Consider the following 56,820-nt stretch of genomic DNA (forward strand, 5'->3'; position numbering starts at 1 on the left):
AGCCGCACCAGCGCTTCGAGCGCGGAACGGCTCGCGGCGGTCGCGGCGAAGGGCGCGAACTCGGGCCGGATCGCGTGCGCGACGAAGGAAGACACGGCGACGATCCGCGCATCTCGCCCAGCACGGAGTTGCGGAAGCGCGGCCTCGACCATTCGCGTGAACGCCAGCGCGGATTCGTCCATCGCCTGCCGGAATTGGTCCGCCGGCGTGCCGATCGCGCTGCCCCGGCGGCGTGGCCGCCGACCAGGACCAAGCCGTCGAGCCGGCCAAAGGCGGCTTGCGCGGCGGCGACGGCATCGGTGGCCGCGGTCTCCTCAGCGAGATCGCCAAGGCATCTTGCCATCACGGCGCCTTTCACTTCGGCGTCAGCTGCGGTGGCGTCGAGGCCTTCTGCGTTCGCGCGTGTGTGCAGCAGAAGCCCAACACCAGGCGCGGCGAGCAGCTTTGCGGTGGCGCGGCCGATGCCGCTGGCGGCACCGGTGACGAGATAGACGCGTTCGATATCAGGCATCATGGTGTCGCGTTGGCCGGCGGCAGTGCGCCGGTGCGGTGGAAATGGCTGAGGAAGGCGCGCGTCGCGGCTTCCTGCGGGTTGTCGATGACCTGCCGTGCCGGGCCTTCCTCGACGACGATTCCGTCGCGCATGAAGATGAGGCGGTCGGCGACTTCGCGCGCGAAGGCGATCTCGTGGGTCACGATCACCATGGTCATGCCTTCCGACGCCAGCCGCTGCATCACGTTCAAGACCTCGCCGACGAGCTCGGGATCGAGCGCCGAGGTGGCCTCGTCGAACAGCATGACATCAGGCTCCATCGCGAGCGCACGTGCAATCGCGACGCGCTGCTTCTGCCCGCCGGAGAGCGTCGCAGGATATTGGTCGGCGTTCTCGGCAAGCCCCACCTTGGCGAGCTGCGCCCGCGCGAGCTTCTCGGCGTCCGCCTTGGTCATCCGCCGCACCGTGACCGGCCCCTCCATTACGTTCTGGAGCGTGGTCATGTGCGGGAACAGATTAAAGTGCTGGAACACCATGCCGGTGGTGGCGCGGAATCTTGCCAGCGTCTTCACGTCGGGCAGTCTCGAACCGTCGCCAAATGAAAAGCGCGTGTCTCCGACGCGGACGCTGCCACCGTTGGGCACCACAAGGAGATTGATGCAGCGGAGCAGCGTCGACTTGCCCGAGCCGGACGGACCGATCAGCGCGACCACGCCGCCCTTGGCGACGTCGAGATTGATGTTCTTCAGGACCTCGTTGCTGCCGAAGCTCTTGCGTAAGGCCCGGATCTCGATCTTCGAGGTGTTCTTGGACGTCTCGCTCATTCGCTGACCGCCAGTCGCTTCTCGCCGCGCCGGACGAGGATGGTCAGGGGAATCAGGATCGCCGCATAGGCGACCGCGACCGCGGTGTAGGTTTCCAGCGGCCGGTAGCTGTCGTGGGCCGCGACCTGGCTCTGATAGACGAGGTCGGGCACGGCCAGCACCGAGACCAGCGAGGTGTTCTTGAACTGGATGATGGACTGGTTCATCAGCGCCGGGATCATGCGCTTGATCGCCTGCGGCAGCACGATGCGGCGCATGGTCTGGATCGGCGTCATGCCGAGCGCGGCGCCGGCTTCGGACTGGCCGCTGTCGATCGAGACGATACCGCCGCGAATGATCTCGGAATAGAACGAGCCGCCATAGAGCGAGAGCGCCAGCGCCGAGGCGGTGATCGGCGTCATCTCGACGCCGGCGAGGATCGGCAGCGCGTAATAGAACCAGATCAGCTGCACCAGGATCGGCGTGCAGCGGAACGCCTCGATGAAGGCGAGTGCGGCAAGGCGCAGCGCCCTGAAGCGCGACAGACTGCCGAACGCACCAAGCAGGCCGAACAGCAGCCCGCAGACGACGATGACCACGGTGAAGCCGACGGTGACGCCGAGCCCGTTGAGGAAGAGCCAGCGATAGCCCCAGAGGATGCCGAAGTCCCACTGATACATATTCGCTTGGGCCTCAGTCGGGGAATGGCTTGGAAAGTTCGAGCCGCGCGCTCGCTGCACCTCTCCCGCTTGCGGGAGAGGTCGGCGCGAAGCGCCGGGTGAGGGCTCCATCCTCTTGGGGAGTCTCCCTAGCGGAGACACCCTCACCCCGACCCTCTCCCGCAGGCGGGAGAGGGGGCAGAGCGGAGTGCGCGGAGCGAGCCAGCCCTGAACCCATCGCTTACAGCGACACGCCCGGCGGAATGTCCGCCTCCGTCACGCCCACCAGCTCCATGTTGGTGATGATGGCGTTGCGGATGAAGCCGAGGCCCTTGTTGAAGTCGATCCAGGTGTTGACGTAATCGCGCCAGGTCTTGTCGGTCTCGCGGCGGAAGCCGGCATTCGAGGTGGTGGCGAAGATCGGCGTCGGCAGCACGAGCTGGCCGAGCGATGGGTTCTTCTTCAGTACGGTCAGCGACAGCATGGTGATCAGGCACTGCGCGTCGACGCGGCCGGTCTGGAGTGCGGCGGTGGCGTCATCGGCGGTCTTCAGCCGCGTGATCTGCGCCTTCGGCGTCAGGCGGCTGACGACCTGGTCGTGCGAGGAGCCCTGGTCGACCGCGATCTTGATGTCGGGCGAGTTCAGCTCGGCCCAGCTCTTCGGCTTGAAGTCCTTCTTGCAGAGGATGGCGAAGGCGTTGTTGAAGACCGGCACCGAGAAGTCCACCACCAGCGCGCGCTTCGGGGTCGGGTTGAGGCCGAAGAAGATGTCGATCTTGTTGGCCTGCAGATCGAGCACCGAATTGCCCCACGTGGTTTCGGTGATCTCGAGCTCGGCCTCCATGTCGTCGGCGAGCCCCTTGGCAATGTCGATGTAAAAACCCTTCCACTGGCCGGAGGCGAGGTCCTTCATGTAGTAGGGCGCGCCGCCGCCGACCGCGCCGATCCGCATCTTCTTGGTCCGGCGGATGCGGGCGAAGGTCGACTCGTTCGGATCGGCCGCCTGGGCCACCGCCGGGGAGGCCAGCGCCCCTGCAGCCGCCGCACCAATGGCGCCAAGTCCGACAATCGATGCAACATCACGACGTGTAACCATTGGGATCAATCGCTTTTCTGGTTGGGATGGAGTTCCGCCAAGCGTTCTTAGCAAGGTGGTCCCAGCAGCGAAAGCACAGCCTATCGGCTGGGCAGATCGGGGATTGCCCGGATGCTGGGCAAACTCAACCGGTCCAAGCCGATACCCGCTTGCTTTCCGCTCCCTTTGGCCCCAAATAGGGACCGGGAGATTGGCGGTGGACGAGCCACTCGCCAACCGGGTCAGGTCCGGAAGGAAGCAGCCCTAACGAGGTCTGGATCGGGTCGCTCGTCAGTCTCCTACCTGTTTTTCCGAGCGAATTGCGCCGGCGGGCCTCCCCGCTGGCGCGCTCCTTTCCGCAAAAGCCGGCCGAGAGAGATTTCATTGCGGATCGACCGATGACCGACGCTGGCGCCCCTCCCAATCCCGACAGCGCCAGCCAGGCTGGCTTCGCACTCGGCGCCGAGCCGGGCGCGCCGTACCGGGTGCTGGCGCGCAAATACCGCCCTTCCTCTTTCGATGATCTGATCGGCCAGGAGGCCGTGGTCCGCACCGTCTCCAACGCGTTCGAGACCGGGCGAATTCCGCAGGCCTGGATCCTCACTGGCGTCCGCGGGGTCGGCAAGACCACCACTGCGCGTATTCTCGCCCGGGCGCTCAACTATGAGATGCCGGATGGTTCGGTGAAGGGCCCAACCATCCACATGCCGACGTTAGGGGTGCACTGCCAGGCGATCATGGAAAGCCGGCACATGGACGTGCTGGAGATGGACGCGGCGTCGCATACCGGCGTCGACGACGTCCGCCAGATCAATGACAGCGTGCGTTATGCCCCTGCCAGCGCCCGCTACAAGGTCTACATCATCGACGAAGTCCACATGCTGTCGACGGCGGCGTTCAACGCCTTCCTGAAGACGCTGGAGGAGCCGCCGGAGCACGCCAAGTTCGTGTTCGCCACGACGGAGATTCGCAAGGTTCCAGTCACGGTGCTGTCGCGCTGCCAGCGCTTTGACCTGCGTCGGGTCGAGGCCGACGTGCTGATGAAGCACCTCGCCAACATCGCGGCCAAGGAAAGCGTCGAGATCGAGCCGGAGGCGCTCGGCATCATCGCGCGTGCCGCCGAAGGCTCGGTGCGCGATTCGCTGTCGCTGCTCGACCAGGCGATCGCGCATGCGGCGGGGCAGGTGAAGGCCGATGCCGTCAGGCAGATGCTGGGCCTCGCTGATCGCACCCGCGTCATCGATCTCTTCGATTCGCTGACGCGCGGCGACATTGCCGCCGCCTTCAGAGAGTTCCGCGACCAGTACGACGTCGGCGCCGATCCGATCGTCGTGCTCTCGGACCTCGCCGAGTTCGTCAATTTCGTCACCCGCGTGAAGATCGTGCCGGCGACCGCCGACAACGTCGCCTATGGCGAGACCGAGCGGGTCCGCGCGAAGGATTTCGCCTCGAAGATCTCCATGCGCGTGCTGTCGCGGATGTGGCAGATGCTGCTCAAGGGCATCACCGAGGTGCAGGCCGCGACGCGTCCCGCCGCGGCCGCCGAAATGGTGCTGGTGCGCATCGCCTATGTCGCCGACCTGCCGACGCCGGACGAGGCGATCCGGATGCTGGAGCAGAACGGCGGCGGCTCACCGGTCGTGAGCGGCGCCAGTGCCGCGCGCAGCGCGCCTTCGGCGCCGGTTGCTTCCACGGCCCCGGTTCGCATGCCGACCTCCTCGCCGTCATCATTCGGCGGTGGCGCTGCCCGGCCGCAGATGGCGGCGCCGGCGCCCGATCCGCAAGGCGCAGCGCCGGTGCTGCGCGTCACCAGCTTCACCCAGCTCGTCGCGCTGGCGGGGCAGAAGCGCGACCTCCTGACCAAGGGCGCGCTCGAAGGCGACATGCGCCTCGTCCGTTTCGAGGAAGGCCGGCTGGAAGTCGCGCTCGAGCCCAACGCCTCCAAGACCATGATCTCCGAGCTCGCGAAGAAGTTCGAGCTGTGGACCGGGCGCCGCTGGACCGTGATCGTCTCCAACGAGCAGGGCCAGCCGACGCTGCGCTCGGTGAACCAGGCCGCAAAGCAGGAGCATGCGCGCACCGCCGAGGCCGACCCGCGCGTGCAGGAGGTGCTGTCGCGTTTCCCCGGTGCGAAGGTCGTCGAGGTCCGCAGGCTTGCCCCCGAGACGCCGGAAACCAATATTAACTCGGACTATGGCAGTGACGATCCGCCCGACGGTTCCGACGGCGACGACGATCTCTGAGCTATTCTTTGTTTGCAAGGACACGCACCCATGGCTGATTTTCTCGGCATGATGAAGCAGGCGGCGCAGCTGCAATCCAAGATGCAGGAGATGCAGGACCAGCTCGCCAACGTCGAGGTCGAAGGCATCTCCGGCGGCGGCCTCGTCGCCGTGCGCATGACCGCGAAGATGGACGTGAAGGGCATCAAGATCGATCCCTCGCTGATGAAGGCGGAAGAGCGCGAGGTGCTTGAAGACCTGCTCGTCACCGCACTCAGTGATGCCCGCCGCAAGGCGGAGACTGCGATGCAGGAGAAGATGCAGGCCCTCACCGGCGGGCTCGGCCTGCCGCCGGGGCTGTTCGGCCAGTAAGATGGGCGCTGTTGCAGGTCCTGAAATCGAGCGGCTGGTCCAGCTGCTCGCGCGGCTGCCGGGCCTTGGCCCGCGCTCGGCGCGACGCGCGGCGCTGCATCTGATCAAGAAGCGCGAGGCGCTGATGATGCCGCTGTCGTCGGCATTGCAGGTGGCGCTCGACAAGGTCGAGGTGTGCAAGACCTGCGGCAACATCGACACGCAAAATCCCTGCACCGTCTGCATCGATCCGAAGCGCGATCCCTCCATCATCGTCGTCGTCGCCGACGTCGCCGATCTCTGGGCGCTGGAGCGCGCGAATGCCACCCAGGGGCGCTATCATGTGCTCGGCGCGACATTGTCGCCGCTCGACGGCGTTGGCCCGCAGGACCTCACCATCGACGCGCTGGTGGCGCGCGCGCATGATTCGCAGGTGCAGGAGATCATCCTGGCACTGAATGCGACGGTGGACGGCCAGACCACCGCGCACTACATCACCGACCTGCTTCAGGACGCCAATGTGAAGGTGACGCGGCTCGCCCATGGGGTTCCTGTCGGCGGCGAGCTTGATTATCTCGATGAAGGTACGCTATCGGCTGCGATGCGGCAGCGCACCCTGTTCTAGCCATCCAGACTTTACGGAACGGACGACATGACGAAACTTTTCGCCACACGATTGGCTTTGCTCGCGATGATGACGATGCTGGTGAGCCCGGCCATCTCCGCGCAGCAGGGCGACGAGACGCCGCCGCCGTCCAAGCCCGGCAAGCCGATCAACACCGGCGACGTGCTCTCCGGCGAGCTGAATGCGATGAAGGTGCGCGACGTCAAGAACGGCAAGCGTGTCGCGACCTACCAGATCACGTCCGAGCCGCGCCGCCTGCCGCCGCCGAACGGGCTGTGCAATCTCGAGACCGGCCCCGAAACCTTCCAGCTCGTCACCTCCAGCGATGCGCAGGCGACGCAGTTGAAATCGTTCGTCGGCAAGGAGATCTCGGTCAAGGTCGACGAGATCGCCTGCGCCAGCGATGCCGGCCAGATGAGCGAGGCCGTGATCACGAAGTGGAGCTTGATCAAGAAGCAGTAGGGGGCGGGCGACGCCTCCTCCGTCGTCATTGCGAGGAGCAAGCTGCCGTAGGGTGGGCAAAGGCGCAAAGCGCCGTGCCCACCATCTTTCGTCGATCGCGCTGAAGGTTGGTGGGCACGCTTCGCTTTGCCCACCCTACGGCATCACGGGCGTGGCGAGCGGTCAAACCCTTACCGGCCCCAGCGTCTCGAAATGCCCGCGCTTCTGCAGCCAGGCCAGCAGCACCAGGCTCGGGATCGCCACCAGCACGCAGATCACGAAGAACAGCGCCCAGCCGGTCGTATCCGCCACGAAGCCGGCGCCTGATGACAGATACGTTCGTCCCACCGCCGCAAGCGCGGTGAGCAGCGCGTATTGCGTCGCCGTGTGCAGCGGGTTCCTGCACAGGGCGGAGAGATAGGCGACGAAGATCACGGTGCCGATGGCGCTGGTGAAGTTCTCGGCCGTGATGGCGAAGGCGAGCGCCCATTGGCTGGTGCCGACAAACGCCAGCCAGGAGAACGAAAGATTGGCGAGCGCCTGCACCACGCCACCGATCCAGAGGCTGGTCGCCAGCGAATAACGCCGCGCGACAAAACCGCCGGCAAAGCCGCCGATCAGCGTCGCGGCGAGCCCGACGCCCTTCACGATCGCAGCATAATCGTTGCGCGAGAAGCCGAGGTCGATCACGAACGGCGCGGTCATCGTGCCGGAGAAGGCATCGGTGAACTTGAACAGCACCACGAAGGCCAGCGCTGTGAGCGCATCCTTGCGATCAAGAAAGTCGACGAATGCACTGACGGCGGCTCTCGCGATTCGCGTTTCCAGCAAGCCGCGAGGCAGGATCCAGTTGATAAGGCGGAGCAGCAGCCTTACCCATCTCTTCTTCGGATTCGGCTCGTAGTCCGCCAGAGCGTCTTCTGCCCGTATCGATTGCTCGGGCTCGGTCGCGACCAGCGCCGTGACCGTTCCGATTAGCACCATCGCCGCCATCACCACATAGCCCCACATCCAGGCCGATTGCCGCGCAATGCCGGTGCCCTCGAAGCCGGAGACGATGAACAGCGCGCCCGCGGTCGAGACCAGCATGCCGATGCGATAGGCGGCGACATAGGACGCCATGCCGGCGGCCTGCTCGCTCTCCGGCAGGCTCTCGACGCGGAAGGCATCGACCACGATGTCCTGGGTCGAGGACGTGGTCGCGACCAGCAGCGCACCGAGCGCGACGTAGAACGGCGAGCGCGCGGGGTCGGTGAGCGCCAGCAGCAGGATGGCGATGATCAGCAGCAGCTGCGAGAACAAGAGCCAGCCACGCCGCCGCCCGAAGGCGCGGGTGAACAGCGGCACATGCAGGGCGTCCACTAGCGGCGCCCACAGAAATTTCAGTGTGTAGGGCGTGCCGACCAGCGCGAACAGTCCGATCGTTCCGAGATCGACTCCGGCCTCACGCATCCACACCAGCAACGTCGAGCCCGACAGCGCCAGCGGCAGCCCCGAGGAGAAGCCGAGGAACAGCACGATCAGCACCCGCGGCTGCAGGTACACGGCAAGGCTGTCACGCCAGGAGGCAGCGGGAGCGCCGGCGGAGGAGGTCGCGTCGGGTGCGGTCATGGGAAGGTGTTAGCAGATTCTGGGGGAAAAGACTCTGCTAGCCGGTTAGACGGAAGCCCTCACGGCTTCCCTCGGTGTCATCGTCCGCGAAGGCGGACGATCCAGTATCCACCAGCGTCTCGGCTCAATCACCCCCGCTGCGGCGTACTGGATGCCCCGCCTTCGCGGGGCATGACGGCATCATGGTGGCCCGGCTATCCCGGGATAAAGATCATCCCAATTTGGGTTCTGCTGCTCGATCAGTCGGATTTTCCAGGCCCTGTTCCACTTCTTGAGCCGCTTCTCCCGCTTGATCGCATTCTCGGGATCGTCGAACTGTTCGAAGTAGACCAGCCGGGCGACGTCATATTTCTCTGTGAAGCTCTCGATGAGTTTAGACTTGTGCTCGGCGATGCGGCGGACGAGGTCATTCGTCACGCCGATATAGAGCGTGCCGCCGATCTTGCTGGCGAGAATGTAGACGTAGTAGTGGCGTGCACTCATCTGCCGCCTTCCCCTCCGCTGTCATCGTCCGCGAAGGCGGACGATCCAGTAACCACCGGCCTCTCGGCTCAATCACCACCGCCACAGCGTACTGGATGCCCCGCCTGCGCGGGGCATGACAGTGTGCCTCAAGTCACTCCCCCGCCTGGAGCTTCCTCGGAAACAGCTCCGGCGCACCGGTGGCCACCAAATGTGGGCCTTCGGGCGCATCCGCCTTGCTGAAATCGAGCTCCTCGATTCGGCCGGCGCGTTTCTCGATCTTGTCGGCGGAGATCAGCACCTGCCTCACGTCCTCGTTGACGTCGGCAAAATGCTTTTGCAGTTTCAGCACGCGGTCGCGCAGGCGGCCGAGGTCGTCGCCCAGCTTGATCACCTCGGTGCGGATCTGGTCGGCGGCATCGCGCATGCGCGCGTCCTTCATGATCTGCTGCATGACTTGGATCGCGAGCATCAGCAGCGAGGGCGACACCAGCACGACGCGGGCGCGATAGGCCTTCTGGATCACGTCGTCGAAGCCGTCATGGATCTCGGCATAGACCGATTCCGACGGCACGAACATCAGCGCCATCTCCTGGGTCTCGCCGGTGACGAGATATTTTTCGGCGATGTCGCTGACGTGCTTCATCACGTCGCCGCGCAGCCGCTGCGTGGCGAGGCGCCGCTCCTCGTCGGTGCGGGCGTCGTGCAGCGCGGTCATTGCCTCCAGCGGAAATTTCGCATCGATGCAGAGCGGGCGCTGGTCCGGCAGGAACACGACGCAATCGGGCCGCTTGCCGGTTGAGAGCGTGAACTGGAACTCGTAGGACCCTTTTGGAAGACCGTCCTGGACGATCGCTTCCATCCGCGCCTGGCCGAAGGCGCCGCGCGACTGCTTGTTGGCGAGCACGTCGCGCAAGGTGGTGACCTGCGTGGTGAGGTCGGTGAGGTTCTTGTGCGCGCTGTCGATGATGCCGAGCCGCTCATGCAGCGCGCGCAGGCTCTCCATGGTGTTGCGGGTCGAATGTTCCATGGACTGGCCAACGCGATGTGTCACCGAATCCAGCCGCTCGTTGACCGCCCGCGCCATCTCGGCCTGGCGGCCGGCCAGCGCCTGGGTCATGGCGTCGACCCGGCCCGAGGCCTCGCTCTGGGCCCGCAGCACCTCGCTCAGGCGCTCCTCGAGCTCGTCGGCCCGGATCGCATGCGCCATCGCGAGTTCCGCGCCGCGCCGCCCGGAGCGCGCGATCACGATCGCAATCACTACCAGCAGGATGAGGACAAGGGCGCCGAAGCCGATCAGCGCATCGATCGTGCGCACCGGCCAGTCGCCCAGCATGACAATGATCTCGTTCATGCAGCCCCTTCTACCCGATTCGCCGGAATGCGCGAACGAAGAGGGAACGCCGGTGGTTAACGACCCACTAATTTTTATGGTTAACGAAAGCTCAAGTTTTATGGTTAGCGGAGGGTTAACGAAGTTCCTGGCCGGATTGACCGCATCCGGCGCGCAGCTTAAATCGCCGCCATGGCCCTCAGAGAAATCATCATCCTGCCCGACAAGCAGCTGCGTCTGATCTCCAAGCCGATCGAGAAGGTCACGCCGGAGATCCGCAAGCTTGCCGACGACATGTTCGAGACCATGTATGACGCGCCCGGCATCGGCCTCGCGGCGATCCAGGTCGCGCAGCCATTGCGGCTGATCACCATGGACCTCGCCAAGCGCGACGAGAACGGCGAGACCAAGCACGAGCCGCGTGTCTTCATCAACCCGGAGATTCTCTCCTCCTCGGAGGAACTTTCGGTGTACGAGGAAGGCTGCCTGTCGATCCCCGAATATTACGAGGAGGTCGAGCGTCCCGCGAAGGTGCGTGTGCGCTTCACCGACCTCGACGGCAAGGTGCACGAGGAGGATGCCGAAGGCCTCTATGCCACCTGCATCCAGCACGAGATCGATCATCTCAACGGCGTCTTGTTCGTCGACTATTTGTCGAAGCTCAAGCGCGACCGCGTGATGAAGAAGTTCGAGAAAGCCGCCAAGCGCGCGGGGGAGTAACCACGTCCCCCGCCGTCATGCCCGGCCAAAAGCGCGAAGCGCGTCTTCAAGCCCAAAAGCGCGAAGCGCGTCTTCAAGCTAAGGTGCCGGGCATCCACGTTCTTCGTCCGTCGAGTGAGAAAGAACGTGGATGGCCGGGACAAGCCCGGCCATGACGAGTACTCTGTTCCTTTCCGAGGATTGTCTCGTCCCATGCCCCTCCGCCTGATCTTCATGGGCACGCCCGATTTCTCCGTGCCGACGCTGCTCGAGCTGGTCGCGCATGGCCACGAGATCGCGGCCGTCTACACCCGCGCGCCGAAGCCGGGCGGGCGGCGCGGCCTGCAATTGCAGCCCACGCCGGTTGAAGAAGCTGCGCGAAAACTCGGTGTTCCCGTGCTGACGCCGAAGACATTGAAGACACCGGAAGCGCTCGACGAATTTCGCGCCTTCGATGCCGATGCCGCGGTCGTCGTCGCCTATGGCATGATCCTGCCGCAGGCCATCCTCGATGCGCCAAAGCTCGGCTGCTACAATCTGCACGCTTCGCTGTTGCCGCGCTGGCGCGGCGCCGCGCCGATCAATCGCGCCATCATGGCAGGCGATGCCGAGAGCGGCGTGATGGTGATGAAGATGGATGTCGGCCTCGACACCGGCGACGTCGCCATGGCCGAGCGGCTCGCGATCACTGACAATATGACCGCGCTCGATCTGCACGATCGCCTCTCCCGGCTCGGTGCCGATCTGATGGTGCGCGCCATGGCGGCGCTCGGACGCGGCGGGCTCCAGCTCAAAAAGCAGAGCGAGGACGGCGTCACCTATGCCGCCAAGATCGACAAGGCCGAGGCGCGGATCGACTGGACCAGGCCCGCGCGCGCGGTGCTGCGCCACATCCACGGCCTGTCGCCGTTCCCCGGTGCCTGGGCCGAGCTCGCGGACGTCAGCGAGAATGCGCGCGTCAAGATCCTGCGATGTGAATTGGCGAACGGCTCAGCTGCGCCCGGCGAGGTGCTCGACGACCACCTCACCATCGCCTGCGGCGAGGGTGCGATCCGCATCATCGAGCTCCAGCGCGAAGGCAAGGCCCGGATGCAGGCGGCTGACTTTTTGCGTGGCGTGCCGCTGAAGGCGGGCTCGAAGTTCAGCTGACGCTGTCACACCCCGCGAAAGGGGGGTATCCAGTACGCCGAGGCGTCTCGGTCGAACGGAGCCGTCGCAGAGTACTGGATCGTCCGCCTTCGCGGATGATGACACAACCCGGATTGAGATGCCCCGCTACAAGCTCACCATCGAATATGACGGCGCGCCGTTCTGCGGCTGGCAGGTGCAAGAGACGCTGCCCTCGGTGCAGGGCGCGCTGGAAGCTGCCGTCAAGGCGATGACCGGCGCGGACGCGCGGGTGCATGGCGCCGGCCGCACCGATGCCGGCGTGCACGCGCTCGGCCAGGTTGCGCATGTCGACATCGCGAAGCAATTTGCGCCGGATCGTTTTCGCGACGGGCTCAACGCGCATCTGCGCCCGCATCCGGTCGCGGTGCTCGAGGCCGAGATCGTCCCCGAGACCTTCGAGGCGCGCTTCTCGGCCATCAAGCGCCACTACCGCTACCGCATCATCAACACCCGCGCCAATCTCGCGCTCGACGTCGGCCACGCCTGGCGCGTGCCGCGACGGCTCGATGCCGACGCGATGCATGCGGCAGCACAACGCCTGCTCGGCAAGCACGATTTCACGACCTTCCGCGATACCGAGTGCCAGGCCAAATCACCGGAGAAGACGCTCGACCAGCTCGACGTCGCGCGCGATGGCCGCGAGATCACGATTCTCACCTCGGCGCGCTCGTTCCTGCACAGCCAGGTGCGCTCGATGGTGGGATCGCTGATCTGGGTCGGCGAGGGACGCTGGACCGCGGACGATCTCTCCGCAGCCTTAGCTGCCCGCAACCGTGCCGCCTGCGGCATCGTCGCCCCACCGGAAGGGTTGTATCTGGTGAAGGTGGATTATTGAGATGTGAGGCGCGCGCGCGCGCCACACTCTCGGTGTCATGCCCCGCGAAGGCGGGGCATCCAGTACGCCGCGGCCTATCGGTTCAATCACTGCTTTCGGTGGAATACTGGATCGCCCGCCTTCGCGGGCGATGACAGCGGAGTGGCAGGTGAGGGCGAAGTGGAAGGCGCCAGCGCCTCACCCAAAATACCGCGCCAAAATCCCCCGATACACCTTGGTCAGCTTCTCCAGATCCGTCACCGGCACGCGCTCGTCGATCTGGTGCATGGTCTGGCCGACCAGGCCGAACTCGATCACCGGGCAATAGCTGGAGATGAACCGCGCATCCGACGTACCCCCGCTCGTCGACAGCTCCGGCTTGCGGCCCGTCACCTCCTCGATCGCGGAGACCGCGAGATCGGTGAACGGGCCGGGCTTGGTCACGAACACGTTGGAGTTCGAGGGCTCCCAGATGATGCGGGCGCGGATGCGGTTGCCGCAGGCTTTTGCGAGGCGCGTCTCGACCAATTCGCGCAGGCTCGCCTGGGTGTGGTTGTCGTTGTAGCGGATGTTGAATTTCGCGCGGGCTTCGCCGGGGATGACGTTGCTGGCCTTGTTGCCGACGTCGACCGAGGTGAACTCGAGGTTGGAGGCCTGGAACTGGGCGCTGCCATGATCGAGCGGCTCGTCGGAGATCGCTACGATCAGCCGCGCGATATCAGGCACCGGGTTGGACGCCCGATGCGGATAGGCGACATGGCCCTGCACGCCGTCGACATAGAGCGTGCCCGATTGTGAGCCACGGCGGCCGACCTTGATGGTGTCGCCGAGCGTCTCGACGTTGGAGGGCTCGCCCAGCACGCAATGGTCGAACTTTTCGCCGCGCTCGGCGGCCCATTTCAGCAGCTTGATGGTGCCATTGATGGAGACGTCCTCCTCATCGCCGGTGATCAGGAAGGAGATTGAACCCGAGCCCGATTTTTGGCCGTCGGCGCGCGGCTTGCCGCCATTGGCGGCGAGATGCTCCAGCACCGCGGCGACCGAGCAAGCGATGCCGCCCTTCATGTCGACCGCGCCGCGGCCGTGCAGCACGCCGTCCTTCACCTCGCCGGAGAATGCGCCGACGCTCCAGGCGCTCTCGTCGCCCGGCGGCACCACGTCGGTGTGGCCGGCAAAGGTGATGTGCGGGCCCTCGCTGCCGATCCGCGCATAGAGATTGTCGACGTCGGCGGTGCCGGGCTCGCTGAACGTCACGCGGTGGCAGGTGAAGCCGGCGGCGCTGAGGGCTTTTTCAAGCACCCCGAGCGCACCGGCATCGGCCGGGGTTACCGAGGGGCAGCGGATGAGATCGCGGGCAATGGAGAGAGCATCGGTCATGCGCGTCCGATCAATCCCGCAGCAGCTCGTTGATGCTGGTCTTCGACCGCGTGCGCTCGTCGACGCGCTTGACGATGACGGCGCAGGCGGTGCTTGGGCCGGGCTGGCCGTTCTTCATCGGCTTGCCGGGCAGCGCGCCGGGCACCACCACCGAATATTCAGGCACTTCGCCCATGAAGATTTCGCCGGTCTCGCGATCGACGATCTTGGTCGAGGCGCCCAGGAACACGCCCATCGCCAGCACCGCGCCCTTGCGCACGATCACGCCTTCGGCGACCTCGCTGCGCGCGCCGATGAAGCAGTCGTCCTCGATGATCACGGGCTCGGCCTGGAGCGGCTCGAGCACGCCGCCGATGCCGGCGCCGCCGGAGATGTGCACGCGCTTGCCGATCTGGGCGCAGGAGCCGACGGTGGCCCAGGTGTCGACCATGGTGCTCTCATCGACATAGGCGCCGAGATTGACGAAGGACGGCATCAGCACGACGTTCTTGGCAATGAAGGCCGAGCGGCGCACGATGGAGCCGGGGACGGCACGGAAACCGGCATCGCGAAAACGGTTCTCGCCCCAGCCTTCAAACTTCGAGGGCACCTTGTCCCACCAGGTCGCCTTGCCCGATCCGCCGGGAATGACGCCCATGTCGTTGAGGCGGAAGGACAGCAGCACGGCCTTCTTCAGCCATTGATTGACCTTCCACTTGCCGTCGCTGCCGCGCTCGGCAACACGCGCCTCGCCCTTGTCCAGAATCTCCAGCGCCTGATCCACGGCCTCGCGCACCTCGCCCTTGGTCGTGGTCGAGACGGTCTCGCGCGCGTCGAAGGCGCCGTTGATGGTGGATTCGAGGGCTGCAAGGGACATCGGGATTTCCTCTGAAAGCGGGAATTTTGATGGATTGGGGCGCTTTTTCGGGATTTGAGGGGACGGAGTCAAGGCTCGGCAGTCGTCCCGGCTTAGTGCGCCATTGCGCACGGGGGGCCGGGACCCATACCCACAGGGAGGAGTTTTGCGAAGACTCGGAGTTGCCACTTCGCCCCAAACCACGTCCTGTGGTTATGAGTCCCGGCCTTCGCCGGGACGACGTGGAGAGAGCGTGCTGAGCCCGGCCAAAAACCCCGTCAGATCGTCCGTGACGTGGTCGACATGGGCTGCATCCCGACCCTCCAGCTCCCAATCCTCGCGCACCACCTCCTTGGTGCCGTCGGGCACCACCAGCACCGTGGTCATGCCGAGCTGGTGGGGAACGGCGAGGTTGCGGGCGAGATCCTCGAACATGGCGGCGCGGGTCGGATCGACTGCATGGTCGCTCAGGAATTTCCGGTAGGTCTGCGGCGCCGGCTTTGGCTCGAACTCGGCGGCGATGATGTCGAACACGCCGTCGAAATGCGTTGCGAAGCCGAGCCGGGCCAGCACGGCATCGACATGGTCGACCGAGCCGTTGGTCAGGATCAGCTTGCGCCCCGGCAGCCCGGCGATGGCTGCACCGAGCGCTGGGTTCGGCTCCAGCGGCGAATGGTCGATCTTGTGGACGTAGGCAAGGTAGTCGTCGGCGGAGACGCCGTGCAGGGTCATCATGCCGCGCATGGTGGTGCCGAAGCGCAGGTAATAATCCTTCTGGATATTGCGCGCCTCCTCGGGCGTCACGTTCAGCCAGCTCGACACGAACTCGCCGATCCGCGCGTCGACCTGCTGCCACAGATTGACGTGGTGCGGATAGAGCGTGTTGTCGAGATCGAACACCCAGGTGTCGACATGGGCGAAGGTGCGGGGCAGGGGCATCACAACTCTCTCAACGCGTCGTCCCGGCGCAGGCCGGGACCCATACTCCGTGACCCGTCAATCGGGCACCCTCGTCGTCGTTCTTCGCCAAACGCAATCCTGTGGTTATGGGTCCCGGCCTTCGCCGGGACGACGGCGGAGTTTGTGGTGTGCGCATTCTAATCACATTGACAAAAGTCACGGCATCGCAAACCGCAGCGTCTTGCCGCCGCTTGACATGTCCACCGCGCCAAAGCCGGTCGCGGCGAAGCCGCGCGCGCCGCAATCGGTCTGCTCGCTCGTCTCGAACTTGGTCTCGCGCGTGCAGAGCTGCTTGTCGCCGCCCCAGTTCAGCGGCCGGTCCTTCAGCTTGATGACGCGGTTGTCGGCATCGACCGCTTCCGCGAAGCTGAAGATCTGCCTGGGCTGGCCGGTCACGTCAGGATGCAGGCACGTCTTGGGATCGATGCGATACCAGCCGCGGCTCGTCACCGACTTGCCGTCGTCGCTCGCGACTGCCGCCATCACCTTGTGCGGCGTGTCGTTGCACCAGGTGAGGCCGGTCGCGGAGGGGGTCTGCACCGCATCGACCATGGTCTTGAACACATTCGGCGACGAGACGACGTCGGACGACAGCCCGCGGCTCTTCAGGAATGCGGCCAGCGCTGCTTGCGTCTTCGGCCCGTCGACGCCGTCGATCGCGCCGACATCGTAACCCGCGATCACCAGCAGCCGCTGGATGCCGGCGAGGCGCGCCTGCTCGTCGTCATATTCGGAATCCTCGGCGAGATAGGCAATGAGGTTGCCGTCCGCGCCTTGCGTCGGCGTCACTTGCGTGAAGGCGGCCTGGACCTGGCCGCTGCGGCATTGCCGCGCCGCCGCAATGACGAAATTGTCCTGCGCCACGCACAGCATGTCGCGGCCGTTCTGCGGGATCGGGGAGGCGCCATAGACGCCGAGCGCGCGGGCGTTGAGCAGGATGCGGTCGGCCGTCAGCGTGCCCTGCACCACCACGCGGCAGGTGGTGGGATCGATCCTGAACCAGCCCCGCGTCGCGGTCGCCGCCTTGTCGTCGATGCCGATCGCGGCCTCGACGACATAGGACATGCGGTTGCAGATCTTGAGGTCGGCGAAAGCCGGCGCGGAGGAGAAGACGAACGAGACGGCAGCGGCGGGCAGCGTCATCAGGAAGCGGGTCAGAGGGGAACGGCGAGGCCTCCGCTGTCTCAACCCGTCATGGCCGGGCTTGACCCGGCCATCCACGTGTGACCGCGCGTGCGGAGAGGCGTGGATGCCCGGGTAAAGCCCGGGCATGACGACCATCTTCCGCTGCTCGCGTTCGCCCATCACTTGTGGATCAGCGTTCCCGTGCCCTGGTTGGTGAAGAGCTCGAGCAGTACCGCATGCTGCATCTTGCCGTCGATGATGACGACGCCCTGCACGCCCTGTTCGAGCGCGTAGATGCAGGTCTCGACCTTCGGGATCATGCCGCCGGAAATGGTGCCGTCGGCGATCAGCTTTCGCGCGTCCTTGACGGACAATTGCGGGATCAGCTTCTTGGACTTGTCGAGCACGCCTGGCACGTCGGTGAGCAGCAGGAGGCGCTTGGCCTTCAGCGCGCCGGCAACGGCACCCGCAAACGTGTCGGCGTTGACGTTCAGGGTCTGGCCTTCTTTGGAGGTTGCGAGCGGTGCCAGCACCGGGATCAGCTCGTAGCCGATCAGCTGGTTGAGCAAAGTGAGATCGACCTTCTCGGGGTCGCCGACGAAGCCGAGATCGATCGCCTTCTCGATGTTCGAGCCCGGATCGATGATGGTCCGCGTCGTCTTCGACGCCTTCACCATGTTGCCGTCCTTGCCCGACAGGCCCACGGCCTTGCCGCCGGCTTCGTTGATGTAGCCGACGATCTGCTTGTTGACGGAGCCGGCGAGCACCATCTCGACGATCTCGATGGTCGCGGCATCGGTGATGCGCAGGCCTGCGGCGAATTCCGAGGCGATGCCGAGGCGCTTGAGCATGGTCGCGATCTGCGGCCCGCCGCCATGCACCACCACCGGATTGATCGCGGTCTGCTCCAAGAGCACGATGTCGCGCGCAAAGTTCCTGGCAGTCTCCTCGTCGCCCATGGCATGGCCGCCATATTTGATGACGATGGTTTCCTCGTCATACTGCTGCATGTGCGGCAGCGCTTCGGACAGGATGCGGGCCTGGTCGAGCGGGGAGATGTCGGTCATGAGGCGGATCTCGCTGGCGGGACTAACGCGGCCTGCGTTCTATCTGATTGGCGGGCGCGGCGCAAAGTGTGGCGTTCGCTCTTACCCTCCCCTGGAGGGGGAGGGTCGATCGCGCGCAGCGCGAGCGGGGTGGGGTGATCTCTCCACGATGAGCAGTGCCCGAGTGGAGAGATCACCCCACCCCGGCTCACATTTCGCTTCGCTCAATATGAGCCGACCCTCCCCCTCCAGGGGAGGGTAAGATGGAGCGTCACTTCTTCGCCACCACCGCCGCCAACGTCACCGCCAGCCAGCCCAAGATCATCACCGTTCCGCCGGTCGGCGCCGCGTAGGGAAACAGCGCGTGCCCCGCATATTGCCGCAAGGTCAGGTCACCCGCGAACAATGCGGCGCCAGCTGCGAAGCCGAACGTGGCGGCAAGGCCAATTCCACCATGCAGAAGGCCGCGCGCGAGCAGCGCGACGGTCGCAAGTATGGCAGTTGCATGAAACAGCAGCATGGCGCTGGCCGATGCCAGCCGGCTCGCGTCGCCGCCATGCGCGGAGGCGGCCGCCAGCGCGACGCCGGCGGCGCCCATCAAACCGGCAAGCCCAATCAGCAGGCGTTGTGCCGCCATCACGAGGCTCGCTCTTCCAGGAGCTTCGCCATCGCGGCGCGCAAGCCCTCCATGCCGGTCGAGCTGCGCGACGAGGTCGCGAGCACGTTCGGGAATGCGGCCGGATGCTTGGCCAGCGCGGCCTCGGTCTCGACGATGCGCGCTTGCAGCTCGGAGGCCTTCACCTGGTCGGCCTTGGTCAGCACAATCTGGTAGCTGACCGCGGAGCGATCGAGCGTCTTCAGGACTTCGAGATCGACGTCCTTGATCCCATGCCGCGCATCGATCAGCACATAGACGCGCGCGAGGCTGGCACGCCCCAGCAGGAATTTGTGGATCAGCTCGGTCCAGGACGCGACCTGGCTCTTGGGCGCCTTGGCATAGCCGTAGCCGGGCATGTCGACAAGGCGCAGGTCACTCTTCCCGGGGACCTCGAAGAAGATCAGCTCCTGGGTGCGGCCCGGCGTATGCGAGGTGCGCGCCAGCGCGTTGCGGCCGGTCAGCGCGTTGATGAGACTGGACTTGCCGACATTGGAGCGTCCGGCAAAGGCGATCTCCAGCCCCGCCATCGGTGGCAGCGTGGCAATCGAGGGCGAGGCCCAGATGAACTGCCAGTCGCGGGCGAACAGTTTTCGCCCGGCCTCGATCAGTCGCTCGTCGGTCTTGTCGTTCATGCGAGCGGTCTATCCTCTCGTCATGGCCGGGCTCGTCCCGGCCATCCACGTCTTAGTCACGAAACGAGCCTCCAAAAACGTGGATGCCCGGGACAAGCCCGGGCATGACGATGTGGAGGCATTTGCGCCCGGCAAGGGCGCCTACGTCGCCTTCCTCGCGAACGTCGCCTTGAGATTGTCGAACAGCTCCACCTTCACGCCGTTGCGGCGCATGATGAAGCTCTGCTGGACCACCGAGAGCAGATTGTTCCAGGCCCAGTAGATCACGAGGCCCGCCGGGAAGCCGGCCAGCATGAAGGTGAAGATCAGCGGCATCCAGTTGAAGATGATCTGCTGCGTCGGATCCGGCGGCGTCGGGTTCAGCTTCATCTGGAACCACATCGTGATGCCCATGATGATCGGCCAGATACCGAGCGCGAGGTAGTGGCCGAACACGGGGATCGTGGTCGGATCGACGGGGATCAGCCCGAACAGGTTGAACAAATTGGTCGGGTCGGGCGCAGAGAGGTCCTTGATCCAACCGTAGAACGGCGCGTGCCGCATCTCGATGGTGACGAACAGCACCTTGTAGAGCGAGAAGAACACCGGGATCTGGATCACCACGGGAAGACAGCCGGCGACCGGATTGATCTTCTCCTTGCGGTAGATCTCCATCATCTCCTGCTGCTGCTTCACCTTGTCGTCAGGATAGCGCTCCTTCAGCGCCTGCAGCTGCGGCTGGATCGACTTCATCTTCGCCATCGAGGCGTAGGACTTGTTCGCCAGCGGGAAAAACAGCAGCTTCACGATCACGGTCACGAGCAGGATCGAGATGCCGAAATTGCCAAAGAAGCGGTAGAAGAAGTCGAGGCCGAGGAACATCGGCTTGGTGATGAAGTAGAACCAGCCCCAGTCGATCAAGAGATCGAAGTGGTTGAGCCCCAGCGCCTTGTTGTAGCCGCCGAGGCCGGCGAACGGGAACACGCCGACGACACCGGCTTCCTTGGCGCCCGCGAACAGACGCGCGTTTGCAGTGGCCGTGCCGCCGATCGCGACGGTGACGGGATCGAGCAGATAGTCGGTCTGGTAGGTGTGGACGTTGCCGACCGGGTTCGACGAGAAGCGCGCCTGAAGCTGCGCATTGGTGTCGGGCAGCAGCGCCGAGGCCCAGTACTTGTCGGTGATGCCGAGCCAGCCATTGGTGGCCTTGAAGTTGACCGTCTTGGCTTCGTCGATCTTCTTGTAGGCGTATTCCTGCAAGCCCTGGTCGCCGAGATAGCCGATCAGGCCTTCATGCAGGATGTAGTAGCCCGAGACCTGCGGCGCGCCGTGGCGCGAGATCAGTGCGAACGGATAGAGCGTGACCGGCGCGTTGCCGACATTGCTCACTTCGTCCTTGATGGTGAAGAGATAATGGTCGTCGACCGCGATGGTGCGGCGGAAGGTGAGGCCCTCGCCATTGTCCCATTTCAGCACCACCGGCGTCGACGGCGTCAGGCTGCCGCTGCCGTCCTGCTGCCAGACGGTCTGGGCATCAGGCATCTTCGCCGTTACGCCCGTCGCCGCCACCCAGCCGAACTCGGCGTAATAGGGCTCCGCCGTGCCCGAGGGGGAATAGAGGATGATCGGCGGCGACTTCGGGTCGACGGTTTCGCGGAATTGCACCAGCGCGATGTCGTCGATGCGGCCGCCCTTCAGCGAGATGCTGCCGGCAATCCGCGGCGTGTCGATCTTCACGCGCGGGCTGGCCGCAATCGCGGCGTCCCGGGCAACGACCGGCTGGGCCTGCTGCTGGTTCGCGGCCGGTGTCGACGGCTGAGTCGCGCCACCGGCCTGCGGCGTGGTGCCCGGCGTTGCGGACGCCGTCGGCTGCGGCGTGGATTTCTGGAGCTCGGTCTGCGCCTGCTGCTGGGCGCGTTGCTTCTCCATCTGCGGCACGTTGTAGAAATACTGCCAGGCGATCAGCACCAGGCCGGATAGAATGACGGCGAGGATGGTATTGCGATTGTCGGTCATCTCGATTGTCTCGTCATCAATCCGGTTTGCGGCTTGTCGCTGTGGCGCGATCCGGCCTCTGGCCGCGCGCCTTGGCCGGTCCTTTGGCCGTATGCCGCGCCGGCCTCGTGAATGCTATGCGCAGATCGTCGAGCATGGTCGCGAAGTCGCGCGAGAGCGCGTCCCTTCGTCCGACCAGCACATAATCATGATGGGGTTGCATCGACACCGGATCGAGCCGCTTCACCAATTCGCGAAGCCGGCGCCGGATACGATTGCGCTCGGGGGCGTTGCCGTTCTTTTTGGAAACGGTGAAGCCGATCCGGATCGGGCCGCCGTCGTCCCGGCGGCGGCTTTGCAGGACGAACGCGGGATTATTCACCCGCGCGCCATTGGCAACGGCGAGGAAATCCGCCCGCTGCCTCAGCCGATCCATGATGAAATCCCAAAAAGGGGGTCCGGCTCAGGCGCTCAGACGCTTGCGGCCGCGGGCGCGGCGGGCGGCGAGAACCTTGCGGCCGCCGGCAGTGGCGAGACGGGCACGGAAGCCGTGACGGCGCTTGCGCACCAGTTTGCTGGGTTGATAAGTCCGCTTCACGGGTTTTTCTCCGCTGACCGGGCAATTTGCCTGTAGAATTGATGGTAAAGTCCGGAAGATGCGGCCCAAAACGGGCCGTTTCCGGCCCCAAGAGAGCCGCTCCCGGTGTCGCACCGGGTCATCGCGGACAATTCGCGCGGCTTATAAGGGAGCGCCTTGTTTTCGTCAACGCCGCACAAGCGCGCGTTTCCGGTGAATATCGCTGTTTGTGCGGGGTTTTTAACCCTTGAGGTGGCGACTCGCTTTACCAGCGCTTACATCTCACCTCGGCAGATTAGCGATCCGTAATTTGACCGGACCCGGGACGGGTCGCATCCTGCGTCAGCCAAGGTCAACAGGGGCGAATTTCGTGGCAGCCACAGATCGCCAGCCGATCCAGGATCTGGATCAGCCGGACCAGCCGGCGATGCGGCCGCGTGGGTCGGGCGGGCTCGGGCTGTCAGGCAAGCTGCTGCTGCTCACCATCCCCCTGGTGATGATCGCGGCCAGCCTGCTTTACGTGCCCGCCATCGCCAACTTCTGGGTCAACCGGCTCAACGACCGGGTGGCGGCGGCCAATACGGCAGCACTGGTGCTGGATGCCGCGCCGCTTGGCATGGTTCCCGATTCGCTGTCGCGGCAGATCTTGAAGAGCATCAATGCCCGCGCCGTCGCCATCAAGATGGGCCAGCAGCGCCGGCTGCTCGCCAGCGATAACCTTCCGACAGCCATCGGGCACGACATCGACCTGCGCGACATGACGGCCTGGGACGCGATCACCGGCTCGTTCCGGATGATGCTGGAGACCGGCAACCAGGCCATCCGCATCGTTGGGCCCGGCGTCGGCAATGCCCAATTCATCGAGATCGTGACCGACGAGTTGCCGCTGCGGCAGCAGATGTACCGCTTCTCGCGCAACGTCGTGGTGGTCGCGCTGATCATCGCGGCGCTGACCGCGGGCCTCGTCTATCTCGCCCTGCATTACCTGTTCGTGCGCCCGATGCGGCGGCTCACCGCCAGCTTGGTCGGTTTCCACGAGAACCCCGAGAGCGCTGCGCGGATCATCGTGCCGAGCCAGCGCAGCGACGAGATCGGGGTGGCCGAGCGCGAATTGTCGGACATGCAGCGCGATCTGATGTCGATGCTGAATCAGAAGAGCCGGCTCGCCGCCCTCGGCCTCGCCGTCTCCAAGATCAACCATGATCTGCGCAACCTGCTGGCCTCGGCACAGCTTTTGTCGGACCAGCTCGCCAGTGTGCCGGATCCGCGGGTGCAGCGTTTTGCGCCGAAGCTGGTGCGCTCGCTCGAGCGCGCCATCGCCTTCTGCCAGTCGACGCTGTCCTATGGCCGCGCCCAGGAGGCCGCGCCCGACCGCCGCATGATCCTGATCGAGCCGGTGGTGCTGGAGGTGCGCGAGACCGCAGGGCTGGCCAGCGATGCCACGATCGCCTGGGTCGCCGCGATCGAGCGCGGGCTTGCGGTCGATGCCGATCCCGACCAGCTGTTCCGCGTGCTGCTCAACCTCGTCCGCAACGCCGCCCAGGCGCTGGAAACCCATGCCTCCTCCGGCGATGGCGGCGTGCAGCAGATCCGGATCACGGGAAAACGCGAGGGCGCCGTCGCCATCCTGGAAGTCTCCGACACCGGCCCAGGCGTTCCCCAGAAGACCCGGGAGCACCTGTTCGAGGCTTTCCAGACCTCCGGCCGCCCCGGCGGCAGCGGTCTTGGCCTTGCCATCGCGGCCGAGCTCGTCCGCGCCCATGGCGGCGACATCCACCTCGTCGAAGGCACCATCGGCGCCACCTTCCGCATCGTCATTCCCGACCGCCCCGTGGAACTGCTCTCCATCCGCAACGAGCGGGCGCGGGCGTAAGTCGGCCAGCGGCCGAGCTGAGTCCGTCATTCCGGGGCGGCGCAAGGCGCCGAACCCGGAATCCAGAGGTTTTGGGCGCGAGATTCCGCACTTCTCGCTTCGCGAGCCCCGGAATGACCATGCTGACCGTCATCTCCTTGCAAAAATCTCCCCATCCCGGACCTTGCCAACGCCGGCAAGAGCGGCTAGTCAGAGCGCTCTTTCGCACCCCTTCCGGCCCTCCGGGAGATGCGTCGCGGGTCACCCCCGCCATCGCTGTTTGCGAAAAACGCGCCCGTAGCTCAGCTGGATAGAGCATCAGACTACGAATCTGAGGGTCGGACGTTCGAATCGTTCCGGGCGCGCCATTTCCTTCCGATCTGCGATTTCATGCAAGGCGCTCGGCTCGTTTTCGCAAACGGAGTTTCGTAGGGTAAGACTGCTGAGGTCCGGCGGCCTTTCGCGTTCGCATCAGCACATGGGTCTTGGCGGCGAACGCTGCGATAGCAAACAAGCGCCGCCTCACATCGATGGATCAAGTCCGGGTCAAGCACTCGCTCAAGAACTCGATAAAGCGCTGCGTTTTCGCGGGCAGCAAACGTGTCTCGGTGACCGCGTGCACGGAAATTGGCGCAGCCTGCCATTGCGGCAGCACGCGGCGCAGCCGTCCATCCTTCAAATCCTCGGCGACGATGGCTTCCGCCAGCATGGCGATGCCCAAGTCCAATCCCGCCATGCGCCGCATCATGCCGATGCTGTTGAGCCGGAATCGGCCGCCGGCGGCGACCTCCACCGATTGCGCTCCGCGGTGCAGGGTCCAAACGTCGCCTCTCGGGAAGCAGAGACACTGATGCTTTTCCAAGTCGGCGGGTCCGCCCGGTTCTCCGGAAAGTTCGAGATAGCGCGGCGACGCGTATAGATAGCGCGGAAGCTCGGCGAGCTTGCGCGCGATCAGGGTCGAATCCGGCAACTCGCCCATGCGGATCGCCACATCGAACGGCTCGGCCACCAGATCGACGCGCCTCGGCGTAAGGTCGAACTCGAAGCTGATCCCTGGATAGCGCCGAGAGAACTCCGCCAATTTGGACGCAAGATAAGTCGTAGCGAAATCCACAGGCAGAGAAACGCGCAAGATGCCGCTCGGCTGGGCAAGCATCTCACCGAGTTGCTCATGTGCGAGTCGTGCCTCATCGACAATGCGCCTGCAACGCTCGAAATAGATCTGACCTGCTTCGGTCAGTTCGATCTTGCGTGTCGTGCGGTGCAGAAGCCGTAACCCAATCGCCTTTTCGAGGCCGCTGATCCGCCGTGACAAAGTGGAGTTGGGCACGCCGACTGTTTGGGCCGCCCGGCGGTAACTCCGCGCTTTCACGACCTCGACAAACAGCGCCATGTCGTTCAGCAGTTCCAAGTTGATTATTGCTCCATAGATGGATCAATCATTTCAGATTTATCATATTTATCCTGAAAATGGATAGCCCACCTTCCTTCTCATCCAACTCTCGAGAGGGAATTCATCCATGAAACAACAGTTCTCATCCGTTCGCGTTGGCCGCTACACGCTGCCCAACCGGCTCGTGATGGCGCCAATGACCCGTTCCCGGGCGGATGTTGCGGGCGTGCCGGGCGATCTGGCCGCCCGATACTACGCCGAGCGCGCCGGCGTCGGCCTGATCGTCACCGAAGGGACCCAGCCTTCGGACGATGGACAGGGCTATCTCACCACGCCGGGCATCTATACCGACGCGCATGCCGACGGCTGGAACAAGGTCACGTCCGCCGTGCACGAGGCGGGCGGCCACATCTTTATCCAGCTCATGCACGCCGGGCGCATGTCGCATCCCGACAACACGCCACATCATCGTCAGGGCGTTGCGCCGTCCGCTATCGCGCCGGGGACGCAAATGTTCACCGCGAAGGGCATGCAGGACATTCCCAAACCTCGCGCTCTGACGACCGAGGAAGTGCGCCAGACCGTTCAGGATTTCCGCTACTCGGCGCGCCGCGCCATCGAGGCCGGCGCCGACGGCGTCGAAATCCACGGCGCAAATGCCTATCTGGTCCATCAGTTCTTCGCGCCAAGCGCCAACACGCGGGCCGATGAATACGGTGGCTCGATCCCAAATCGGGCGCGCTTCGCCATCGAGGTGACCACCGCGATTGCCGAAGAGATCGGCGCGGACAGAACCGCCATCCGGCTGTCTCCCGGCACGACGATGTGGGGCATCGACGAAGGCGCTGAAGGGCCGGATCTTTACCGTTATCTGGTCGCTGAGCTCGACAGGCTGGGTCTCGCCTATGTGCACGTCATGCATCAAGGCAACGAGACGCTTCTGACCGACATCCGTAAGCTCTGGAAGCAGCCGCTGGTCCTGAACCGGCCGGGCCGCGCGCGCGACCGGATCGGCTCCGACGTGACTTCGGGGCTGGCCGATCTGGAAAGCTACGGCCAGATGGTCCTGGCCAATCCGGATTTCGTCGCGCGGCTGAAGGCCAATGCGCCGATGAACGAGGCAGACCGCAACACCTTCTTTGGCGGCGCTGCGCAGGGCTACGTCGATTACCCCGCTTTGAGCGCCTGAGGTTTGGCTAAAAGGAGAAACATGATGGTTTACGAGCGATTCAATGCCGACAACGCCGCCATGCTGCTGATCGACCATCAGGTCGGCACCATGAGCTGGGTTCACTCCATTCACTTTGGGGAGATGAAACGCAACGCGCTGATGTTGGCCGAGACCGCCCGCATCCTAAGGCTGCCGGTCGTGCTGACTTCCAGCATGGAGGAATATGCGCAGGGGCCGCTGCTGAGCGAACTGGGATCCATCCTGCCTGCGGCGTTCGCCGCGCGTATCAAGCGCGTTGGCATCGTCAACGCCATGGACGACGAGAACTACGCGGCGGCCGTCAGGGCGACGGGACGCAAGAAGCTCATCATCGCCGGCGTCACCAACGATGTGTGCACGGTCTTCCCGGCGCTGAGCCTGGTCCGTGATGGTTACGAGGTGCAGGTCGTCGCTGACGCTGGCGGCTCGCCGAGCAAGATGGGCGACGATATGGCCCTGCGCCGGATGGAGAAAGGCGGTGTCACGCTGACGAGCACCAATCAAGTGATCGCGGAGCTTGCAGGAAACTGGACCACGCCGGAAGGCAGCCAAATTGTGCAAGAAGTGGTGATGAAAGCTCTGCAGGCTTGAGCAAGAGAAGCGCTTCCCGCTCAGTCGGGAGGCGCTGCCGGAAACAGCAAGGTCGGGGGATCACTACCGGCCTTCTTTCACGCTCGCCGGCCCTGAAAAATCGGGAAGAGAGCTCGCCCATCAGGCGTAGCACAAGGTCGCAGGCCATCCCAGATTTGGCGATTGGAGCGCGTGATGGGCGGCAACATCATAGCGCCACGGAGAAACAATAGTGCCCATTTTCGTCGGCCGTGGCGCGCCATTTCGGTATCAAGATGTGCGTGAGGGGCCTAGTCAGCGTCAAATGACGCCGTGCTCCCTCAGCAGCGCCTGCTCGTCCCCCGACACCCATCCGAAGACCTTGGGCTCTGCGCCCAACTGCTGGACGAGGTAGTGGACGTCGAAATCAATCACGACGTCGGATTGGTTCTTGCGGACATACGTCGCTCTCCAGGCGACATGGGCGACGCAATGCCCCGCGACGAACTCGGAGGCGTAGAGCGCCGCGACGTCATCCATGTCGACGTCGCCGCGCAGAGAAGCCTTGGAGATACTCTCATATCGCTCGAACAGCCTCCTGACGTTCGTCTCCATCGTCTTCATCGTCGCCTCCAACGCGTGTCGGCTCCGGAAATCTCTCCGCCGACGTCACTTTCGCAGGACCGGCTCGCCGGTGCGTGGGTTCGTCAAGGTCACGTTTTCGAGCGCCTTGATCAGCCATTTGCCGTCCCAGCGGGTCAGTACCGCTTGGATGTGTCCATGGAATGAGGTCCGGCGGGATGCCCGGCGCCAACCGTGAGACGGCTCCAGGAATGCGCGACGGCCACGCCATCGCCAATGGCGACCACATCGATCACCTCGTTTTCGAGCGTCGAGTCGCGCTAGATCGTCTCGTGGATCGGAGCGTGAAGCGCGATGATCTCATCAACGCCGCGCACAAGGGCCCGGAGCGACACCGTCGCTTTCATCTTGTCGTCGCTCGATCTGCGATCCGTGAGCCGGCAGCGCTCAGCCCACCGCGTTCTTGATCGCGGCTTCGAAGCTCTTTGCGTCGAAGGCTGGCATACTTTGGATCCGCCCCAGACCCTGGGTCGAGTACCAGACCGAGAACGCGAGCACCGCTTCCGAATTCGGGGCATCAATGATGTCGACGAAATCGTAGTAGCCCTGCGTGTAGTGGATCGACTCGATCTTGATACCCAGATTGTCGAGCTTTGCCTTGGCCTTGCCGATCCGCTCCGATTGCTTGCTCGCCCACTCCGGGCTCAGATTACCAAGCAGCACATATTTCATGGCCACCTCCACGTCATGTTGATCGTCGTGCGAGAAGGACCCAACAACCATACGCCTTCCCGCGACCCGCGTACATGCCGTTTCGTGGCGGAGGTTCCGCCAATTTGCTACGTTTTCGAAGTCATCACCTTCTGAACGATCTTCCAGGCCCCATTGACCTTTAAGCATGACAGCATGTCCGTGAAGTAACGAGGCGGAATCTGGAATTTCAACTTCAAGAGCGCGAGCTCTCTTTCGACGTCGATTGACACGATCTGGTCGTCGCGCTCGAGGCCCTGTTCTTTCGGTGCTTTCAGGTTGCGGACCGCTGCGAGCCACGCGGCAATCGGCGTCACAGCCACGTTGCCATCGTCACCGACCTTTGTGACGGAGCTCGAGGGATGGAATATGGATGCAAATTTCTCAGCATCCATTTCATAGGCCGCGTCGAAATAGGTCTGCGCCAGGGAGCGCAACGCGTGAACATCCGTGTCCATCAGTCATCCTGCAAAAATCGTTACAACGGACCGACTCGCGCGGCCCGCCTGCCGTGCCGAGAGTCTTAAGCACCCGGACTGTGCCGAAGGTGCCTCACGCTCCTTGTTGGCCGAACCTACGGCCAAGCGGCTTATGATGCTAGACCTGTTGCACGGGATAGAGTCATGAGTGATATTCATAAATCATGAGAAACGAATTGAACGAGCTGACAGCCTTTGCAGTCGTCGCGAGTGAACGAAGCTTCACGCGGGCCGCAGTAAAGCTCGGCGTGTCACAGTCTGCTCTCAGCCATACGATCCGGAGACTTGAGCAACGGCTTGAGCTACAGCTTCTTGCTCGAACAACCAAGAGTGTCGCGCCAACCGCTGCCGGGGCAGCTCTCTTGAACGACTTATCTCCGGCGCTCGAGCAGATTGATCGTGCTCTCAACAAAGCCCGAAGCATTCGTCAGCGACCTGCTGGGCGCCTTCGAATTGTAATGTCCCGGTCGGCTGCGGTGATGGTATTGCTGCCGAAGCTGACGGCATTCGTCGAGGCCTATCCTGACATCGTCCTCGACGTTGTCACCGTCACCGGCCCCGTAGACCTTGTTGCGGGCGAGTTCGATGCCGGTATTCAGCTCGGCGAGTACATTCAAAAGGATATGATCGCTGTGCGGGTCACGCCGGAATTGCGACTGGCGGTGGTTGGATCGCCTCGTTATTTCGCGTCACGACGCATTCCGCAAAAACCAAAGGATCTCAATGATCATCGCTGCATAACCTTGCGTCTTCCGAGCGGTCCATATCGATGGGAATTCGAGCAGGGACGAAAGTCGGTCACGATCAGCGTGAACGGCCCGCTCATCATCGACGATACGCACTTGGTGATTCAGGCGGTGCTCGCTGGAATTGGCATCGGGCTCGCCTATGAAGAGCAGGTCGCTGAGCACTTGGCGAAGCGTCGGCTTATCCGCGTCCTGGAGGATTGGACGCCGCCAATTCCCGGTTTCTTCATGTATTACCCCAGTCGTCAGCATCAGCCTGCTGCGCTAGCTGCACTCGTGAACGCGCTGCGACTCTCTTGACCGGAATTTGCTTCAGGCCCGCGGAATCCTGACGTTGGCCGCCTCGTCTGCGCCGAATGAGTTGCACGGCGCCCCCGGAAGCGTGAAGGCGCATGCGCGATCAGATTTCGGTCTCGCGCCTCTCCTCCAGTTCGAATTTCGAACGCGCCGCGCCGCAGCCGGCAAACCATAAGCTCAATCATCGCAAGTGCTTAGAGCCGCGCGCCGGGGCTGGCACACAATCTGCGTTTCCCACCCGCATCTCACGCCTTGCGGCGGGGGAGGACAACAAGCGAGATTGGGAGGAATGCATGAGTGGGAACAAGACCAACTCCGCACGTCGACACGAGAGTCTCGACGCGGTGGTCATCGGTACGGGCGTTGCTGGCCTTTACCAGCTCTACAAGCTGCGCGACGAGCTGGGTCTCAAGGTCAAGGCGTTCGACGCGGCAACCGGTGTAGGTGGAACATGGTACTGGAATCGCTATCCTGGCGCGCGCTTCGACTCCGAGGCCTACATCTACCAGTATCTTTTCTCCGAAGAACTCTACAAGGGCTGGAGCTGGAGCGAACGTTTCCCCGGCCAACCCGAGATCGAACGCTGGCTCAATTATGTTGCCGACAAGCTCGATCTCCGCAAGGACATCCGCTTCAGCACGACGATCACCTCCGCCGTCTACAATGAGGCGACGCAGCGCTGGACGATCACGACCGACAAGGGCGAGGTCATTGACACGCAATTCCTGATCACGTGCACCGGTATGCTGTCGGCGCCACTGACGTCCGTGTTTCCCGGACAGGAGACGTTCAAGGGCAAGCTCGTTCACACCGGCCGCTGGCCGAAGCAGGATCTCGATCTTGCCGGCAAGCGCGTCGGCGTCGTCGGTAACGGGGCGACCGGCATCCAGGTGATCCAGACCATCGCAAGCGAGGTCGGCAGCCTGAAGGTGTTCGTGCGCACGCCGCAATACGTCATCCCGATGAAGAATCCGAAATACGGTCCGAAGGAGGTCGAGGCCTACAAGGCGCGCTTCAAGGAGTTCTGCGAGACGCTTCCCCACAGCTTCACCGGCTTCGAGTACGATTTCACCAACGGCAACTGGAAGGACCTGACCAGCGAGCAACGCCATGCGGTGCTGGAGAAGATCTGGGACGAGGGCTCGCTGCGGCTGTGGCTCGCATCGTTCGCAGAGATGTTCTTCGAGGAGGACGTCAGCGAGGAAATCTCCGAATTCGTCCGCAAGAAGATGCGCGCGCAACTCAAGGATCCGAAACTGTGCGAGACTCTGATTCCGACCGACTACGGCTTCGGGACGCATCGCGTTCCGCTCGAGACCAACTATCTCGAAGCGTATCACCAGCCGAATGTCGAGCTGGTGAGCGTCAAGGACAATCCGATCGAGCGGATCACGCCCGCAGGCCTCGAGCTCGCCGATGGGACGACGTACAATTTCGACGTCATCATCCTCGCGACCGGCTTCGACGCCGGCTCGGGCGCGCTGACCCGCATCGACATCCGCGGCCGCGACGGCCGTTCGCTGAAGGACGAATGGAGCCGCGATATCCGTACCACCATGGGGTTGCAGGTCCATGGCTATCCCAACATGTTCACGACCGGAGCGCCGCTGGCACCCTCCACCGCCCTGTGCAACATGACGACGTGTCTTCAACAGCAGGTCGAGTGGATCAGCGACTGCATTGGCTATCTGCGCAAGAACGAGCTGAGCGTCATCGAGCCGACGCGGGAAGCGCAGGATGCCTGGGTCGCCCATCACGACGAGATCGCGAGCGCGACTCTCGTGACCAAGACTCACTCCTGGTACATGGGCTCCAACGTCGAGGGCAAGCCGCGCCGACTGCTGTCCTACATCGGCGGCGTCGGGACCTATCGCAAGAAGTGCGATGAAGTCGCCGCCGCCGGCTACCAGGGCTTCGCCAAGCAATAAGCACCGCGAACAGGGCCGCGCGATCCGTCGCGTGAGCGCGGCCTCGCTTTTTGCATCTCGCCAACACAGAACGGAGAAACATATGCGCAAGGAATTCACTGTCGACGCCGACGCAATCCTCAATGAGACCGTCGCGAACGGGAAGGGTGTGCCGGGCGTCGTCGCCATGGTGACGGATCGCAACGGCAACATCTACGAAGGCGCCGCAGGCAAGCGTCGGACCGACAAGCCGGAGGCGATGACGACCGATTCGAACTTCGCCATCTTCTCGACCACCAAGGCGATGACCGGCACCGCCGCACTTCAGCTGATCGAAGAGGGTCGGCTTGATCTCGATGCTCCCGCCAAGACATATGCGCCCGATCTCGGCAAGCTCCAGGTGATCGACGGCTTCGACGCCGAGGGCCAGCCCAGGCTGCGAGCGCCGAAGCGCGAGCTGACCACACGCATGCTGCTGCTGCACATCGGCGGCTTCGGCTACGATTTCTTCAACGAGAACTATTTGCGCCTGGCGACCGAGCACGGACAACCGAGCGTGATCACCTCGTCAAAAGCCTCGCTCATGACGCCGCTGCTGTTCGATCCCGGCTCGAAGTGGGAGTACGGAACGAACATCGATTGGGTGGGGCAGGTCGTCGAGGGCATTACCGGCAAACGGCTGGGCGAGGTCTTCGTCGAGCGCATCTTCAAGCCGCTCGGAATGGCGAACACGACGTTCGAGATCAACGATGCCGTCCGCAGCAAGCTTGCCGGCGTGCACGCCCGCAACGCCGACGGCTCGCTCACGCCGATGGACTTCGAGTTGCCGGCCAGCCCCGAGGTTCATATGGGCGGGCACGGCCTTTACAGCACAGTCGGAGACTACATGCGGTTCATCCGGATGTGGTTGAACGACGGCAATGGCCCGCACGGCCGCGTGCTGAAAGCGGAGACCGTGAAGATGGCGGAAAAGAACCACCTCGGCGATCTCAAGGTGACGGCGCTGCCGGGCGTGATCAAGTCGCTCTCCAACGATGCCGAGTTCTTCCCGGGACAATCGAAATCGTGGGCGTTCACGTTCATGGTCAATGACGAGAAGGCACCAACGGGCCGCCCCGCGGGTGCGCTCGGCTGGGCGGGCCTGGCAAACCTGTTCTACTGGATCGACCGGCAGAATGGCTTCGGCGGCTACTGGGCAACCCAGATCCTGCCGTTCGGCGATCCGGCTTCGTTCACCGGATATATGCGTTTCGAGACCGCCTTCTACGACACCCTGCAGCGGCGCAAGGCCGCGTAAGCGCGTTGTCGGGTTAGAACATTCGGCGCGCCTTTCGGCTTCACGGCTTTCGCAGTGCGGTCGGAGGCGCGCCTAAGTTGCGCCCTGATCCGGTTGTCAGTTGCGCCTCGGCATGGAATGATTTCAAAATCAGGCGATAAAGCTTGGGGTCCCCCAACAACAAGAAGATCTTGGACCGCTCAGCGCGTCAAAGGAGGAAGCGTGTTGGGGCAGACACCGGAGGAAGCCTTTGCCAATCCAGGTATTGAACGCGCCGTCCTGACCAGCTGGGAGCGCTTCATGTCCGGGAGCGGCGCCGGCGGGCAGGTCGTTCGGCCCGCGATCAACGAGTCCTGGCGGCGGAGCCAGCAATCGGCCGTGGACTATCGGCGCTGCCAGGCGCCCCTGCCGATGAACGGCGACCGGCTGCATCGCCTGCTCGACAAGCGCACCCGCCTGGTCCACGCCGGCGCTTCGACCATGGCGCTGGCGCGCGACTACATGCTCGAAACCGGCACGGTGATGGTGCTGACCGATGCCGATGGCATCGTGTTGCGCCTGGAAGGCGATACCAGGCTCGCGCTGCGCAATGCCGTGGAGAAGACGCACCTGTTGCCCGGCAGCAATTGGAGTGAGGCGACTTGCGGCACCAACGCGATCGGCACGGCGCTGCAGACCGGCCAGGCTATTCAGGTCCATGCCACCGAACATTTCTGCTCCGGGATCCAGCGCTGGACCTGCTCGGCCTCCGTCATCCGCGATCCCATCGACGGCGCAGTCATCGGGGCCATCGACATTTCCGGGCTGTCCGATTCCTACGGGCGGCAGGCCCTCGCACTGGCGATCTCGGCGGCCGCGCGCATCGAGGCACATCTGCTTCAGATGGAGATGGACGCCCGCTACCGGCTGCTTGATCAGTGCTTGTGGATGGTGCCTGCCGCGGACCGCCACCACACGGTGCTGTTCGATAGTGCCGGGCGCCCGTTCAAGGCCAACGGCGAGATGGCGCAGATCATGCGCGACCTCGGCGCGCCACGGGGCCAGCCTGACTTTCCTCAGATCGGGACCAGCGATGACCGTCCCTGGGGTACGTCACGCCCGGCCTGGATCAAGGAGGAGTGGCTGCGGCCGGTGGTCTACCAGGGTGAACATCTCGGCACGGTCATGGTCGCGCCAAAGCCGGTGGCCGCGAGCAGGACGTGCCTGCCGCTTGCGCGCGAAGGGGCGCATGCATTCGCAAGCGTCGTCCACGGCAATGCGAGGATGCATGCGGTGGTCGAGACGTGCCGTCGCGTCGCCGCGACTTCCGCGCCCGTCCTGCTGCTCGGTGAGACCGGCGTCGGCAAGGAGATATTTGCCCAAGGCATCCATGCGGCATCGCCTCGGCGCGAACGTCCCTTCGTCGTCGTCAATTGCGGCAGCGTCTCGCGCGAACTGCTCGCCAGCGAGCTGTTCGGCTATGTGGAGGGTGCCTTCACCGGCGCGCGTCGCGGCGGCTCGGCCGGAAAGATCGAAGCCGCTTCAGGCGGAACTCTTTTCCTCGACGAGATCGGCGAATTGCCGCTCGACCTCCAGCCCATGTTGCTGCGGGCGCTGGAAAGCGGCGAGATCAACCGCATCGGCGAGACCACGACGCGCAGGGTGGACTTCCGGCTCGTCGCTGCAACCAACCGCGAGCTGCAAATCGAGGTCAATGAACGGCGCTTCCGCAAGGATCTCTACTACAGGCTGGCGGTGGTCCCGGTCGTCGTGCCTCCCTTGAAGGAGCGGCCGGATGACATTCCGATGCTGGTCGAACACTTCGTTGCTCAGGCAAGGACGCGCTATGGCCTCGGCGATCGCAGTTTCACGCCGCAGGCGCTTGCGTGCCTGCAAGGTTATGACTGGCCGGGTAACGTGCGCGAGCTGCGCAATCTGGTCGAAAGCCTGATGTTGATCGGGGACGGGGACGTGATCGAAGTTTCGAACCTGCCCGATGTCATCCCCCAGACGGAATTGCGCGCCGGAGGTGACCACGACCTGTCGCTCGCCGAATCTTCCGAGCGCGATCTCATCGCGCGCACGCTGCGCTCATGCAATGGTCATGTGGCAGCCACCGCGTCCGCGCTCGGTCTCGCCAAGAGCACCGTCTATGCCAAGCTGCGCCGCTACGGCATTCGTCCCGACCTGGGCTCCGCAAACGACCCCGCCTGAAATCAGGGCCGTTCTCTGAGCATTGGGGTTGGGCCGCCAGGTTTCCAGCGGAAGTGTCCGCCTAGGGAATGCGGGTCAGCTCGACGCCGTCGACCACCATCTTCCATGTCCCCGCCTCCTGGTGCGGTGGCGCCGATACCTCGAATGTCGCCGTGAGAAATGGAATGCCGACGACGAAATTGTCGCCCTCGAACCGCCGCAACGGAGCGTCGATCGATATCGTGGTGCTGCCTGCCGTGGTGTTGCGCCGGACGCGCTTGTAGCGGACGGTCCCGTCCTTCGTGAGCTCTACGTCCATCGCCTGCGCGTGCCACTCGCCGACATAAGCGGCCTTGTCGTCCGGCATCGGCTGCCCGCACGCCGACAGGATCGGCAGAGCCGCAACGAGAATCACCAAAGAAAATTGCCGTCTCATTCTTCGCTCTCTATCGGACAGGCGGAGGCCAGGAAGATGCAAGAGTGCCCATCTTCGTCGGCCGCCACGCCATTCCGGTTCACGAACCGTGTGTCGCGGGCAACGCCCGCCATCGCTGTTCGCGAAAACGCGCCCGTAGTTCAGCCGGATAGGGAATCTGAGGGGCGGGCGTTCGAATCGTTCCGGGCGCGCCACCTCGGTACAAAACTGGGCACTCCAAAACCTGCCGTTTTTGCGCCGGACGCGGCGACGAGCGTGCGCAGGCGCGCCCAGCGCGAGCCTTGACGGCGCACCGTTGGTCCGGCAGCGGCTTCCATGCGATCGTGGCGGGACATCACGCCGAGCACGCGCAACAAGACGCTACGCTGCGAACGATGGTGCTCGGAACGTTGATTTTGAATGCTTTTGCGGTTCAAGCGGCACCAGGCCCCTTCATACGGTACCGCTACAGTGCCATCCAAAACAATGTGCAGACAAATACTTACGACCCCCGATGGCCCGGAGCGACACCGTCGCTTTTATCTAGCCGTCCGAAACCCAGCCCGACCCGATAGCCCCTGCGGCCTTTGCCGAAACCTCTGGGTCCCCGATAGTCAATTTTGACCAGCGATGGCATCCTGATAGCAGCGCGGACTCAGTGGAAAGAGGAGGTTTAGTTGCGTCCCCACGGCCGCTTTGAGCGGCTCAATTCCTAAAGCCCCTGGCTTTGCCGGGGGATATTTAAGTATGTGCGTGCCCTAAACTGTCGGGACTACAAAATGACAATTGTCGAGAGTTATGTCGACCAACTGGTCCAGGAAGCGATGGAGATATGGCGAGTACCAGGGCTGGCCATTGGAGTAGTACAGCTCGGTAAGACTCTGGTGCTCAAAGGCTACGGCTTACGAGATTTGGGGAGCGACGAACGAGTTGGTGTCCGTACCCGCTTCCTCTTGTGCTCTCTAACAAAATCTATGACAGCAGCTGGTGTCGGACTATTGGTACAGGAAGGCAAGCTGAAATGGGAAACAGCGGTTCACGAAGTTCTTTCTGAGTTTCACCTACATGATCCGGTAGCAACGAGAGCCACCACGATATTGGATTTGCTCTGCCATCGGTGGGGCCTGCCTGCGCACGATAGAATATGGTCTCCAGGTGACTATTCAAGGAGCCAGATGATCCGCGCGCTTCAATGTCTGGAGCCTGGGAATTCTTCTAGTGGGACGTTTCAGTACTCAAATCTTGGGTACGTTGTAGCTGGCGCTGTTATTGAACGAGTGAGCGGAAGATCGTGGGAAGACTTCACCTCAGAGCGGCTTCTGCTACCAGCTGGATTTTCAGATTTTGCATTCTCGGTGGATGGACTTGCAAACTCTCCTGATCATGCGCACCCCCATCCGGTGGAAGAAGAAGTGCTTTATCGAGGTCACTTTTGGCCAATGAGGGCGACTCCAGCCGGTGGGGTTGTCGCATCGATTAAGGACATGTGTGGGTGGCTGCGCGTACTGTGTGGCTGGGAAAAGCTACTATCTCTCGAGGTGCGTGAGATGATGATGACCCCACATGCTTATGTTGGGAGTGCTGCGTACCCCGAGTTCGGTGACCGATACTACGGGCTGGGTTTGCGGCGTGAGTGTTATCGGGGTGCAAGGTTTGTAAGCCACACGGGATCACAACCTGGATGGTGCGCATTTATGGGGCTCTTGCCGGATGAAGGAATCGCGGTCGTCATCCTCACAAATCGTGATCCCCATCCGGCACCAGCATTCCTTGCTTATTCTACATTCGATTTCCTCTTAGGCACAAAGACAGTGGACTGGCGATCACGGATTTTAGGGGCACAGGAGAAATCACCTGTCGTCAAGGACGGAGATTGCGATGTGCGTGGGGGTCATAGGGGAGAGATGCCACCATCGAGTCCCCTTAGCGATTATGTTGGCGAGTACCACAACCCTGCATACGGAACTATAACGATATCCTTGGGGGGCAATGCGTTGAACTGGGCTTGGCGGGGCCTTTTCGGGACATTGAAGTATTTGGATGCTGACGTGTTCCGAGCGTTCGAACAATCGATTCCAAGGTACCCCGACGGCATCGAGATGAAATTCGTGCGCGGGGAAGGTGAAAGAGTTTATTCTATAGCTGCCCCGTTGGAGCCAAATGCGCCGGACATACAATTCCTGAAGTAGAGATGGCGACGATCGTGAGCACACAGAGCTTGAAGCTCTGCGCCTCGTGCAAGTTGTGCTGACCTGCCACTGCGTATTGTCAATCGGCGCATGGGACGCGACATGGTACCGTATATCCGAACTACGGACCCGCGACCCGGCCGGTCGCTTTGAGTGCGGTCACAGCATCAATTTCGGAAGCAAATCAGACAGCGCCCGCGAGGCGTAGTGCAATGTCGTAGCATGTCGTAGCTTTGCCGATTGGAGCGCGTACCAGACTGCGGCATCATAGCGCTACAGCGAAACAATAGTGCCCATCTTCATCGGCCGTGGTGCGCCAAATGCACGATATTCCGTGACATTTTGGGATGGGAGTCCCGATCGGAAGTGCCAGACTCTTGACCGACTGATCTTGCAAGGGGTGGCAGGCAGGAGTCTTGCCGTGGCTCGGAGACTGTTTGCCAGTTCTTCGGGGTTTCTCAGATGCCTGTCGACTGCAAACGCGATTTGTCGTTGCCGCACACGATCTACTCAATCCCGCTCCATCATGTTGGCGATCGCCTTGATGCGGCTTCTGGCGTATTTCGGCAGGCCGGCGCTCAGCGAATCGCCGCTGTTGAAGGAGCTCTTGCCCATGAGCAGTTGCGCGGGTACGAGGTTTCGCAGAACGGGTGTATTGCTGTATTCCCTTTGCTTGTTGAGCACGTCGTTCCTGACCGCAATCAGGATGTAGACCGTTGCGATGGCGGCTTCCCGCTGGGTCGGATGCTGTTGCAGAACCGCAAGCAGCTTGCCGAACTGGATGACCTGGTTCACCCAAAAGATGTTCTGCTCGAGCGCGCTGGTGACTGTGGAGTCGAGCCCTGTCAGGGTCGGCAGCTCGGCAAGGCGCGGCTGCGTGACCAACATGATCTCACTCTGGAACTCGATGAAATCCGGAATCGGTTTTTTGCTCTCGTCGCGCAGCTTGTTGGCAAGCTGAATGCCCGCCGGAATTTTCCCTTCGAACATGTAGCGGGACCGCACGCAGATCGCGTTCGCGTCCTCGCACCAGCGGCGATCCGGCGGACGGTTGTGCGCGGCGCCCGCGTCTTTGCTGGGGACATCATCGGCCGCCGTGATCGGCCAGTGCTTGACGGCCCGATCGATCTGCTCGAGGAACGCGACATTCGCATACCGCGACAGATCCAATGCCGCTGCCGGTTTTGGAAGTCGAAAACGGGCCTCCGCCTGGTAGACCGAGAGCTTCAGTTTCGTCTGCTGGTTGAGCGTGGGCTCAACGAAGCTCGGGAAGAGCGAGAGGAAGCGCCGCTGAACCGGACGTGAGCGGGCCCAATCGTCGAAAGGAATGAGCTCGGTCGAGGAATCGGCGAGTTTATCGTTGCGCTGGTCGGCGAAGACGACGGTGCGCGGTTTGATCTGTGCGATCGGGATGCTGGCGACTGCGGCCACGTCCTCCAGCTGGAATTCCTGCGCGACCGCACCTGTGCAAGCGGCCACGCAGGCGGCGATGAGGACTGCGGCACGGTGAAGTCTCATGGGTCAATGCTCAATTCAGCCGCCGCCAGAAATAATCGGGATCGACTCGGAGCGGCGGTCGCGGGAGGCGGTCCTCGTCATCGGGAGGTCCGCGCCAGGAGGGATATTCGCGCGGACCAAGACGCCAGGTCGGGAATGGAAAGGGCGACCGGTTATCGCCGTAATGGCGGTTGTCGTAGGACCACTGCTGGAATGGCCCGTCGTCTTCGTCACGACCGCCACGATGGGCGTAGCTTTCTGCACGCGAGACGATCCGAAATTGCGTATCATCGATTCTACCCGACGGATCTCTCTTGAGATACTCGGTGAAAGCGCGGCCGGAGCCGGGCGGTGAAGGATCGCCGGTATGGGGATCGATCGACAGGGGAACGAGCTGACGCAGTGCTTCGCGCGAAGGGCCGTTCAATGCCATCTTGGGAGCGTGCAGCTCCCAGGCCGCCTGCACGATCGGCTCGAACATCGGCAGCGCCACTTTTGATCCGGTTTGGCCGCTGCCAAGAGAGCGGCGCCCGCCATCGCTGTTGTCGTAGCCGACCCAGATCGCGATGGTAACGTCATTTGTGAAGCCGACGAACCAGGCGTCGACCGCATCATCAGTGGTACCAGTCTTGCCGCCGACAAAGGGCGAAAGATGCTTCACCACGCGCGCGGTTCCGCGCGCGAGCACGCCCTGCAGCATTGATTTCAACTGGTAAAACGATGCGCGGTCGGCCGAGCCGATCCAGTCCACCGCACGCGGATCGTGCCGGTAGATTGGTCGGCCGTCCTGTTCGATCGTTTCGATCGCATGGGGCCGGGGCCGAGCGCCCTCGTTGGCGATCGCTGCATAGAACGCCGCAAGGTCGATGAGCCGCACGGTTTGGGCACCGAGCACGAACGGGTAGTAGCGCATGCAGTCCTTGTAGAGCTGCGCTTCCATCGCGAGCTCGCAGACCCGGTCGAGGCCTCGCTCGGCACTGTCGTCGAGACCGGACGCGAGCAGTTGCACGGTGGCGAGATTGCGAGAGTTTTCCAGCGCACGCCGCAGTGTAATGGCACCCAAAGCGCCGCCGTCATAGTTCTTCGGCGACCAGAAATCGCCCCGGCGCGCGTGGACCGTCGCGCCGATCGGTGTCAGCGTAATGGGTTCGTCCATCACCAGCGTGTTGGGCTGCAATCCCTTGCGAAGGGCGGCGAGATAGGTCAGCGGCTTCAAGGTGGAGCCGGGTTGGCGCAGGCTCTGGACGACGCGGTTGAGCTGGCTTGCCGGATACGAAAAGCCGCCCGCCATCGCGAGAATGCGGCCGGTTTCGTTCCCGAGTACGAGGGCCGCTCCCTGCACGTTCGGTCGAATACGCAGATCGGCACGCGCCGCTTCCTTGCCCTTGGCTTCGCGCAGTTGCACGTAGACCACATCGTACGGCTTGAGGCCGCGCTGGATCGCGGCGCTCCAGGTGTTCAGCGGCAGGATTCTTCCGTCGGTCAGGCCGACGTTGATCGCGTGGCCACGCTTGCCACGCGCATTCTCCAGGACGACCGCCGAGTCCCAGTGAACGTCGTAGAGAGGTAGCCGTGTCGCCTTCAACGCCGCGAGCCAAGCCGGTTCCGTGGCCTTCAGGTCTGCCGCAATACGACGGACGGCATCGGAAATGTTCGCCTCGGGTCCCTCAAATTTGTAGCGGCCGGTCTTCAGCTCGTACCGCGCGAGGCCCTCCTGCAATGTCGCTTCGACTACGCGCTGCAAGGCCGAGTTGATGGTCGAGCGCACCGTGTAGGAGGCGTTGGTGAGAGTATCAAGGCCCGCGACCAACTTTGCCTCGCGGGCGATGTGATCGACGAAGTGAAAGCCGAAGTCCCGTCGCGTCGGCCGGTACTCCGCCAGCTGCGGCAATACTGCTTTCGCCGCGGCGTCGTCGATCATGGCGTCGTCCTGCATGCGGCCGAGCACGTAGGCAAGGCGCTCGCGCGCGCGCTCGGGGTGGTGGTCGGGGTTGAAGTAGTTCGGTCCCTTGGCGAGCCCGGCGAGGAGGGCGCCCTCGACGGCGGAGAGCGCCTTGGCCGGTTTGCCGAAATAGCTGCGCGCCGCCATCTCGATGCCCCAGGCTCCGCGACCGAGATAAATCGAGTTGAGATAGAGCTCGAGGATTTCCGCCTTGGTCAGGGCGCGCTCCATCCGCGAGGCAACGATCATTTCACGCAGTTTTCTTTCGTAAGTGATGTCGTTGCCAACCAGCAGGTTCTTGGCGACCTGCTGCGTAATGGTCGAGCCTCCCTGCGGCCGGCCCGGGTGCGTGAAGTTGCCGATGAAGGCGCGGACCAGTCCGCGCTCGTCAATGCCGGCGTGTTGGAAGAAACGCTTGTCCTCGGCGGCGATAAATGCGTTGCGTACCGCTTCCGGGATATCCGCAAGCTTGACCGAGATGCGGCGGTTGTTAGGCGCGTAAATCTCAGCAAGCTGCTCGCCCTTGTTGTCGAGGACTTCGCTGGTGCCAGAAAGCCTGAGGTGCTCAAGCTGCGCCGCGTCGGGCAGATCCTTGACCGCGCTGTTGTAGAAGGTGATGACCTGACCGAGATCGACCGGAGAGTCTTCCACGTTTTCGACCTTGCAGAACTGCCTATAGGCCACCTGGAGGTCGGTCAGATTCAGTCCTTTGAGCGCCTTGATCTCGCTGCTCAACGCCTCCTTGTCATCCATGGCAGTGGCAATCAGATCGTCCAGGTTGATGTCCTCGATGTCGAAAGCCTTGCGCATGTGGGCGCAGCCGGCACTCAAAAGCTGCGCCACCTCGACGCGGTCGCGCACCGCATCGAACTCCGTCTTGATCCCATCCGGCCGGGTAGTGACCTGGCTGAAGGCAAGCGCCGTGGCGAAGATCTTGATGAGTATCGAGTCCATGACCGGCCGACGGTCGAAAAAGCCGCCTCCGCAAGGTCGTAGAACATACAAGACTGTGTTGAGGAAAAAGTTCCTGAGGAGCCGCCGCCCGCTTCTTCGGTCCTTCATGATTGCTCCGAATTGGCCGCGCCGCGGAACCAATGCAGAGGCCCGCGCGTTTTAGAAAGACCGAATTGGCAGCGCACTCATGAATGCCCCTCTTCCAGTCGTGCTCGCCGTGGCGCTCCTCAGCGCCGCCGTCGCCACGATGCCTGTGGACGCTGCTCCTCGAAAAAAGCACAGCCGGACACTTGCCGCAGTCTCCCCTGCAGCTAGCGTCGCTCAGCCACCCACGGACAGATTTTTGGCCTGCGACGTCCGGGTGCGGGATTATCTTCGCGAAGGCGGAGCGGTGACACGGGTGACCAAGATCGAAGTGGACGATGCCCGACTGCAGTTGAACATTCAGCATGAGTACGGGGAGGCAGGAAAGTCGTCTCGAAAATACCTCCGCGGGGACACTGAAGAAGAAATGCGCAAAAATCTGCGCGGAATATTGGATGAGTTCGCTGCGGCTGCGAAGGCGGCAACGGCTGGTCGCGCTTGGTATGTCGTTGCTGCTCGCAAGGTCATGCCGGACTCCCGCGACAGTTCGGGCGAGACCACGAGCCCCTGGACGGCCGTCGTCCTCGCGGATTTCGACGGAAAATGCAGGCCTATCACGTTCTATCAGTCTGTCGACCGAACCAAGCTCGATCCTGAACTGAACAAGAAATTGGATGAGTGAAGCTTTACGCCTGAATTGATTTGCAGTCGTAGCGACCGTGCCTGGCGGTAGGAGGCTCGGTGAGGTGCTCAACTGCCGTCGTCGCCGGTGAGTTTGCAGTATTGGCGGCGAGGCGCGGCTTTCATCGCCTTTAGGGTACGTTTGGGCAGCCATGCTGAAACGCTTTGGAAAGCAATGAGGCTGTCGCTGCCCAAACTGTTCTTTAGTCCACTGAAATCACTCGCTTCTGCCCCATCCCCAGGGAGCGCCATTTCTTTCGTTTGCAATCGCAAAAATCAAGCGCCGCCGTTGCAGCGCTTTGCGTGGCTTACCGGATCCTTGTCACCACGTCGGGTCGGTTTTTCTCGAGCCAGGCCACGGCCTCCGGTCCGTCGACGACGCACTCGAAGGTTTCCCAGGTCGGGTCCTCCAGGGATTCTGATTGCAGTCGCTTCGCCGCATATTCAACGAGGTCGTGCAGCCGTTCGTATCCGCGTCGGCACTCGAGGGAATCGGCAATCGCGGTACTGGCCCATCCGTGCTGGGCCAAGTCGATAATGCTCGGAGCGTCAGCCTCGTTGAACCAAGGCGTGGCATCGAACTCGATGCAGCGGACATTATCGGCTGTATGGCAAGTAGCGTGGATCATTGGATTCCTCCATTCGCCGGCTGACAACCTGCCTAGCATTGACCCTTTCACATCGCTGCCTCGCTACGCCCTCAGGCCTTGACTAAGTCCCCCAGCAGGTTCGCCGCCACCGTCAGCTTGGCGAGCGTCAGGCCGCTGGCAGCAATCTCTTCGACCGAGCTGCGGATGCGCGTCGCTTGGGGGTGAGCCGCGAGCCAGGTCTCGACGGCCTGCTGGCCGGACTGGCCGGTCGCCAGCATATCCGCGGCCAGTCTTCTTTCGGCGCCAGCGATCTGCTCAACGGCGCGATCGATGGCTATACGTTCGAAATAGTCGTTTGCCGGCACGTGGCGCGCGGCGGCGATGATGCGGTCGAGACGGAAATTCGCCTCGGCGGCAAAGAAGGTCGCGGCGGCGTCGCCAATGGGGCGGGTGGTGCGCTCGGCGACCGTCACGATATCGGGTGCCGAGACCAGAGCGTCGAGATCGGCGAGCTCGCCGGCAAGGCCGGCCGGGACGCCAGCGTCGATCAGGTCCTGCCGACGCTTGGCGCGTGCGGCCTGCAAGTCCGGCGGCAGGGTAGTGTCGAGCGCGGCGACAATCTGGCGGATAGCCGGGCCGAAGCGCGCGACCACGGCCTCCAGCCCGCCCTTGAAATCGACATTGCGCACGTACCAGACCATGCGCGAGAGCAGGAGGTCCTGCACGGAAGCGTAGAGGGACAGCTGCACCTGCCCGTCGATGCAGGCGTCGAGTGCATCGATCGCGTCATTGAGCCCCTTCAGACCGTAGCATTCATCGACCGCCACGTAGGCCATGACGATGGTCGGGATATCGGCGTCCGTCTCGTCGATCAGGCGTACGACACAGGCCGGGCCGCCGCGGTTGATCACCGCATTGGCGAGGCTGGTCGCGATGATCTCCCGCCGCAGACGATGCAGTTCGGCCGCTGTCGGGAACTTGTCCTGAATCTCGCGCGGAAAATACTGGGACAACTCGCGGGCAAGATAGGGATCATCGGGCACGCTGGTGACGAGCAGGTCATCGTAGAGGGTCAGTTTGGCGTAGGCGAGCAGCACCGCAAGCTCGGGCCGCGTCAGGGACTGGCCGCGCCGGGTGCGCTCGGTGAGCGCTGCGTCGTCGGGCAAGTACTCCACCGCGCGGCTGAGCAAGCCGCGCTGCTCGAGCGACTGCATCAGGCGGGCGAGGAAGCCGGCCTCGGCCACGCCCTTGCGCTCGGCGAGCGAGAGCGCCAGCGTCTGCAGATAGTTGTTGCGCAGCACCAGCGTACCGACCTCGTCGGTCATTGCGGCAAGCAGGCTGTTGCGGTCAGCGGGGCTGAGGCGTCCCTCGCGCTCGGGGCGCGCCAGCGCGATCTTGATATTGACCTCGACGTCGGACGTGTTCACGCCGGCCGAATTGTCGATAGCGTCGGTGTTGAGCTTGACGCCCTTCTGCGCCGCTTCAATGCGGCCACGCTGGGTGACGCCGAGGTTGGCGCCTTCGCCGATCACCCGCGCGCGCACGTCGCCACCCGCGACGCGGATCGGATCGTTGGCGCGGTCCCCGACCTGATCGTCGCTCTCCGCCGACGCGCGAATATAGGTGCCGATGCCACCAAACCACAGCAAGTCCACGCGCGCTTTCAGGATTGCCGTCATCACCTCGAACGGCGTCGCCTGCGGCTTATCGAGATCCAGCAGGGTGCGCACTTCCGGAGCGAGCGCGATCGCCTTGAGCGAGCGCGAGAACACGCCGCCGCCTTGCGAGATCAGCGACTTGTTGTAGTCCTGCCAGCTCGACCGCGGCAGGTCGAACAGACGCTTACGCTCATGGAAGCTGATCGCCGGATCGGGCGAGGGATCGATGAAGATGTCGCGGTGATCGAAAGCCGCGACGAGCCTCGCCGTCGGCGAGAGCAGCATGCCGTTGCCGAAGACGTCGCCGGACATGTCGCCGACGCCGGCAACGGTGAACGGCGTGGTCTGAATGTCGGTGCCGAGCTCGCGGAAGTGGCGCTTGACCGCCTCCCAGGCGCCGCGCGCCGTGATCCCCATTTTCTTGTGATCGTAACCCTGGCTGCCGCCGGATGCGAAGGCATCGCCGAGCCAATGGTTCTTCTCGGCCGAGATCGCGTTGGCGACGTCGGAGAAGGTGGCGGTGCCCTTGTCGGCGGCTACGACGAGATAGGGGTCGTCACCGTCATGCCGCATTGTCAGGTCGGGCGGCACCACGATGTCGCCGCCGAGATTGTCGGTGAGTTCGAGCAGCGAACGAACGAAGATGCGATAGGCTTCTGTGCCCTCCGCTAGCCACGCCTCGCGATCGGAGGGCGATGGCAGGCGCTTGGGTACGAAGCCGCCTTTGGCCCCGACCGGCACGATCACGGCGTTCTTGACCTGCTGCGCTTTCACCAGGCCGAGGATTTCGGTGCGGAAATCCTGCGGCCGATCGGACCAGCGCAAGCCACCGCGCGCAACCTTGCCGAAGCGCAGGTGGATACCTTCGACACGAGGTGAATAGACGAAGATCTCGTAGAGAGGTCGTGGAGCGGGCAAGTCGTCGATCCGGCGCGCCTCGAACTTGAAGGAGATCACCGGACGCGGATGTCCATCCTCGCCGATCTGCCACAGATTGGTGCGAACGGTTGCCTGCACCAGATTGGTGAAGCGGCGCAGGATGCGGTCTTCGTCGAGCGAGGCGACGGATTTGAGCTGCTCCTCGATCTCGGCAAGGAGAGTTGCCTCGCGCGCTGAACGTTCGCGATCGGTAAGGATAAGATGCGGATCGCGGCTAACCTGGAACAGTGCGACGAGGTTGGCCGTGATCGCGGCGTTCTTGCGCAAGGTCTCCCACATATAGTCCTGGGTGAACGGGGCACGGATCTGGTGCAAATAGCGGGACAGCGCCCGGATGGTCGAGACTTCCCGCCAGCCCAGGGCCGTGCGCAGGATCAAGGCATTGTACCCGTCGGATTCGGCGCGGTCGGTGACCACTGCCATGATCGAGGCTTCTAGGCGATGGCTGAAGTCCGGGCTGATCTCGATCGGCTGGCCGTCGCTGGTGTCGATCGTCATGTCGTGCAGCCAGACCGGGGCGGGCCGGTTACCGGGCACGATCTGATAGGTGCGTTCGTTGACCACGCGCAGGCCATGATTTTCGATCACCGGCACGCGGTAGGACAGCGACAGCGGTGCGGCGTCCGAGAAAACTTTGAGGCCGAAGCGTCTGGGATTGCCCTCGCCTCCGAAGCGGTGAACGGAAATCGTTACCGGGCGCGCTGGCGTGAGCTTCTCGATGGTCGCGATATCGGCGATCGCCTGTTCTGCCGTGAAGACCTCGGTATAGCCGCCGCTAAAGGCCTGGGCATAGCGATTGGCGAGCATGCGTGCCCGCATGCCATCGGTCGACGCAGTGAGCGCGGCCTTCAGCTTGTCGGCCCAGGTTGCGGCAATGGCGCTGATTCCGGCTTCGAGCGCGGCGCGTTCGACGAGGGGAGTTTTGCCTTCATAGCGCCCGATGATGTAGTGGACGCGCGCAAGCGCCCCCTCAGGGAATGATACGTAGGAGGCCGACAGGGTGCCCTTGTAGGCCTGCGCCAGGAAGGCGCCGACACGCGTGCGCACATTGGTGTCGTACTTGTCGCGTGGAATGAAGGTGAGGACGGATACGAAGCGATCGAACTTGTCGACCCGCGCCAGCGCCCGGACGCGGGGGCGCTCGTAGAGGATCAGGACCTCGATGACGAAATTGTTCAGAGTGTCGACGTCGATCTGGAATAGTTCGTCACGTGGATAATCTTCGAGAATATGCATGAGCGCTTTGCCGGAATGGCCGCTCGGGTCGAAGCCCGCGCGCTGGAGCACCCCCGAAACTTTGTGGCGGACATAGGGGATCTGTCGTACCGAACGGGTATAGGCGCCGGAGGTGAAAAGGCCGACGACGCGCAGTTCGCCCTCGAGCCGACCGTCGGGCGTATAGAGCTTGATACCCACATAATCCATGCGGATGCGGCGATGGACGCGGCTGGAGACATTGGCCTTGATGACGATCAGCAGCGTCGGCTCGCGCATGAACTCGCGAATTTCCGTCGTCATCACCACCATTTCCGTGCCGCGGCGCAGCACCTTCGCGTCGGGATCGCGCAAGATGCCGAGGCCTTCGCCGGTTGTAATGTCGTCGGACGCATCGCTGTCGGACGAGAAGCGATATTCACGCACGCCGAGGAAGGTGAAATTGTCCGCGCAGAGCCATTGCAGGAACTGGCTTGCTTCGGCGACCTCGTCGATCGGCAGCGGCGGCGGATTGGAAGAGAAAGTCTTGATCGCTTCCTCGACGCGGTCGCGCATGGCGCGCCAGTCGGTGACGCAGGCGCGGACGTCGTTCAACGTGCTGGTGAGGCCCTCGATCAGCTTCTTGCGATCCGCATCGGCGTCCAGGCGAGTGATGTGGAGATGAATCAGGCTTTCGCGCGTGCCCTTTGCTCCCTCCGGCAGTGATTCGCCGTAGAAGCGCAGCAGCTTGCCCTGGTCATCGCGCTCCACGGCGATGATCGGATGAGCGACAAGGGTGACTTCGATGCCCTGCTCGATGAGCTCCGCCATGGTGGAGTCGAACAGGAAAGGCATGTTGTCGTTGAGAATTTCGAGCACGGAAATCTCGCGCCCGTCGGGCAGCGCCGGATTGAAGACGCGGATATCGGCGCGGCCGGCTGTGCGCCGCTGCACGTGTTCCCAGGCTTGCTCCGCCAGGAGGGCAAGCGAGGCTGCATCGTAATTGGCGAGGTCCTCGGCATTGGTGTAGCCGAACAGAGGCTCGGCAAAGGCCCGGGGGCTCTTGCCTGCTGGCACGCTGCCTGCTGCATCGCGGATCAGGGTTGCCCGGGCCTTGTCGTCACGCCACACCATCGTGTCCTCCATTTGCCGCGCCGTCCGACCGCTGCCGCGATCATCAGCTTGATTCTGGAGTGCATCTCTTCGAGCGCCGCGATCGAGTGCCACGCGAAATCCTCGGTCTCGAAGCGTCGACGGCTTCCGGCAACATACTACGTTCCAAGAGCGAAAGGTGCACGCTGTCGTGAGGTGTGTTGAATTTTCTCGACGACAGCGGGTGGACCCGAAGTCTGCGCCGACGGCGGTCGAACGCCTGGAGCAGGAAAAATCACATGCAATTTCAATTATGTATGAGTTCGTTGTTTTGTTCTGAACGGCGCGGCATTTCCAATTCAACGCGCTTCAGTACGATTTCGCCGCTGCCATCATGCGTGCCCTCAGTTGCGGGCAAGCGGCTTGGCAATTTCGCGAATGCAATCGGCAAACACCTGTGCCACGGGGCTCAGCATTCGGCCCTTCAGGGTGAAAATCCCCGTCGGCAGATGCCAGCGCGGCAACGTGACGGGCAGCGGCTTGAGCAGATCGGCTCCGGGGCCGAACCGCAGCGCCGAGCCCGGCACGAGAGTGAGATAGCGGCCGGTGGCCAGTAGGCTGATGCGCAAATGTAGTGAGTTGCTGAAGATCGTTGCAGTGGGGATCGGCAGCTTCGCGGCACGGCAGGCTTTGACGAAAGGCGAGCCGGGTTCGGTTTCCAGCGTAGACAGGATCCAGGGCGCGTCGACAAGTTCTGAAAGCGACAGCTTGCGGCGGCGCGACCAGGAACTTTGCGGTCCGGCGACGACGACCAGCGGCTCGTAGAACAGCGGCTGCATGTCGATGTCGGAATCGGGGGCCTCTGTCAGCAGTCGCGAGATCACGATTTCGCATCGACGCTCCCTGAGCAGGTTAAACTGCTGCAGCGCTGTGCCTTGCTCCAGCCTGACGCGCAAACGCGGCAGTCGCTGCGACAGTCGCTCGATCGCTGCCGGCACGAGCCCGGCGGCCCATACCTCGGTGCAGGCTATGCGCAGCTCGCCGGCCTGCGGATCCCTGAGAAACGTGATCTCCTCTACGCTTTGTCGAAGCTCGTCGAACACCGCGGTGCTGCGTCTGAGCAGCGCCTTGCCGAACGGCGTCGGCTCGATGCCGCGTGCGGTGCGGTCGAGCAGCGTGACCCCGAGCATGTGTTCGAGATTGGCGATCGTGCGTGAGATCACCGGCCGTGAGATCGCCAGGCGCTCGGCGGCTTTCGCCATGCTGCTCTCCTCCACCACCGTCATGAAGATGTGGAGGTCGCGAGGCTTGAGAAATCGTCCGACCCTATCCGCCCAGCGCATGCGTCGACGTACCCAAATTGCTACCGGCCTGTCGAATAATCAACCTTGTGGATACTCCTATTTTGGCGCTGACTCCAGCTCCGGATGGACCAGCTCGAAGTGCAGGAGGTGGCGATGGAAGGCATTCGCATCGCGGTTGCAGCTCTCGTCGTGATGTTCAGTGCCGCCACCGGCGGTGCCGCCGAGGTCACCGTTTTCAGCACGCCGACCATGAAGGGCGCGCTCGATGACCTTGCGCCAGCGTTTACACGCGCAACCGGCCACACGCTCGTACTCACCTTTGAGGGCGTGCCGGTGCTCAAGCGGCGGATCGAAGCGGGTGAGATGTTCGATGCGGCGATCCTGTTGCCGGCAACGGTCGATGATCTTACGAGGCTGGGCAAAATCGCCGCGGGTACGCGCGCGGACATCGCCCGCACGGCCGCCGGTGTGGCGATCCGTGCGGGCGCGCCTAAACCTCAGGTCGCCTCCAGCGAAGACTTAAAGCGAACGCTGCTCGCGGCCAAAACGATCTCCTATTCGCGCGACAGCGCGAGCGGAAGCTATTTTCTCCATCTGCTCGATCGCCTCGGAATTGAGAACGAGGTGAAGCCGAAGCTCCTGGCCGTGGCAGGCCGAAGCCCGGTAGAGGCCGTCGCGCGCGGCGAAGCGGAGCTGACCGTCATCACCGTGCCGAACATCGTCGGAGTAGAGGGCGTCGCCCTCGCAGGCTCGCTGCCGGACGAGCTGCAGAACTACACCACCTTCAGCATCGGGCTCGGCTCCAATGTGAAGGAGCCCAAAGCCGCCGAGCAACTGATTGCATTCCTGCGCTCGCCAGCCGCCGCCGCTGTTATCCGGAGCAAAGGATTGGAGCCCGTTGCCCCGTGAAACGCCGGGAGCAACCGGAACATCAGCCGCCCCAGCGGTCCCGGATGTTGTCCGACTACAACGCCAGCCCACACGCCTGCCGGATGGCGATCTGAACCGGCGAAGGTGGCAACGCCGGATCAAATTCGCCCTTCGGCAGCAGCGGAGGCTGTGCCATGAAGCGCGGCCGCTTCCCCCGGTGGGGTTGCGCGGCATGAACAAGGAACGGATGGCACAGATAGACGCTGCCTGCCGCACCGGTCGCCAGTTCGACCTCGCAATCTGCGGTCGAGGCGTAGTCCTCGGCAGAGAGCTGCCGGAGCGTCGCGCCTGCGTCGCCATAGGGCAGCAGCTCCCGCGCGATGGTGGCATGCGAGCCTTTCCGTATCCTCGTGGGCGCATCATCCGGGCCGACATCCGAGAACAGGAAGAGCATCAGCAGCGCACGTTCGTTGCTTTTCACATTGGCACGCCACTCCATGAAATCCGGACTGGCGGTGCCAAAGCTCATGTCCACATGCCAGCCGTCATCACCGGGGGATTCCGCGGAAGGGAAGCGGATCGGAAAGGTTCCGAGAGCCCTGGGCGCAAGCCAGCGCCCTTCGCCCGCGAGTTGATCGTAGGCTTTGTGCAGGGACGGCCCGTTCGCGGCTTCAGTGAATGGGGGCGAAGCCTTGGCGCCCACCCGGATAATGGGTTTGGTCCAGTGTTCGGGTTCGTCCGGCGACAGGCCAATATCCGCCCACAGCTCGTCCCTGCACCGCTTTGCAAGCTGGGCGCTGAAGGCATGTTCGATCTTGATGAAACCGTCGTCGATGAAGTTCTGGACCTGACGGGGCGTCAGGCCAGCCTGTTCGGTCTTGGGCATTGCACATTCTCCGTTCGACTACGCATCAAGCGCAGCCGTTTGATCTGATTGGCGCGGATGCGCCGGAACGACGTCAACCGTTCAGATCAGCGGGAAGAATGTGGACATGAACATCATGGGGGGAACGTATACCGCGGCGGCGCGTGGAATCAAGGTTCGCCCGACCTCGCATCCCAAACAAAGGCGAGGCTTGGACACGTGTGCGGTCGCGGCTACGGATGTCCACATCATTGATCTGAAACAATGATGGTCTTCGGCACAAATGCTAGGCTGAGTCGTAGGTCGCGACGCAAGGCTCCAAGGGCCGGTCGAGACAATCTCAGCGCGTGTTGGAATCCGAGGGCTCAATGGGACGACTCCTGAATATCGTGACGCCGCTGCATACGGCGACCAAGCGCGACTACATGGGCCGCATGAACGACGACAAGATCGCCTGCTCGCTGAAGGCGCGGGAATACGAGGCCGATTATTGGGATGGTGATCGCCGTTTCGGCTATGGCGGCTACCGCTTCATCGAGGGCCGCTGGGCGCCGGTCGCCAGGGCGCTCATCGAGACCTATGGTCTCAAGGATGGGTCCAGCGTGCTCGACGTCGGCTGCGGCAAGGGCTTTCTGCTCTACGAGATGCAGAAGATCCTGCCGGGCCTGAAGATCGTCGGCTTCGACATCTCCAAACACGGCCTCGCACATGCGCACGAGCAGGTGAAACCGTATCTGTTCAATTATCGCGCCCAGGACGTCTATCCCTATGGCGACGACAGTTTCGACCTCGTCATCTCGCTCGGCACCCTGCACAATCTCAGGCTCTATGAGCTCGAGGCGGCGCTCAAGGAGATCGAGCGGGTCGGCAAGAACAAATACGTCATGGTCGAGGGCTACCGCAACGTCGCCGAGCTGCACAATCTCGAATGCTGGGCACTGACGGCGGAGTCCATCCTGCACACGTCGGAATGGATCTGGCTCTACGGCAAGCTCGGCTACACCGGCGATTACGAATTCATCTATTTCGAGTGACCGGGCGCTGCTCATGGATGTCAAGACAGCCAAGGCGGCGATTCTCGTCGAGTCCGGCAAGCCGCTGATCGTCGATGAGTTCACTTTGCCGGATACGCTCGAGCACGGCCAGGTGCTTGCGCACGTGCACACGTCGAGCATCTGCGGGGCACAGATCAACGAGATCGACGCGGTCAAGGGCGTCGACAAGTTCCTGCCGCATCTGTTGGGACACGAAGCGCTGGCGACCATCGTCGAGACCGGACCCGGCGTCGTCTCCTGCAAGCAGGGCGACACCGTCGTCATGCATTGGCGGCCGGGCAAGGGCATCCAGTCCAATACGCCGGTCTATTCCTGGCGCGGCAAGCGCCTCAACGCGGGCTGGGTCACCACGTTCAACGAATATGCCGTGGTGTCGGAAAATCGCGTCACGCCCGTTCCGGCCTCGATCGATCGCAGGAGCGCGCCGCTGCTCGGCTGCGCGGTGACGACCGCGCTCGGCGTCGTCAATAACGATGCGCAGGTCGCCATCGGCGAAGCCGTCGTCGTGTTCGGCGTCGGCGGCGTCGGCTTGAACATCGTGCAATTTGCCGCGATGGTCGGCGCCTATCCGGTCGTTGCGATCGACCGTCTCGACAACAAGCTCGAGATGGCCCGGCAGTTCGGCGCCACCCACACCATCAACTCCGACGCGGTGAAGGATCTGGCCGCCGAGGTCCAGGCCATCACCGGTACTGACGGAGCCGACAAGGTCGTCGAGACCACCGGCGTCAGCCGGTTGATCGAGCTCGCCTACGAGATCACCGCCAAGAAGGGCCGCTGCATCCTGGTCGGTGTTCCCCGCGACAAGGTCGAGATCTACACGCTGCCGCTCCATTTCGAGAAAGTGCTGAAGGGCTCGGAAGGCGGGCAATGCCAGCCGGCGCGCGATATCCCGCGTCTCGTTCGCCTCGACGAGGCCGGCAAGGTCAGTTACCGCGGCATCGTGACCGACGAGTTTGCGCTCGACGATATCAACGACGCGCTGGATCTGATGCGCAGCGGCAAGTCGGGGCGCATCCTTCTGAACATCAGCTGAGCGTGGCCGCCGGTCATTTGCACCGGCATTGATCGGCGGCGCGGCTTTTGCCTGCATGGGCATCGCCCATTCCGGCGGGCGGCAGCCTGACCTTCGGTTCAAGATCGCCCGCAGCGGCTTGCCGCCATCGGCGCAGCACGCGATCGACGAGACAATGGTCGGCGTGTAACCGGCGGGCCGGGCATCATCGAATTGTCATCGCTCCGTCATTCGCGCTCTATCGATCGCTGCTCCCTTCGCCGCGCATCGTGGAAGCTGATATGCATCTGATTGAGACTATGTCGTCCGACCGCCGGTCGATCCTGAAGGGCCTCGCGGCCGTAGCGGTCACGTCGCTGGCCGCACCGGCGATGGCGGCTGAAGGCCTTCCGGCGCAGCCGACCGGCGCGGCGGCGGCCATCGCCACCGACAAAGCCTATTGGACGGCCGTGAAGGGGCTCTATGCCGTGACGCCTGATGTCGTGAATCTGGAGAACGGCTATTGGGGCATCATGGCCGAGCCGGTGAGGCGCGAGTTCATTCGCCAAACCGACATGGTCAATTATCAGAACACCTACTACGCGCGGCAGCGCGCGGGTGCGGATTTCGAGGCCGTGCGCGCCAAGGTGGCGGAGGCGGTCGGCGCGCTGCCTGAGGAGATCGCGCTCACCCGCGGCGCCACCGAAGCGCTGCAGCTTCTCATCGGCGGCTACAACAGGCTGAAGCCCGGCGACGGCGTGCTCTACGCCGACCTCGACTATGATTCGATGCAGTATGCGATGAACGCGCTGAAGGCGCGCCGCGGCGTCGACGTGGTCAAGTTCGATGTGCCCGAGCCCGCCACCCGCCAGGCCGTGCTCGACGCCTATGCCCGCGCCATCGAGGCAAACCCGAAGACAAGACTTCTCCTCCTGACCCATGTCAGCCATCGCACCGGCCTCGTCATGCCGATCGCCGAGATCGCCCGCATGGCCAAAGCCAAGGGCATCGACGTCATCGTCGACGCCGCCCATTCCTGGGGACAGATCGACTTCAAGGTGGGTGAGCTCGATGTCGATTTCGTCGGCTTCAACCTGCACAAATGGATCGGTGCGCCGGTCGGCGTGGGCTTCCTCTACATCAGAAAGGATCGTCTCGCCGCCATCGACCGCGACATGGGCGACGAGGATTTTCCGGAGACCGACATCCGCTCGCGGGTTCATACCGGCACGGTCAATTTCGCGACGGTACTGACGGTGCCCGCGGCCGTGGCGCTGCATCAGCAGATCGGCGCGGCGGCAAAGCAAGCCCGCCTGCGGCATCTGCGCGATTACTGGGTGAGTCGCGCGCGTGGCTTCAGGGACATCGAGATCCTGACGCCGGACGAAGTCGGCTCATACGGCGCGATCACGTCCTTCCGCCTCGCCGGCAAGACCAGCAAGGCCGACAACGACGCCATCGTCGCGAAGCTCAGGGACGACTACAAGATCCTGACGGTGCGCCGGGCCGGCGTCGCCAGGGGTCAGTGCATCCGTGTGACGCCGGCACTCTACACCGAGGAGGCCGATCTCGATCGCTTCGTCGAGGCGCTCGCCGTCATCACGGGGACGAAGACGGGGTAAGCCAAGGGATATATCGACGTTCGTGTCACCGCCACCCAAGTGCCGGCGCGACGTGCGTCAAAATCGCCTCGATCGCATGCGCGCAATAGGCGACGCCGAGCTGGTTCGGGATCGTCAGCAGCAGCGTGTCCGCCTCGGCGATCGCCTCGTCCTGGCGCAGCTGCTCGATCAGCACATCCGGCTCCGCCGCATAACTCCGGCCGAAGATAGCCCGCGTGCGCGGGTCGATGAAGCCGATCTGGTCCTCGCCTTCACCACTCCTGCCGAAATAGGCACGGTCGCGATCGTCGATCAGCGCAAAAATGCTGCGGCTGACGGACACGCGCGGCTCCCGGGTGTGGCCGGCTTCCTTCCATGCCGCGCGAAAGCTACGGATCTGCGCAGCCTGCTGCACGTGAAAAGCTTCGCCGGTCTCGTCGTTCTTTAACGTCGAGCTCTGCAGGTTCATGCCGAGCTTCGCCGCCCACACCGCGGTGGCGTTCGAACCGGCGCCCCACCAGATCCGCTCGCGCAGGCCCTGCGCATGCGGTTCGAGGCGCAACAGCCCGGGCGGATTGGGAAACATCGGCTGCGGATTGGGCTCGGCAAAACCTTCGCCGCGGAGCAGGTCGAGGAAGACTTCGGCATGGCGCCGGCCCATGTCGGCGTCGCTCTGGCCCTCGGCCGGGCGATAGCCGAAATAGCGCCAGCCGTCGATTACCTGCTCCGGCGAGCCGCGGCTGATGCCGAGCTGCAGCCTGCCGCCGGCGATGAGGTCGGCGCTGCCTGCGTCCTCCACCATGTAGAGCGGGTTCTCGTAGCGCATGTCGATCACGGCCGTGCCGATCTCGATTTTGCTGGTCTTGGCGCCGACGGCGGCGAGCAAGGGAAAGGGCGAGGCCAGCTGCCGCGCGAAGTGATGCACCCGGAAATAGGCGCCGTCCGCCCCTAACTGTTCCGCCGCGACCGCAAGCTCGATCGATTGCAGCAGCGTATCGCTAGCAGAGCGGGTCTGCGACTGCGGCGAGGGCGTCCAGTGCCCGAAGGAGAGGAATCCGATCTTTTTCATGAAGCCAAGGTAAGCATGATCGCAGGAGTTTGCGATACGTCGGCTGGAGGAAAGTTGGGCAACATGGGAAGGCGTGCACTCGCAAGTGCCGCGCTTTGGGGGGAAGCAGACCTAAGCCGATAACGCCGCCATTTCGCAATTCTGACCCAACTGTAACATTGGCTCGTATGGGCATCCCATGCGACCTGTTGTACAATATCGCGTCTAGGTTGGATCGCTGGCATGGTGCAAGAGCGGCCGGACCGGGTCGAGCGCAGGTTGTCGGCGATATTGGTCGCCGATGTGGCTGGCTATTCGCGCCTTATGCACCAGGACGAAGAGGCCACGCATGCCAGACTGACTGCTCTCCTAACAAAGGCTGTCCATCCCGCAATTGCCGAACACGGCGGTCGCATCGTGAAGAATACCGGCGACGGGTTCTTGGCAGAGTTTCCAAGTGCAGTTGAAGCGGTTCGAGGAGCTGTACAGTTCCAGACACTCGTTGACGAACTGACAAGCGGAGATGCTGAAGATAGGCGCATTGCTTTCCGTGTGGGCATCAATATTGGCGACGTCATCGTCGAGCCCCACGATATCTTCGGAGACGGCGTTAACATTGCGGCGCGGTTGGAGGGTATCGCAGAACCGGGTGGCATTTGCATCTCGGCCTCTGCCTACGATCAAGTCCAAGGC

General features: G+C 63.4%; 49 protein-coding genes, 2 tRNA genes, 1 other RNA gene and 1 pseudogene (2 of these 53 cut by a window edge). 24 read left to right on the forward strand and 29 right to left on the reverse strand.

Features of this window, described 5'->3' with window-relative positions; all coding sequences use genetic code 11:
• The 4 genes and pseudogenes from ACR9YP_RS07570 to ACR9YP_RS07585 all read right to left on the reverse strand — a co-directional run.
• Positions 1–511, reverse strand: a pseudogene (locus tag ACR9YP_RS07570) (SDR family NAD(P)-dependent oxidoreductase) (it extends 244 nt beyond the left edge of the window).
• A complete protein-coding gene (locus tag ACR9YP_RS07575; RefSeq protein ID WP_438103407.1) occupies positions 511–1,317 on the reverse strand; it encodes an amino acid ABC transporter ATP-binding protein in 807 nt (268 codons plus the stop codon). The pseudogene ACR9YP_RS07570 and the gene ACR9YP_RS07575 overlap by 1 nt, the downstream one beginning before the upstream one ends.
• Positions 1,314–1,976 carry an amino acid ABC transporter permease gene (locus ACR9YP_RS07580; protein ID WP_370990360.1) on the reverse strand — a complete coding sequence of 221 codons (663 nt, stop codon included), beginning with the start codon at positions 1,974–1,976 and terminating at the stop codon, positions 1,314–1,316. Before ACR9YP_RS07580 ends, ACR9YP_RS07575 begins: the two co-directional genes overlap by 4 nt.
• A 220-nt stretch (positions 1,977–2,196) precedes the next feature.
• The gene (locus ACR9YP_RS07585; protein ID WP_130213186.1) at positions 2,197–3,051 is read right to left on the reverse strand and encodes a transporter substrate-binding domain-containing protein; all 855 of its coding nucleotides are present in this window, start codon (positions 3,049–3,051) and stop codon (positions 2,197–2,199) included.
• A gap of 185 nt (positions 3,052–3,236) precedes the next feature.
• On the opposite strand from ACR9YP_RS07585, the gene ffs reads away from it, so the two are divergent.
• From ffs to ACR9YP_RS07610, 5 genes are all read left to right on the forward strand, one after another.
• Positions 3,237–3,333, forward strand: an RNA gene (gene ffs, locus ACR9YP_RS07590) — signal recognition particle sRNA small type.
• A 95-nt stretch (positions 3,334–3,428) separates the two neighbouring features.
• Entirely contained in the window at positions 3,429–5,273 is a 1,845-nt protein-coding gene (locus tag ACR9YP_RS07595; RefSeq protein ID WP_474219303.1) for a DNA polymerase III subunit gamma/tau, read from the forward strand.
• Positions 5,274–5,303: 30 nt separating this feature from the next.
• Positions 5,304–5,624 carry a YbaB/EbfC family nucleoid-associated protein gene (locus ACR9YP_RS07600; RefSeq protein ID WP_061879603.1) on the forward strand — a complete coding sequence of 107 codons (321 nt, stop codon included), beginning with the start codon at positions 5,304–5,306 and terminating at the stop codon, positions 5,622–5,624.
• A gap of 1 nt (position 5,625) precedes the next feature.
• Positions 5,626–6,228: a recombination mediator RecR gene (recR, locus tag ACR9YP_RS07605; RefSeq protein ID WP_370990358.1), complete on the forward strand. Its 603-nt coding sequence runs from the start codon at positions 5,626–5,628 to the stop codon at positions 6,226–6,228.
• A 27-nt stretch (positions 6,229–6,255) separates the two neighbouring features.
• A complete protein-coding gene (locus tag ACR9YP_RS07610) occupies positions 6,256–6,690 on the forward strand; it encodes a hypothetical protein (RefSeq protein ID WP_438103406.1) in 435 nt (144 codons plus the stop codon).
• Positions 6,691–6,852: 162 nt separating this feature from the next.
• Here the strand turns inward: ACR9YP_RS07610 and ACR9YP_RS07615 are convergent, their stop codons facing one another.
• From ACR9YP_RS07615 to ACR9YP_RS07625, 3 genes are all read right to left on the reverse strand, one after another.
• A complete protein-coding gene (locus ACR9YP_RS07615; RefSeq protein WP_438103405.1) occupies positions 6,853–8,280 on the reverse strand; it encodes an AmpG family muropeptide MFS transporter in 1,428 nt (475 codons plus the stop codon).
• Between the two features lie 180 nt (positions 8,281–8,460).
• Positions 8,461–8,763, reverse strand: a complete 303-nt coding sequence (locus ACR9YP_RS07620) for a GIY-YIG nuclease family protein (RefSeq protein WP_438103404.1) — start codon at positions 8,761–8,763, stop codon at positions 8,461–8,463.
• Between the two features lie 133 nt (positions 8,764–8,896).
• The gene (locus ACR9YP_RS07625; RefSeq protein WP_438103403.1) at positions 8,897–10,096 is read right to left on the reverse strand and encodes a DNA recombination protein RmuC; all 1,200 of its coding nucleotides are present in this window, start codon (positions 10,094–10,096) and stop codon (positions 8,897–8,899) included.
• A gap of 171 nt (positions 10,097–10,267) precedes the next feature.
• Between ACR9YP_RS07625 and def the strand changes: the two genes are divergently transcribed.
• The 3 genes from def to truA all read left to right on the forward strand — a co-directional run bounded on the left by def (position 10,268) and on the right by truA (position 12,779).
• Positions 10,268–10,795, forward strand: coding sequence for a peptide deformylase (gene def, locus ACR9YP_RS07630; protein ID WP_091887295.1), 528 nt, complete (start codon positions 10,268–10,270; stop codon positions 10,793–10,795).
• Between the two features lie 192 nt (positions 10,796–10,987).
• Complete coding sequence (gene fmt, locus ACR9YP_RS07635; protein WP_438103402.1) at positions 10,988–11,923, forward strand: methionyl-tRNA formyltransferase; 936 nt, start codon at positions 10,988–10,990, stop codon at positions 11,921–11,923.
• A 118-nt stretch (positions 11,924–12,041) separates the two neighbouring features.
• On the forward strand, positions 12,042–12,779 hold the full coding sequence (gene truA / locus ACR9YP_RS07640) for a tRNA pseudouridine(38-40) synthase TruA (protein WP_438103401.1): 738 nt from the start codon (positions 12,042–12,044) through the stop codon (positions 12,777–12,779).
• A gap of 177 nt (positions 12,780–12,956) precedes the next feature.
• Here truA and dapE read toward each other — a convergent pair whose 3' ends face one another.
• The 10 genes from dapE to rpmH all read right to left on the reverse strand — a co-directional run bounded on the left by dapE (position 12,957) and on the right by rpmH (position 21,963).
• Positions 12,957–14,135 (reverse strand): succinyl-diaminopimelate desuccinylase, encoded by a 1,179-nt coding sequence (gene dapE, locus ACR9YP_RS07645; protein WP_474219305.1) that lies wholly within the window; start codon positions 14,133–14,135, stop codon positions 12,957–12,959.
• A gap of 10 nt (positions 14,136–14,145) precedes the next feature.
• Entirely contained in the window at positions 14,146–14,991 is an 846-nt protein-coding gene (dapD, locus tag ACR9YP_RS07650) for a 2,3,4,5-tetrahydropyridine-2,6-dicarboxylate N-succinyltransferase (protein ID WP_370990697.1), read from the reverse strand.
• A gap of 192 nt (positions 14,992–15,183) precedes the next feature.
• Positions 15,184–15,909 (reverse strand): pyrimidine 5'-nucleotidase, encoded by a 726-nt coding sequence (locus ACR9YP_RS07655; protein ID WP_438103399.1) that lies wholly within the window; start codon positions 15,907–15,909, stop codon positions 15,184–15,186.
• Positions 15,910–16,086: 177 nt separating this feature from the next.
• Complete coding sequence (locus tag ACR9YP_RS07660) at positions 16,087–17,073, reverse strand: DUF1036 domain-containing protein (RefSeq protein ID WP_438103398.1); 987 nt, start codon at positions 17,071–17,073, stop codon at positions 16,087–16,089.
• A gap of 161 nt (positions 17,074–17,234) precedes the next feature.
• The gene (argB, locus tag ACR9YP_RS07665; protein WP_128930895.1) at positions 17,235–18,122 is read right to left on the reverse strand and encodes an acetylglutamate kinase; all 888 of its coding nucleotides are present in this window, start codon (positions 18,120–18,122) and stop codon (positions 17,235–17,237) included.
• A 250-nt stretch (positions 18,123–18,372) separates the two neighbouring features.
• Complete coding sequence (locus ACR9YP_RS07670) at positions 18,373–18,738, reverse strand: DUF423 domain-containing protein (protein WP_438103397.1); 366 nt, start codon at positions 18,736–18,738, stop codon at positions 18,373–18,375.
• On the reverse strand, positions 18,738–19,391 hold the full coding sequence (gene yihA, locus ACR9YP_RS07675) for a ribosome biogenesis GTP-binding protein YihA/YsxC (RefSeq protein WP_438103396.1): 654 nt from the start codon (positions 19,389–19,391) through the stop codon (positions 18,738–18,740). Before yihA ends, ACR9YP_RS07670 begins: the two co-directional genes overlap by 1 nt.
• 141 nt (positions 19,392–19,532) lie before the next feature.
• Positions 19,533–21,386 (reverse strand): membrane protein insertase YidC, encoded by a 1,854-nt coding sequence (gene yidC, locus ACR9YP_RS07680; protein WP_091887309.1) that lies wholly within the window; start codon positions 21,384–21,386, stop codon positions 19,533–19,535.
• 16 nt (positions 21,387–21,402) lie between these two features.
• On the reverse strand, positions 21,403–21,801 hold the full coding sequence (gene rnpA, locus ACR9YP_RS07685) for a ribonuclease P protein component (RefSeq protein WP_128940840.1): 399 nt from the start codon (positions 21,799–21,801) through the stop codon (positions 21,403–21,405).
• 27 nt (positions 21,802–21,828) lie between these two features.
• A complete protein-coding gene (rpmH, locus tag ACR9YP_RS07690) occupies positions 21,829–21,963 on the reverse strand; it encodes a 50S ribosomal protein L34 (protein ID WP_008542748.1) in 135 nt (44 codons plus the stop codon).
• Between the two features lie 349 nt (positions 21,964–22,312).
• Between rpmH and ACR9YP_RS07695 the strand changes: the two genes are divergently transcribed.
• Together ACR9YP_RS07695 and ACR9YP_RS07700 are read left to right on the forward strand one after the other, a co-directional pair.
• Entirely contained in the window at positions 22,313–23,815 is a 1,503-nt protein-coding gene (locus ACR9YP_RS07695) for an ATP-binding protein (protein WP_370989102.1), read from the forward strand.
• Positions 23,816–24,085: 270 nt separating this feature from the next.
• Positions 24,086–24,162 (forward strand) — tRNA-Arg (locus ACR9YP_RS07700).
• Positions 24,163–24,329: 167 nt separating this feature from the next.
• Here the strand turns inward: ACR9YP_RS07700 and ACR9YP_RS07705 are convergent.
• Complete coding sequence (locus tag ACR9YP_RS07705; RefSeq protein ID WP_438103395.1) at positions 24,330–25,205, reverse strand: LysR family transcriptional regulator; 876 nt, start codon at positions 25,203–25,205, stop codon at positions 24,330–24,332.
• Positions 25,206–25,314: 109 nt separating this feature from the next.
• Between ACR9YP_RS07705 and ACR9YP_RS07710 the strand changes: the two genes are divergently transcribed.
• On the forward strand, positions 25,315–26,376 hold the full coding sequence (locus tag ACR9YP_RS07710; RefSeq protein ID WP_438103394.1) for an alkene reductase: 1,062 nt from the start codon (positions 25,315–25,317) through the stop codon (positions 26,374–26,376).
• 24 nt (positions 26,377–26,400) lie between these two features.
• On the forward strand, positions 26,401–26,988 hold the full coding sequence (locus ACR9YP_RS07715; protein WP_438110444.1) for an isochorismatase family protein: 588 nt from the start codon (positions 26,401–26,403) through the stop codon (positions 26,986–26,988).
• A 279-nt stretch (positions 26,989–27,267) separates the two neighbouring features.
• Here the strand turns inward: ACR9YP_RS07715 and ACR9YP_RS07720 are convergent, their stop codons facing one another.
• The 3 genes from ACR9YP_RS07720 to ACR9YP_RS07730 form a co-directional block, all read right to left on the reverse strand.
• On the reverse strand, positions 27,268–27,561 hold the full coding sequence (locus tag ACR9YP_RS07720; protein WP_474221003.1) for a hypothetical protein: 294 nt from the start codon (positions 27,559–27,561) through the stop codon (positions 27,268–27,270).
• Positions 27,562–27,975: 414 nt separating this feature from the next.
• The gene (locus ACR9YP_RS07725) at positions 27,976–28,260 is read right to left on the reverse strand and encodes a GYD domain-containing protein (protein ID WP_438103393.1); all 285 of its coding nucleotides are present in this window, start codon (positions 28,258–28,260) and stop codon (positions 27,976–27,978) included.
• Between the two features lie 107 nt (positions 28,261–28,367).
• Positions 28,368–28,736, reverse strand: a complete 369-nt coding sequence (locus ACR9YP_RS07730) for a nuclear transport factor 2 family protein (RefSeq protein ID WP_438103392.1) — start codon at positions 28,734–28,736, stop codon at positions 28,368–28,370.
• Between the two features lie 185 nt (positions 28,737–28,921).
• Between ACR9YP_RS07730 and ACR9YP_RS07735 the strand changes: the two genes are divergently transcribed.
• From ACR9YP_RS07735 to ACR9YP_RS07750, 4 genes are all read left to right on the forward strand, one after another.
• Positions 28,922–29,803 (forward strand): LysR family transcriptional regulator, encoded by an 882-nt coding sequence (locus ACR9YP_RS07735; RefSeq protein WP_438103391.1) that lies wholly within the window; start codon positions 28,922–28,924, stop codon positions 29,801–29,803.
• Between the two features lie 290 nt (positions 29,804–30,093).
• Complete coding sequence (locus ACR9YP_RS07740) at positions 30,094–31,728, forward strand: flavin-containing monooxygenase (protein ID WP_474219307.1); 1,635 nt, start codon at positions 30,094–30,096, stop codon at positions 31,726–31,728.
• An 82-nt stretch (positions 31,729–31,810) separates the two neighbouring features.
• Complete coding sequence (gene acmB / locus ACR9YP_RS07745; RefSeq protein ID WP_474219308.1) at positions 31,811–33,004, forward strand: methyl acetate hydrolase AcmB; 1,194 nt, start codon at positions 31,811–31,813, stop codon at positions 33,002–33,004.
• Between the two features lie 201 nt (positions 33,005–33,205).
• Positions 33,206–35,176, forward strand: a complete 1,971-nt coding sequence (locus tag ACR9YP_RS07750; RefSeq protein ID WP_474219309.1) for a sigma-54-dependent Fis family transcriptional regulator — start codon at positions 33,206–33,208, stop codon at positions 35,174–35,176.
• Between the two features lie 61 nt (positions 35,177–35,237).
• Here ACR9YP_RS07750 and ACR9YP_RS07755 read toward each other — a convergent pair whose 3' ends face one another.
• On the reverse strand, positions 35,238–35,591 hold the full coding sequence (locus ACR9YP_RS07755) for an LptM family lipoprotein (RefSeq protein ID WP_438103389.1): 354 nt from the start codon (positions 35,589–35,591) through the stop codon (positions 35,238–35,240).
• 129 nt (positions 35,592–35,720) lie between these two features.
• Between ACR9YP_RS07755 and ACR9YP_RS07760 the strand changes: the two genes are divergently transcribed.
• Together ACR9YP_RS07760 and ACR9YP_RS07765 are read left to right on the forward strand one after the other, a co-directional pair.
• Positions 35,721–35,785: transfer RNA gene (locus ACR9YP_RS07760), tRNA-OTHER, on the forward strand.
• Positions 35,786–36,349: 564 nt separating this feature from the next.
• Positions 36,350–37,759, forward strand: coding sequence for a serine hydrolase (locus tag ACR9YP_RS07765; RefSeq protein ID WP_438103388.1), 1,410 nt, complete (start codon positions 36,350–36,352; stop codon positions 37,757–37,759).
• 510 nt (positions 37,760–38,269) lie between these two features.
• Here the strand turns inward: ACR9YP_RS07765 and ACR9YP_RS07770 are convergent.
• Positions 38,270–39,277 (reverse strand): hypothetical protein, encoded by a 1,008-nt coding sequence (locus tag ACR9YP_RS07770; protein WP_438103387.1) that lies wholly within the window; start codon positions 39,275–39,277, stop codon positions 38,270–38,272.
• A 10-nt stretch (positions 39,278–39,287) separates the two neighbouring features.
• Entirely contained in the window at positions 39,288–42,152 is a 2,865-nt protein-coding gene (locus tag ACR9YP_RS07775; protein WP_474219312.1) for a penicillin-binding protein 1A, read from the reverse strand.
• Positions 42,153–42,552: 400 nt separating this feature from the next.
• Here ACR9YP_RS07775 and ACR9YP_RS07780 point away from each other — a divergent pair, with 400 nt between their 5' ends.
• Entirely contained in the window at positions 42,553–42,918 is a 366-nt protein-coding gene (locus ACR9YP_RS07780) for a hypothetical protein (RefSeq protein WP_128955938.1), read from the forward strand.
• Between the two features lie 307 nt (positions 42,919–43,225).
• Here ACR9YP_RS07780 and ACR9YP_RS07785 read toward each other — a convergent pair whose 3' ends face one another.
• From ACR9YP_RS07785 to ACR9YP_RS07795, 3 genes are all read right to left on the reverse strand, one after another.
• Positions 43,226–43,546 (reverse strand): hypothetical protein, encoded by a 321-nt coding sequence (locus tag ACR9YP_RS07785; RefSeq protein WP_438103383.1) that lies wholly within the window; start codon positions 43,544–43,546, stop codon positions 43,226–43,228.
• A 71-nt stretch (positions 43,547–43,617) separates the two neighbouring features.
• Entirely contained in the window at positions 43,618–48,444 is a 4,827-nt protein-coding gene (locus ACR9YP_RS07790) for an NAD-glutamate dehydrogenase (protein ID WP_474219314.1), read from the reverse strand.
• Between the two features lie 350 nt (positions 48,445–48,794).
• Positions 48,795–49,733 (reverse strand): LysR family transcriptional regulator, encoded by a 939-nt coding sequence (locus ACR9YP_RS07795; RefSeq protein ID WP_438103381.1) that lies wholly within the window; start codon positions 49,731–49,733, stop codon positions 48,795–48,797.
• A 114-nt stretch (positions 49,734–49,847) separates the two neighbouring features.
• Between ACR9YP_RS07795 and ACR9YP_RS07800 the strand changes: the two genes are divergently transcribed.
• Positions 49,848–50,603 (forward strand): molybdate ABC transporter substrate-binding protein, encoded by a 756-nt coding sequence (locus tag ACR9YP_RS07800; RefSeq protein ID WP_474221004.1) that lies wholly within the window; start codon positions 49,848–49,850, stop codon positions 50,601–50,603.
• A 55-nt stretch (positions 50,604–50,658) separates the two neighbouring features.
• On the opposite strand, the gene ACR9YP_RS07805 is transcribed toward ACR9YP_RS07800, so the two are convergent.
• Positions 50,659–51,450 carry a phytanoyl-CoA dioxygenase family protein gene (locus tag ACR9YP_RS07805; RefSeq protein WP_474219315.1) on the reverse strand — a complete coding sequence of 264 codons (792 nt, stop codon included), beginning with the start codon at positions 51,448–51,450 and terminating at the stop codon, positions 50,659–50,661.
• Between the two features lie 347 nt (positions 51,451–51,797).
• On the opposite strand from ACR9YP_RS07805, the gene ACR9YP_RS07810 reads away from it, so the two are divergent.
• From ACR9YP_RS07810 to ACR9YP_RS07820, 3 genes are all read left to right on the forward strand, one after another.
• Positions 51,798–52,463 (forward strand): class I SAM-dependent methyltransferase, encoded by a 666-nt coding sequence (locus ACR9YP_RS07810; protein ID WP_474219316.1) that lies wholly within the window; start codon positions 51,798–51,800, stop codon positions 52,461–52,463.
• Positions 52,464–52,476: 13 nt separating this feature from the next.
• The gene (locus tag ACR9YP_RS07815) at positions 52,477–53,520 is read left to right on the forward strand and encodes a zinc-binding dehydrogenase (RefSeq protein ID WP_438103375.1); all 1,044 of its coding nucleotides are present in this window, start codon (positions 52,477–52,479) and stop codon (positions 53,518–53,520) included.
• 260 nt (positions 53,521–53,780) lie between these two features.
• Positions 53,781–55,100, forward strand: coding sequence for an aminotransferase class V-fold PLP-dependent enzyme (locus ACR9YP_RS07820; RefSeq protein WP_474219317.1), 1,320 nt, complete (start codon positions 53,781–53,783; stop codon positions 55,098–55,100).
• 25 nt (positions 55,101–55,125) lie between these two features.
• Here ACR9YP_RS07820 and ACR9YP_RS07825 read toward each other — a convergent pair whose 3' ends face one another.
• Complete coding sequence (locus ACR9YP_RS07825; RefSeq protein WP_438103370.1) at positions 55,126–56,148, reverse strand: LLM class flavin-dependent oxidoreductase; 1,023 nt, start codon at positions 56,146–56,148, stop codon at positions 55,126–55,128.
• A gap of 222 nt (positions 56,149–56,370) precedes the next feature.
• Between ACR9YP_RS07825 and ACR9YP_RS07830 the strand changes: the two genes are divergently transcribed.
• Positions 56,371–56,820: the 5' end (the start) of an adenylate/guanylate cyclase domain-containing protein gene (locus tag ACR9YP_RS07830; protein WP_438103368.1), read on the forward strand. 1,530 nt of this gene lie beyond the right edge of the window; only the first 450 of its 1,980 coding nucleotides appear in the window; its start codon is at positions 56,371–56,373; the stop codon falls past the right edge of the window.

The sequence above is a fragment of the Bradyrhizobium sp. BR14999 genome (assembly GCF_056106085.1).

Coding starts and splice junctions, on each gene's coding strand:
- ACR9YP_RS07585 (WP_130213186.1), bottom strand. CDS start 3,051: ATGGTTACACGTCGTGATGTTGCATCGATTGTCGGACTTGGCGCCATT.
- ACR9YP_RS07720 (WP_474221003.1), bottom strand. CDS start 27,561: ATGGAGACGAACGTCAGGAGGCTGTTCGAGCGATATGAGAGTATCTCC.
- ACR9YP_RS07655 (WP_438103399.1), bottom strand. CDS start 15,909: ATGCCCCTGCCCCGCACCTTCGCCCATGTCGACACCTGGGTGTTCGAT.
- dapD (WP_370990697.1), bottom strand. CDS start 14,991: ATGTCCCTTGCAGCCCTCGAATCCACCATCAACGGCGCCTTCGACGCG.
- ACR9YP_RS07715 (WP_438110444.1), top strand. CDS start 26,401: ATGGTTTACGAGCGATTCAATGCCGACAACGCCGCCATGCTGCTGATC.
- ACR9YP_RS07810 (WP_474219316.1), top strand. CDS start 51,798: ATGGGACGACTCCTGAATATCGTGACGCCGCTGCATACGGCGACCAAG.
- rnpA (WP_128940840.1), bottom strand. CDS start 21,801: ATGGATCGGCTGAGGCAGCGGGCGGATTTCCTCGCCGTTGCCAATGGC.
- yihA (WP_438103396.1), bottom strand. CDS start 19,391: ATGAACGACAAGACCGACGAGCGACTGATCGAGGCCGGGCGAAAACTG.
- yidC (WP_091887309.1), bottom strand. CDS start 21,386: ATGACCGACAATCGCAATACCATCCTCGCCGTCATTCTATCCGGCCTG.
- ACR9YP_RS07600 (WP_061879603.1), top strand. CDS start 5,304: ATGGCTGATTTTCTCGGCATGATGAAGCAGGCGGCGCAGCTGCAATCC.
- ACR9YP_RS07615 (WP_438103405.1), bottom strand. CDS start 8,280: ATGACCGCACCCGACGCGACCTCCTCCGCCGGCGCTCCCGCTGCCTCC.
- ACR9YP_RS07825 (WP_438103370.1), bottom strand. CDS start 56,148: ATGAAAAAGATCGGATTCCTCTCCTTCGGGCACTGGACGCCCTCGCCG.
- ACR9YP_RS07765 (WP_438103388.1), top strand. CDS start 36,350: ATGACAATTGTCGAGAGTTATGTCGACCAACTGGTCCAGGAAGCGATG.
- ACR9YP_RS07800 (WP_474221004.1), top strand. CDS start 49,848: ATGGAAGGCATTCGCATCGCGGTTGCAGCTCTCGTCGTGATGTTCAGT.
- ACR9YP_RS07670 (WP_438103397.1), bottom strand. CDS start 18,738: ATGGCGGCACAACGCCTGCTGATTGGGCTTGCCGGTTTGATGGGCGCC.
- ACR9YP_RS07775 (WP_474219312.1), bottom strand. CDS start 42,152: ATGGACTCGATACTCATCAAGATCTTCGCCACGGCGCTTGCCTTCAGC.
- ACR9YP_RS07660 (WP_438103398.1), bottom strand. CDS start 17,073: ATGACGCTGCCCGCCGCTGCCGTCTCGTTCGTCTTCTCCTCCGCGCCG.
- ACR9YP_RS07730 (WP_438103392.1), bottom strand. CDS start 28,736: ATGGACACGGATGTTCACGCGTTGCGCTCCCTGGCGCAGACCTATTTC.
- ACR9YP_RS07815 (WP_438103375.1), top strand. CDS start 52,477: ATGGATGTCAAGACAGCCAAGGCGGCGATTCTCGTCGAGTCCGGCAAG.
- argB (WP_128930895.1), bottom strand. CDS start 18,122: ATGACCGACATCTCCCCGCTCGACCAGGCCCGCATCCTGTCCGAAGCG.
- ACR9YP_RS07735 (WP_438103391.1), top strand. CDS start 28,922: ATGAGAAACGAATTGAACGAGCTGACAGCCTTTGCAGTCGTCGCGAGT.
- ACR9YP_RS07795 (WP_438103381.1), bottom strand. CDS start 49,733: ATGCGCTGGGCGGATAGGGTCGGACGATTTCTCAAGCCTCGCGACCTC.
- ACR9YP_RS07620 (WP_438103404.1), bottom strand. CDS start 8,763: ATGAGTGCACGCCACTACTACGTCTACATTCTCGCCAGCAAGATCGGC.
- ACR9YP_RS07710 (WP_438103394.1), top strand. CDS start 25,315: ATGAAACAACAGTTCTCATCCGTTCGCGTTGGCCGCTACACGCTGCCC.
- recR (WP_370990358.1), top strand. CDS start 5,626: ATGGGCGCTGTTGCAGGTCCTGAAATCGAGCGGCTGGTCCAGCTGCTC.
- ACR9YP_RS07575 (WP_438103407.1), bottom strand. CDS start 1,317: ATGAGCGAGACGTCCAAGAACACCTCGAAGATCGAGATCCGGGCCTTA.
- ACR9YP_RS07725 (WP_438103393.1), bottom strand. CDS start 28,260: ATGAAATATGTGCTGCTTGGTAATCTGAGCCCGGAGTGGGCGAGCAAG.
- ACR9YP_RS07790 (WP_474219314.1), bottom strand. CDS start 48,444: ATGGAGGACACGATGGTGTGGCGTGACGACAAGGCCCGGGCAACCCTG.
- acmB (WP_474219308.1), top strand. CDS start 31,811: ATGCGCAAGGAATTCACTGTCGACGCCGACGCAATCCTCAATGAGACC.
- ACR9YP_RS07740 (WP_474219307.1), top strand. CDS start 30,094: ATGAGTGGGAACAAGACCAACTCCGCACGTCGACACGAGAGTCTCGAC.
- ACR9YP_RS07625 (WP_438103403.1), bottom strand. CDS start 10,096: ATGAACGAGATCATTGTCATGCTGGGCGACTGGCCGGTGCGCACGATC.
- ACR9YP_RS07610 (WP_438103406.1), top strand. CDS start 6,256: ATGACGAAACTTTTCGCCACACGATTGGCTTTGCTCGCGATGATGACG.
- ACR9YP_RS07785 (WP_438103383.1), bottom strand. CDS start 43,546: ATGATCCACGCTACTTGCCATACAGCCGATAATGTCCGCTGCATCGAG.
- def (WP_091887295.1), top strand. CDS start 10,268: ATGGCCCTCAGAGAAATCATCATCCTGCCCGACAAGCAGCTGCGTCTG.
- ACR9YP_RS07820 (WP_474219317.1), top strand. CDS start 53,781: ATGCATCTGATTGAGACTATGTCGTCCGACCGCCGGTCGATCCTGAAG.
- ACR9YP_RS07805 (WP_474219315.1), bottom strand. CDS start 51,450: ATGCCCAAGACCGAACAGGCTGGCCTGACGCCCCGTCAGGTCCAGAAC.
- ACR9YP_RS07595 (WP_474219303.1), top strand. CDS start 3,429: ATGACCGACGCTGGCGCCCCTCCCAATCCCGACAGCGCCAGCCAGGCT.
- dapE (WP_474219305.1), bottom strand. CDS start 14,135: ATGACCGATGCTCTCTCCATTGCCCGCGATCTCATCCGCTGCCCCTCG.
- fmt (WP_438103402.1), top strand. CDS start 10,988: ATGCCCCTCCGCCTGATCTTCATGGGCACGCCCGATTTCTCCGTGCCG.
- truA (WP_438103401.1), top strand. CDS start 12,042: ATGCCCCGCTACAAGCTCACCATCGAATATGACGGCGCGCCGTTCTGC.
- ACR9YP_RS07770 (WP_438103387.1), bottom strand. CDS start 39,277: ATGAGACTTCACCGTGCCGCAGTCCTCATCGCCGCCTGCGTGGCCGCT.
- ACR9YP_RS07580 (WP_370990360.1), bottom strand. CDS start 1,976: ATGTATCAGTGGGACTTCGGCATCCTCTGGGGCTATCGCTGGCTCTTC.
- ACR9YP_RS07755 (WP_438103389.1), bottom strand. CDS start 35,591: ATGAGACGGCAATTTTCTTTGGTGATTCTCGTTGCGGCTCTGCCGATC.